The following is a 52340-nucleotide window of genomic DNA, read 5'->3' as shown; positions in this document are numbered from 1 at the left end:
TTTGGGCCAGCAAAAGAAAAGTGACTCGAGCGTCCCACGGGACTAGCTTCGCGTCGTCGGCAGACGATCGAAACGCCTCCGCGGCGTGAGCGGCCAGATCGCGGCAGCGCCCGAAGTTGCGAACAACCAAAACCGCAAAAAGCGTAAGCAAAGTCACTGGACTCCCGCTTTCGCGGGAGTGACGGTGAGGGAACGATGGGGGCTTTCGAAACGCGGAAGCAAGCACGCAAAAACCGGCACCGCCCGAAGAAGCGAGACCCGGCTGCGAGGCACAAACCGGGGGCAAGGTCACCAGATCCCGGCCTCCGCCGCCACGGCGGCAAGGGGCTGAAGGTCAACCTTTCGTCAACCCGTTGCGATTCCCCCCAAATCCGGCAACCCTACGCGCTGTCCCGCTCCGGCGGGCCCGACGTATCCAAGCCGCCCCGGGGCGGTCACCAGGGGACAATCACATGACGGGACGACTCTCGTGAGCGGCAATCTTTCCCAGACCGACAATCGCAAAGAGCTGACCGTCCGCGGTCTCATCCTGGGCGTGATCATCACGGTGGTGTTTACCGCCGCCAACGTGTTCTTTGGCCTGAAGGCCGGCCTGACCTTCGCCACGTCGATTCCGGCGGCGGTGATCTCCATGGCCCTGCTGCGCGGGTTCAAGGATTCCACCATCCAGGAAAACAACGTCGTGCAGACCATCGCGTCGGCGGCGGGCACGTTGTCGTCCATCATCTTCGTGCTGCCCGGCATGATCATGATCGGCTGGTGGGCGGACTTCCCGTTCTGGACCTCCTTCGCGGTTTGCGCGCTGGGCGGCATCCTGGGCGTGATGTATTCCATCCCGCTGCGCCGCGCGCTGGTGACCAATTCCGACCTGCCGTATCCGGAAGGCATCGCCTGCGCGGAAGTGCTGAAGGTCGGCGCCGGTGACGACGCTGATGCCAACAGCGTGGAAGAAGGGCGAGCCGGCCTGCTTGCCGTGCTGTGGGGTTCCATCGTGTCGGCGGTGTTTGCGGTGGTGGTTGCCACGCAGGTTTTCGCCAGCGACTTCGTGCGCTACTTCCGCGTGAACGACAAGGGCGCGGTCAGCGGTTTCGATTTCAGCCTTTCGTTTGCGCTGTTTGCCATCGGTCACCTGGTGGGCCTGTCGGTGGGTATTGCGATGCTCATCGGCGCGATCATCGGCTGGGGCTGGGGCGTGCCGCACTTCTCCGTGCTTGGCGACCTGTCGCAGCCGATTTCCGACCTCGCCAATGCCACATGGAGCCACAAGGTGCGCTTCGTGGGCGCGGGCGCCATCGGCGTGTCGGCCATCTGGACGCTGGCCAAGCTGGTGAAGCCGGTGATCACCGGCCTGACGTCGGCCATGGCCGCTGCACGCGTGCGCAAGGCGGGCAAGGCAGACACGCTGCCGCGCACCGAGCGTGACATTCCGATCGGCATCGTGGGACTGATCACGCTGGCGTGCTTCATTCCCATCGCGTGGCTGCTCGGGTACTTCGGCAACACCGCAGGCCTGGGCGCACACGTGGGCGTCCTGGCCATTGGCGGTGTCGCGTTCGTGGTGCTGATGGGCTTCTTCGTGTCGACCGTGTGCGGGTACATGGCCGGCCTGATCGGCTCGTCCAACAGCCCCTTGTCGGGCGTGGGCATTCTTGTGGTCATCGCCGCTGCATTGTTGCTGGTGGCGTTCGTGAAGCCGTATGTGGGTGCCGACGAAGGCAAGGCGCTGGTGGCGTTCGCACTGTTCATCACCTCGGTGGTGTTTACGGTTGCGGCCATTGCCAACAACAACCTGCAGGATCTGAAGACCGGCCAGCTGGTGGACGCCACGCCGTGGCGCCAGCAGGTGGCGCTGGTGGTGGGTGTGGTGGCTGGCGCGGCGGTGATTCCGCCGGTGCTGGACCTGATCAACAAGGCTTACGGTTTCGTGGGTGTGGCCGGTGCGGGTGCACACGCGCTGCCGGCGCCGCAGGCGGGCCTGATTTCCGCGCTGGCGCAGGGCGTGATCACGGGCAACATCGATTGGAGCCTGATCGAAATCGGTGTGGGCATCGGCGTGGTCATCATCGCCATCGATGAAATCCTGGCACGCACCTCCAAGAGCGCGCGCATTCCTCCGTTGGCCGTGGGCCTGGGCATCTATCTGCCCACGGTCAGCACGCTGATGGTGGTGGTGGGTTCGGTGGTGGGCTGGTATTTCGATCGTCGCGCCGACCGCTCGGCGAAGCCGGAAACCACCAAGCAGCTGGGTGTGCTGCTCGCTTCGGGCCTGATCGTGGGCGAGAGCATCGTGGGCGTGCTGATTGCCGCCATCGTGGCGTTCGCCGACAAGCTGGGCTTCAGCAACCTGCAGGCGCCGTTGGCGCTGGTGGGCGAGAGCTTTGCCGACAAGGCGCAATGGATCGGCGGCATCGCCTTCGCCCTGATCGTGTTCTTCATGTACCGCTGGGTAGCCCGCATGGCTAACGGTATCGGCAACAAATGAGTCCTGGGAGGCTCTGATCCATTCCACGCAGGCGTCACCGATTCTGCCAGGGCGTACAGCTGCGCCCTGGCAGAACCGGCCCTTCGGGTGACTCGCAGAGAGTGTGCAGAGCGCGATGCGCACCTTGCCCAGGCGGCCAGCCTGGGCTGCGTCACGCCTCACACCCTGCACACTCTCTGCGGGTCATGCCGTCTACGTGGAATGGATCAGGGCCTCCCCGGGTCGCGACCTGCCTGAAGCGGGCGCGACCAAATGTCATGCCTGCATGCCACGATCAGACAGGAATGCGCCTTGACCGGCTATCCTAGACGGTCGCAGCGATGGTCCTGCGCGATGGTCATGTGGAGGCGGTAAACGCGTGGTGGAGCAGACAGGGGCGGATGCCCCGATTCCCGGTGAGTTGCTTGCGCGCCCTGGCCTGATGGCCCGGTTGCGCAGGCTCGCCGGTCCGCTGCTTTCGGTGGCCATGCTGTGCCTGGCGCTGTGGGCGCTGCATCGCCTCGCCAGCGAGGTGAGCTACCGCGAGGTGGCCCGCTACGTCCACGGGTTGGAAAATTATCGCCTCGCGCTGGCCGTGCTGCTCACGGCCGGCAGTTACGGCGTGATGATCCTGTACGACTGGTTTGGCCTGAAATACATCGGCAAGCATTTGCCGGGCGCGCAGGTCAGCCTGATCTCCTTCATCAGCTACGCCTTCAGCAATGCGCTGGGCATGGCGCTGCTGATCTCCGGCTCCATCCGCTATCGCTTCTACATCCAGGCCGGGTTGTCCACGGCGGAAGTGGCGAAGGTGGTGGTGTACACCACGCTCAGTTTCTGGCTTGGCTTGTGCGCGCTGACCGGCGTCACGCTGTTGCTGGTGCCGGTGCCGCCCACGCTGCCGCTTGCCAGCTTGCGTATCCCCGTGGCGAGCGTGCTGACGCTGGTGCCGTTGTTGTGGATCGCAGGCAGCCGTCTGCTTGGACGTCCATTGCGCCTGTGGCGCTGGCGTTTGAGCCTGCCGAGCACGCTGGTGGCTTTCCGCCAGGTGCTGGTGGGCGCGGTCGATTGGGGTCTGGCCGCCTACGTGCTGTACCTGCTGATGCCGAACCAGGTGGATACCGGTTTCGGCCACTTCCTCGCCATCTTCGTGCTCGCGCAGATTGCCGGCCTGATCAGCCACGTACCGGGCGGCCTTGGCGTGTTCGAAGCGGTGATGCTGGCCGGCTTCGGCGCCGAAGGTAACCAGGGCCTGGAAGCGCCCATTCTCGGCGCGCTGGCGGCGTATCGCCTTATCTATTACTTCCTGCCGCTCTTTGCGGCGACGGTGGTCGTGCTTTGGCGCGAGGCGCGCGGCCTGCGTCAGAAGGCGCTGCTGGCACCGTGGTTCACGGGACTGCTGCCGCCGTTCTTTGCGGGCTTGACGATGGTGTCGGGCGCCGTGCTGCTGTTCTCCGGCGCCACGTCGGCACTACCCACGCGCATGGCCATCCTGCGCGACGTGTTGCCGCTGGCCGTGCTGGAAGTGTCCCACTTCCTCTCCAGCGTGGTCGGCATGATGTTGCTGATCCTTGCGCGCGGTTTGCAGCGTCGCCTCGATGCCGCCTACGTGCTCACGCTGGTGCTGCTGGTGCTGGGCGCGGTGTTGTCGCTGCTCAAGGGCATCGACTACGAAGAAGCCATTCTGCTGTCGCTGCTTGCGCTTGCCCTGGCGCCTGCGCATCGCCTGTTCTATCGCCGCGCGTCGATGTTCAGCGCGAGCTTCTCGTGGGGATGGATCATCGCCATCGTGGCGGTGTTCGTCTGCGCCGGCTGGCTGGTCGGCTTCAGCTACAAGCACGTGGAATACAGCAACAACCTGTGGTGGGAATTCAGTTTCTATCACGGCGGTGCACCACGCGCATTGCGCGCGCTGGTGGGCGCGGCGGCGGCGGGACTCCTGTTCGCGTTGGCCAGTCTTGTTCGCCCCGCACGTCCGAATTTGCACCTGCCCAGCGAAGCGGACCTGCAGCGCGCGCTGCCGCTGATCAAGCACTTCAACTCCGCGCAGGCGCATCTGGCGCTGATGGGCGACAAGACGCTGCTGTTCGACAACGACAACCGCGCCTTCATCATGTACGACGTGGAAGGGCGCAGTTGGGTGGCGATGGGCGACCCGGTCGGCGAAGACGAAGATGCACGCCGCGAACTGGTGTGGACCTTCCGTGATCAATGCGAGCGCGCTGGCGGCTGGCCGTTGTTCTACCAGGTGCGCCAGGACGATCTGGACCTGTACCTGGAAGTGGGCATGAACTTCCTCAAGATCGGCGAGGAAGCGCGCGTGGAACTGGCCGGCTTCAACCTGGACGGCAAATCCAAGAAGGTGTTGCGCAACACCATCAACAAACTCACCCGCGACGGCATGCGCATGGAGATCGTGCCGGCCGATGCGGTGCCCGCGTTGATGCCCAAGCTCAAGACCATTTCCGATGCGTGGATGCGCGACAAGGGCGTGCGCGAGAAGGGCTTCTCGCTGGGCACGTTCGATCCGCGCTACCTGGAACGCACGCCGATGGCATTGGTGTGGCAGGGCGAGGAGCTGGTGGCGTTCGCCAACCTGTTCCTGACAGACAACAAGGAAGAGGCTTCGCTCGACCTGATGCGGCACCTTCCGGATGGCACCTCCGGCGTGATGGATTTCCTTTTCATCAGCCTGATGCAGTGGTCCAAGCAGGAAGGTTACCGCTGGTTCAACCTTGGCATGGCACCGTTCTCCGGCCTGCAGAACCGCCGCAGCGCGCCGCTGTGGAGCCGCCTGGGTGCCATGCTGTTCGGTCGCGGTGAGCGGTTCTACAACTTCCGCGGGCTACACAAGTACAAGGACAAATTCGATCCCGTGTGGGAGCCTCGTTATCTCGCGGTTCCCAATGGCATCGCTTTGCCGCTGGTGTTCGCCAATGTGGCGAGCCTTATCTCGGGTGGATTGTCTGGCATGGTGCGCCGTTGAAACGACTCTGGAAATGGATGGCCCTCGTTGTGCTGATCGCTGCTGGCGTGAGCCTGTGGGCCTGGCAGCCGTGGCATCACGCCACCATGGACGAATCGCTGGTACAGGTGCCTGCGCAGGCAGGCGTGACGCCGCTGGCCGGGCGCGAAGACGTGGTGGCGATTTTCTATTCCGGTGACGGTGGTTGGCGCGACCTGGACCAGTCGCTGGGCAAGATCATCGCGTCGCACGGCATTCCGGTCGAAGGCGTGAGCCTGCTGCAGTATTACTGGCGCGAGAGGAGCCCGGAAGATTCCGCGGCGGACCTGGACGCGTTGATTTCCCGCGTCGTGGCGCAGCCCGGCAAGAAGCGCGTGTGGCTGATCGGCTTCTCCTTCGGCGCCGATGTGCTTCCCACCATCGTGGGCAAGCTCAGTCCCGAGGGTCGCGCGCGCATCGCGCAGATCGTGCTGCTGTCGCCCAGCCACGACGTGAATTTCGAAATCGAGATGGAAGGCTATATCTCGGCGCGCGAAGGCAAGTGGAAAACCTGGACGCAGGATTTCTTCCAGTGGGTGAACCCGGTCAAGCACTTCGATGCCATGCCGCCGCTTCAAGCGCTGGATAACCATCCGCCGGTGGTGTGCTACTACGGCATCAAGGACAAGGCCGACACCATCTGCGCCGATCCCAAGCTGCCGTCGTGGATCAAGGTCTACGAAAAGACCGGCGACCATCACTTCGACTACAACTACGAAGGTCTCGCGCAGCAGATGATTCACGATCTGCCTGCGGCGCAGTAAGCCTCTCGCGATATATGTGGGAGCGCACCCTGTGCGCGACTCGGTATAACGTTGGCATTCGGTTTCGCCGAGTCGCGCACAGGGTGCGCTCCCACAAGGTCATAGCGATCTTCAGTTCGGCAGCGGCACCGATTGCACATCGAACGGTACCTGCCGCGGAATGCCCGCGTCATCGCCCTTGTGCGCAAACAGCAGGCTGTACTTCGATTCGATGAAATACACGCGGCCATTGGCGATCACGCCTGACGAGGGATCGTTGAGTCCCGCCACCAGCGTCACCAGTTCGCTGGCCTTGTCGCCCTTGATCGTCGCCATCGAGATCTGCCCGCCATAGGGGCCATCGTGTCCGAAGGCGTTGCTTTCGAAGATCACGATACGGCCATGGCCAACCGAACGGATGGCATCGGCGTTCTTCAGCGTGCGGGGCATGTCGATGCGGGTGGCCTTGCCTGCGCTGCCATCCGGCTGCACATCCACGCGCAACAGGTAAGGCTCGGCAGCCACGGTGCTGAGGTAGACGTGGTTGCCGTCGATGGCGATGCCGTTGAGCTTGTATCCGTCGCTGCCGGCGATGAACGCTGCATCTTCCTTCCACACCTCAAGCTGCCTGTCGCCATCGCGCCAGCGGAAGATGCGCGGCTGGAAGGAGTCGGTGACGTAGAGATTGCCGTGTTCGTCTTCCGCCAGGTCGTTGCAGTAACCCTTGTCGGGGAGCTCGTAGCTGGCACGCGGTGCGCCGGTGGCGAGGTCGTAGCTCTTGAGCGCGCTGGGGTTCGTGGGAACGGTGGTGTAGCCCAGCGTGCCCGAGCAGATCCACAGCAGGCCACGGTGCGCATCCACCAACACGCCCTGGCCATTCGAGAGACCGTTGGAGCCTGGCGTTACCAGCACTTGAGGTGCGTCTTCGCCGGGCTGGAGGCGAGCCACCGCACCCTGGCGCCAGCTGCCAACGTAGAACGAGCCGTCCGGCCCCACGGCGATGCTTTCCGGGTACCAGTCGACGGGTAGCGGGCGTGTCGTGGCGGGCGCTTGCCCGGCGTGGCTGGTGGCGGTGAAGGTGAGTGCGAAGGCCAGGGCCAGGTGGCGCAGGCGCGGAAGGGTCTTCATCGTTCGATCTCCCTGTGGGTCGTGGCAGGGATCTTGATTGGCCGCCCATTATTGATAAATGCGGGTAAGCTTCATTCACTCCAAAGCAGGGATTTGGAATGGATCGTCTGACCAGCATGGCGGTGTTCGTTCGCGTGGTGGAGAAGGGCAGCTTTGCCGCCGTGGCCGACGAATTCGACCTGTCCACCACCATGGTGGCCAACCACGTGCGCGCGCTGGAGCAGCAGCTGGGCGCGCAACTGCTGGAACGCACCACGCGGCGCCATCACCTGACGGAGATCGGTGCGGCCTATCTGGAACGCTGCCGCGACGTGCTCAGCAGCGTGCAGGCTGCGGACCAGGTGGCCGAGGCGATGCGCGCAGAACCGCAGGGTACGCTGCGGGTGACGGCACCCGTGACGTGGGGTGCGCATCGGTTGATGCCGGTCATCGGCGCGTACATGGCGGCCTATCCCACCGTGCAGGTGGAGCTGAGCCTCAACGATCGCGTGGTGGACATGCACGAGGAAGGCTTCGATGTGGCCATCCGCTCGGGGCCGATCCACGATGACGCACTCGTCGCGCGCCCGCTGTCGCCGTCGCACATGTTTGCGGTGGCGAGTCCCGCGTATCTGCAATTGCACGGCACGCCGGGCAAGCCGGAAGATCTGTCCGGTCACGCGTGTCTGGGTTTCATGGCATGGGGCGCCCGCCACCATTGGCGCTTCAGCAAGGAAGGTCGCCAGGTGGAAGTACCGGTGAAAGGGCCGTTGATGTGCAACAACGGACAGGCGCTGCTGACGGCCGCGCTGTGCGGTGTTGGCGTGGTGGTGCAGGCCGATGTATTGCTGGCGCCCTCCATTGCATCCGGGCAACTCGTTCGGCTGTTGCCCGATTGGAACTTGCCTACGCGACACATCCAGATCGTCCGGCGGCGTGAGGTTCGACCCACCGCCAAGCTTCGAACGTTTGTCGATTTCGTACTGGAGCGATTGGGATGAAGGAACGGACGTCGGTGAAGGAACACGCTCACACACGCAATGCAGGTATCGACTTGTTGCGTGGCCTGTCGATCCTGCTGGTGGTGCTGCATCACATCGGCTTGCGCATTCCGCTGAAGAAAACCTCGCTCGCCGCGGTGCTGCCGACGAAGGTGATGAGCGCCATCAATTTCAACGGCTACGAAGCGGTCTTCATCTTCTTCGTCATCTCCGGTTTCCTTATCACCAGCAACGCGCTTCACCGCGACGGTGCGCTGTCCCGCATCGATCTGCGTGCCTTCTATGCGCGGCGTTTTTCGCGCATCGCACCCTGCCTGTTGTTGTTGGTTGCCGTGCTGAGCGGGTTACACCTGTTGGGCGTATCTGACTACGTCATCAGTCGGGAAGGGCAATCGCTGCCACGCGCCATCGTGGCAGCGCTGGGTTTTCACCTGAACTGGTACGAAGGCATGACGGGTTACCTGCCCGGCAACTGGGACGTGCTGTGGTCGCTCTCCATCGAGGAAGTGTTCTACCTCGGCTTTCCCCTCGTGTGCCTGCTGACGCGGCGCACATGGGTGCTGGTGCCCATGTTGATCGTATTGGCCCTCTCCCTGCCGTGGACGCGCGCGGCGCTGGCCGACAACGAGATCTGGCAGGAGAAGGCGTACCTGCCAGGCATGGCGGCGATTGCCACGGGCGTGCTGGCGGCGTTGCTGGCATGGCGGTGGAAGAGCGTGCCGCGCGGCGTAACGTGGGCACTAGGTGCGCTCGGCGCGATCAGCCTCTATCTGGTGATGTTCGAAGGCAAGCTGCTGTGGCCGGTGATGCACAACGGCTACATGCTGGTGCTCACGTTCTCGGCCGGCTGCCTTGTGCTGGCCAGCGCGTGGGCGCGTTCGAATGCGGCGGCCGCGCGCGGCCTAGGCTGGCTGCGTTCGTGGGGACGCCTGAGTTACGAGATCTACCTGACCCACATGTTCGTGGTGTTCGGTGTGCTGCGAATCTGGAAGGCGACCGGTGGCGACTTCACTTATGGCTACCTGTGGTACCTGCCTGCGCTGCCGTTGTGCTGGCTGCTGGGCAAGGGCATCGAGCGTTATGTGTCGACGCCGTCGGAGCGGTGGTTGCGGCGGAGGATGTTGATTCAGCCACATGGCGCTGGCGCCATGGTGCAGGTCGCTCCGTTGTAGGAGCGCACCTTGTGCGCGACCGCAGGGTCAGGTCGTTATCGCAGGGTGTGGACGTCGCGCACAGGGTGCGCTCCCACAAGATGCGCGGATACGTGGCTTAGCGAAAGCGGTTGATCTGATCGCGCAGATCGAGTGCTGCTTCACGTGCGGCGTGGGCGAAATCCTCGCCGTTGCCCGCGTAGAGAATGGCGCGCGAGGAGCTGATCATCAGGCCGGTGTTGTCGCTGCTGCGGCCATGCTTCAGCACCGCTTCGACATCGCCGCCCTGCGCACCGATGCCCGGCACCAGCAGCGGCATGTCACCCACCACGGCGCGCACCTTGCCGAGTTCTTCCGGCCAGGTGGCGCCGGTGACCAGTGCGCAGTTGCCGTTCGCGTTCCACTGCCGCGCAATGGTTTCGGCCACGCGCAGGTATAGCGGTTCACCGCCGCAATCGAGTGCCTGGAAATCCGCGCCGCCCGGGTTGGACGTGCGACACAGCAGGATCACGCCCTTGTCGGCACGTTCAAGGAACGGCTGCGCGGAATCGCGGCCCATGTACGGGTTCAGCGTGACGGCGTCGGCCTTGTAGCGATCGAACGCTTCGCTGACGTAATGCTGCGCCGTGCTGCCGATGTCGCCGCGCTTGGCATCGAGGATCACCGGCACGCCGGGATGTTTTTCGTGGATATGCGCGATGAGGCGCTCAAGCGCTTCGTCGGCACGCAGCGCGGCAAAGTGCGCGATCTGCGGCTTGTACGCGCAGACGACGTCGGCGGTTGCGTCGACGATGTCGCGGCAGAACTCGAACACCGCGTCCTTGTGGCTCTTCAGGTGCGCGGGGAATTTGGCGGGCTCGGGATCGAGGCCGACGCAGACGAGGGAGTCATGGTCAGCCCATGCCTGTTGCAGGGATTGCATGAAGTGCATCGTGTTCTCCTCGCTGCTTTTTGTTCCCTCTCCCCTCCGGGGAGAGGGTTAGGGTGAGGGGACAATCTTGCGGTGACGCTGATTTGGAAAGTGGTTCTTTTGAGGAAAGAGGCCAGACCTGGCCCCTCACCCCAGCCCTCTCCCCGGAGGGGAGAGGGAGCAAAGCGGGCGTTACGCCAGCTTCTTGTACTTCACACGATGCGGCTTGGCAGCCTCATCGCCGAGACGACGCTTCTTGTCCGCCTCGTACTCGTTGTAGTTGCCCGGGAAGAACTCCACGTGCGAGTCGCCTTCGAACGCGATGATGTGCGTGGCGATGCGGTCCAGGAACCAGCGGTCATGCGAGATGACCACCGCGCAACCCGGGAATTCCAGCAGCGCGTCTTCGAGTGCGCGCAGCGTTTCCACGTCAAGGTCGTTGGACGGTTCGTCGAGCAGCAGCACGTTGCCGCCCTGTAGCAGGGTCTTGGCCATGTGCAGGCGACCGCGCTCACCACCGGACAGCTGACCGACGATCTTCTGCTGGTCGGTGCCCTTGAAGTTGAAGCGGCCAATGTAGGCGCGCGACTGGATCTCGAAGTTGCCGATGGTAAGGATGTCCGAACCGCCGGACACTTCCTGCCACACGTTGTTCTTCGGATCGAGCGCGTCACGCGACTGGTCGACGTAGGCCAGCTTGACCGTGTGGCCCAGCTTCACTTCGCCCGAGTCGGCCTGTTCCTTGCCCATGATCATTTTCATGAAGGTGGACTTGCCGGCGCCGTTCGGGCCAATCACGCCGACGATGGCACCCGGCGGAATCTTGAACGACAGGTCTTCGATCAGCACGCGATCGCCGAACGACTTGGTGACGTTCTTGAACTCGATCACTTCCTGGCCCAGGCGTTCGCCCGGCGGAATGAAGATTTCATTGGTTTCGTTGCGGCGCTGGTACTCGACCGAGTTCAGCTCTTCGAAACGGTTCAAGCGCGCCTTGCCCTTGGACTGGCGACCCTTGGCCGCCGAGCGCACCCATTCCAGTTCCTTCTCGATGGCCTTCTGGCGCGACTTTTCCTGCGAGGCTTCCTGCTTGAGGCGGGCGTCCTTCTGCTCCAGCCACTCGGTGTAGTTACCCTTCCACGGAATGCCGCGGCCGCGGTCGAGTTCCAGAATCCACTCGGCGGCGTTGTCCAGGAAGTAGCGGTCATGGGTGACGGCCACGACGGTGCCCGGGTAGTTCTGCAGGAACTGCTCCAGCCAGTCCACCGACTCGGCGTCCAGATGGTTGGTCGGTTCGTCCAGCAGCAACATGTCCGGCTTGGAGAGCAGCAGGCGGCACAGCGCCACGCGGCGCTTTTCACCGCCGGACAGCGGTCCGATCTTGGCGTCCCACGGCGGCAGGCGCAGCGCGTCGGCGGCCACTTCCAGCTGGCGTTCCAGCGCGTGGGCGTCGTTCACCGCCAGGATGTTCTCCAGCTCCTGCTGTTCCTTGGCGAGCTTGTCGAAATCGGCGTTTTCTTCACCGTAGGCGGCATAGACCTCTTCGAGGCGCTTCTGCGCGTCCAGGATCACCGAGACGCCTTCTTCAACGGCTTCGCGAACGGTCTTCTCCGGATCGAGCTCCGGCTCCTGCGCCAGGTAGCCGACCTTGATGCCGGGCTGCGGGCGGGCTTCACCCTGAAAATCCTTGTCCACGCCGGCCATGATGCGAAGCACCGTGGACTTGCCCGCGCCGTTCACGCCCAGCAGGCCGATCTTGGCGCCAGGGAAGAAGCTCAGCGAGATGTCCTTGATGATGTTGCGCTTCGGGGGGACGATCTTGCTGACCCCGTTCATGGTGTAGATGTACTGCATGGAACCTCCGGCGGCGTGCACGGCGCCGGCCGCGAGGGCAGGCGGTGCGATCAGAGTGGGTGTAAACCACTCATTATAGCGGGTTATGGGGGCGGCCCGGTGACGGAACCTGGGCGAGACAACCTATGTGGGAGCGCACCCTGTGCGCGACAAGCCCCGCATGTGGCCGGGCGCCGGGTCGCGCACAGGGTGCGCTCCCACATGGGTCAGGGTTTTGGACGCGCCGTATCGAACAGCGCGCTGACCGTTCGCGTGTGCAGCGACGCCGCGTCGTAGCCCGCGGGCAGCATCCCGGCGATTTCCAGCATCACCGCGCCGTGCAGCGCGGCCCAGATCTGGTGACCGAGGATGGCCGCATCGGCCTCGACGGTGCCTTCGGCGATCATCACGTCCACATGGGCGGCGATGGTGCGCCACATGCGTTCGTGAGCTTGCTGGTAGGCGGGGTCGTCCCGACGTGTTTCCGGGTACTCGAACATCAGTCGATACGTGGCGATGTTGGCGCGGGCGAAGGCGATATAGGCATCGCGTACCGCGCGGCTGCGGGTGCGGCCATCACCGGGCGTATCAAGGGCCTGTTCCAGCGCTTCGGAGAAGCGGTTCAGGCCGCGGGCACGCACGGCCGTGATGATCTCTTCCTTGTTGTCGAAGTAGCGGTAGGGCGTCATGGTGCCCACGCCCAGGTCGGCGGCCAGCCGGCGCATGGTCACGGCGGCGGGGCCTTCATCCACGTAGAGGCGTGCCGCCGCTTCGCAGAGTCGTTCGCGGAAGGCCTCGGTTTCCTGTTCGCTCAGCGCTCGTGGCATGTCAGTCGGTCGTCAGATGAAAGGCCTTGCGGAAGAAAGCCAGCGCATCGGCGTCGATCTGCGCGTGCACCTGCACGCGGTCCACGCCCGCCGGGTCACTGCACAGTTCGGTGATCTGCCTGGCCAGGGTGGGTGTGCACGGGGCAAGAAACACCCAGTGGTCGGCGTTCGGCACTTCCTTCACCCCGGCCAGCGTGTGGATAAGCGGCTGGATGTGGCGCGCGTTGGCGTCCGGTTGCAGCACGTGGTCGTTCTGGCCGTAGTACAGGTAGATCGGGGCGCTTACCTTGTCGAAGCTGTGCGCATCGAAGATCAGGCTGAGCGGAGCCATTACGAAGGCGGCCTTGATGCGCGGGTCGGCAGTATCGCCATAGCGTTGCAGCTGGCTCTGCCGCTGCTGCATCAACTGGCGCAGGTTCAGGCCGGATGCCGCTGCCTCCGTCTGGAATTCGGCCAGCTTGCTGCAGACGTTTTCGTCCTTCGGATAGCGTTCGCAGAAATCCACGAAACGAGTGAAATCAGGCTTGGCGCCCACCGCCATCAGGCTGGTGTAGCCGCCGGCGGAGAAGCCAGCAACGCCGATGCGCGCCGGATCGATCAGGGTTTTCCAGCGGGGATCGGCCAGCAGCGTGGAGATGGTGGACTTCACCTGTACCGGGCGGCCGGCAAGCACCTCGATGTGGCCCACGCCGCTGGTGTCCTCGAAATCGTCCTTCGGGTGATTGAGCGTGGCCACGATAAAGCCGTGGCTGGCCAGGAACACGGCCAGGTCGTGGTGACCCAGGCGAGAGCCGCCGTTGCCGTGCGAGATCACGATCAAGGGTTTGGCACCCGGTACGGCGGGCACGTCGAAATGCGCCGCCACGTCATAGGGTCCCAGGCTGGTCGTGCCGGGCGTGGCGGCGCTGGACGGGTAGAACACGAAGCCGTCCGTCGGCTTGCCGCTGACGGGGTCCGGAATATGGATGGGTGCGATACCGACGCCGGAAATGGCCGGCGCGGCCATCGCCATCGGTGCCAGCAGGAACAGGGCAGTGGCCAGCCAGCGCAGCAGGCGGCTCGTGGTACGCGAGGGTGCGGACGGCATCGGTGAGTCCTCGGAATCGTGGCGTGCTATGTACGGTACGTTGTACGAAATGCAATCGCAAGTGCCCTGAGGTGGCCGCCATAACACATCACAGCTACAATTTCGCGTTCTAGCCCCCTTCTTGCCACCCCCAACGAGGTCAGGATGTTCCCGAAGCACGAGACGATCGCCGGTTACGACAACGAACTGGCCCAGGCCATGGCCGATGAAGCCCGCCGTCAGGAGGATCACGTCGAGCTGATCGCTTCGGAGAACTACGCCAGCCCCCGCGTGATGGAAGCCCAGGGCAGCGTCCTCACCAACAAGTACGCCGAAGGCTATCCGGGCAAGCGCTACTACGGCGGTTGCGAATACGTGGACGTGGCCGAGAAGCTGGCCATCGACCGCCTGAAGCAGCTGTTCGGCGCCACCTACGCCAACGTGCAGCCGCATTCGGGTTCGCAGGCCAACCAGGCCGTGTACCTGGCGCTGCTGAACCCCGGCGACACCATCCTCGGCATGTCGCTGGCCCACGGTGGCCATCTCACGCACGGCGCCAAGGTCAATGTCTCGGGCAAGCTGTTCAACGCCGTGCAGTACGGTGTGAACGAGCAGGGCCTCGTTGATTACGACGAAGTCGAGCGTCTCGCCGTCGAGCACAAGCCGAAGATGATCGTCGCCGGCTTCAGCGCGTACTCGCAGCTGATGGACTGGGCGCGTTTCCGCGCCATCGCCGACAAGGTCGGTGCCTACCTGTTCGTGGACATGGCGCACGTCGCCGGCCTGGTCGCCGCGGGCGTGTATCCGAACCCGCTGCCGCACGCGCACGTCGTCACCTCCACCACGCACAAGACCCTGCGCGGTCCGCGCGGCGGCATCATCGTGGCGAAGGATGCTGGCGAGGAGATCGAGAAGAAGCTGCAGTCCATCGTGTTCCCGGGCATCCAGGGCGGTCCGCTGATGCACGTCATCGCCGCCAAGGCCGTGGCCTTCAAGGAAGCGCTGGAGCCGGAGTTCAAGAGCTACCAGGAACAGGTGGTGAAGAACGCCAAGGCCATGGCCAAGACCTTCATCGAACGCGGCTACAAGATCGTCTCCGGCGGCACCGAAAACCACTTGATGCTGGTCGACCTGATCGGTCGCGACGTCACCGGCAAGGACGCGGAAGAAGCGCTGGGCAAGGCGCACATCACCGTCAACAAGAACGCCGTGCCGAACGATCCCCGCAAGCCCTTCGTCACTTCGGGCCTGCGCGTGGGCACGCCCGCCGTCACCACCCGCGGCTACAAGGAAGCGGACGTGGTCGAACTGACCAACTGGATCTGCGACGTGCTCGATGCACCGAACGATGACGCCGTCATCGCCAAGGTGCGCGAAAAGGTCACCGCGCAGTGCCACCAGTTCCCGGTGTACGGCTGAGCCAGCGGATGAAGGGAAACGGGACATCGAGCAGGGGCGCCATGACCCGTTTCCATCTTCCTGCCATCGGTCACTGACCCATGCATTGCCCTTTCTGCCAGCACGAAGACACGCGCGTGATCGACTCGCGCCTCACCGAAGACGGCGCCACCGTGCGTCGTCGTCGTGAATGCCCCAAGTGCAGCGAGCGCTTCAATACCTTCGAAACCGCCGAACTCAAGCTGCCCACCATCGTGAAGAGTGGTGAGCGCCGGGAGTCGTTCGACGAGCACAAGCTGCGCGTGAGCTTCGAGCGCGCGCTGCAAAAGCGTCCCGTGCCGACCGATTCGGTAGACACCGCCGTGCGCGAGATCGTCAACGACCTGCGCCGCTGCGGCGAACGCGAAGTACCTTCGCGCCAGATCGGCGAACTGGTGATGCGCGAGCTGAAGAAGCTCGATCAGGTGGCCTATGTGCGCTTCGCTTCCGTGTACCGGAAGTTCGAGGACGTGCAGGCGTTCCGCGAAGAAATCGAGAAGCTGGAACGCGACCTGCCCGAACTGGAAGCGCTGCAGCTTTCGCTGCTGGGCGAGTCGGTGGCGCGTCGCAAGAAGTCCTGAACCACTGCGGATCGGTGACTTGTCCTGTAGGAGCGCACTTGTGCGCGACCGCGGCGCCCTGGTGTATCCCTGCCTTCGGGCGGTCGCGCACAAGTGCGCTCCTACAGAAATGCGGCGGAAGCCCATAGACTGAGGGCGTCCCCACACACGGCGGCCATCATGAGCCCTGCCTTCACCGCCATCGACCATACCCACATGGCGCACGCCCTGCGCCTGGCCGAGCGTGGCCTCTACACCACGCATCCCAATCCCCGCGTCGGCTGTGTCATTGCGCAAGGCGAAGCGGTCGTCGGGACCGGTTACCACCAGCGCGCCGGTGAGCCGCACGCCGAGGTCTACGCACTGCGCGAAGCAGGCGAGCAGGCGCGAGGTGCTACCGCTTACGTCACCCTTGAACCCTGCGCCCACCACGGCCGCACGCCGCCTTGCACGGATGCACTGATAGCCGCCGGCGTGACGCGCGTGGTCATCGCGGCGGAAGATCCCTTCCCGCAAGTCGCTGGCCGCGGCATCGGCAAGCTTCGCGATGCGGGCATCACGGTGGACACCGGCTTGATGCGCGATGCGGCACGCGAACTCAACATCGGTTTTTTCAGCCGCATCGAACGCGGTCGCCCTTGGGTGCGCGTGAAACTGGCGATGAGCCTCGACGGCCGCACGGGCCTCGCCAACGGCGAATCCAAATGGATCACCGGCGAAGCAGCACGTGCGGATGTGCAGCGCTGGCGGGCACGCAGTTCGGCCATTCTCACTGCATCCGGCACCGTGTTGGCGGACAACCCGCGTCTCACTGTTCGCCTGCCTGAAGGCGAGGCTTTTACGCCGCCGTGGCGTGTGGTGCTCGACAATCGTTTGCGTACGCCATCCAGCAGTCATGTGCTCGACGGAACCATGCCCACGCTGGTGATGCACAACGAACAGTACGCGCCTGTTGATCCGCGTTTCCAGGCGGTTGAGCTGGCCGTGGTCGCGGAGAAGGGCGGTGCGATGGATCTGCACGCCGCGATGGATGAACTCGCGCGCCGCCAGATCAGCGAGGTGCATGTGGAAGCAGGTCCGAACCTCTGCGGTTCGCTGTTTTCGACAGGGCTGGTGGATGAACTGCTGATCTATGTCGCGCCCGTGTTGCTTGGCGACAGCGCGCAGCCATTGCTGGGATTGCCGTCACTGACCGACATGGCTTCGCGCTGGAAACTGCGCACCATCGACCGACGCGTGCTTGGTGATGATCTGCGTCTGCAGTTGCGTCCCGTTGCGTGAGTGCGGTGCCCTTTGAACGTATGACGATGTGGATGCAGCAATGACGCAAGTCAGTCCTCAAAAAGCTTTTCTCAGCGCCGAAGAACTCGTTTTTTTTCGCGAGCACGGCTACCTGGTCCGCAAGATTCTCGACGACGCGAGTGTTGCGCGTTACGTCCATGCCATTGAAGACGCGCGCCGCGAACGTGGCGACACGCAGCGCATGGGCAATATCCAGTTCCTGCAGCCGGGCAAGGCCATTCGCGGCATCCAGGACATCATCTGCAACGGCGACATTCTTGCTGCATGCCGTGATCTGCTGGGCGAGGGCATCATCGTGGATGGTGCATCGCTGTTCTATGGCGAAGCCGGTGTCGATTACCGGCAGGGCTGGCACCGCGACGTGCTGCAGGTACCCGACGAACAGATCGACCTGAACTGGTTCAGCGCGGACTACCACTACAACTACGTGCAGATGAACATGCCGCTCACCACGGACGGCTGCCTGTGGATCGTGCCCGGCAGCCACCGTCGCCAGCTCGATGCCGAGGAACGCACGGTGTTCGGCAACACCGAGAAGATGGCGCCGGTCGATGCGCCTGAGCTATCGACGGGCAAGCAGATCGTGCTGCAACCCGGCGAGGCGGTGTTCTACAACAACTACGCCGTCCATCGCGGCTGGGGTGGCGTGCTGCAGGACAAGCGCATCACCATCCACATGGGGTTTCATTCCACGCAGCACGCGCCCACGCTGCATTTCGGCGTGCTGGATCACACCGAGTACAGCCTGGAATACCTGTCCTCACTGGAGCCGTGCGTGCGCGAAGCGCTCCGGGCGCACCTGGTGGAGCGGGCGCGCCATCCGGAAGTGAACGTGTATCACGCGTACCACCAGCAGTTCCTCAAGAAGGAGTTCAAGACCACATGACCAAGGCAGCGGTGCGTTGGGGCATCATCGGTTGCGGCAACGTGACCGAGGTGAAGAGCGGCCCGGGCTTCAGCAAAACGCCCCACTCCGCGCTGGTGGCGGTGATGCGTCGCGATGGCGAAAAGGCGCGTGATTACGCCGAACGTCACGGCGTGCCGCGCTGGTACGACGATGCGGCGAAGCTGATCGCCGATCCCGACGTCAACGCGGTCTACGTGGCCACGCCGCCATCCACGCACAAGGAGTACGCGTTGATGAGCATTGCCGCGGGCAAGCCGGTGTACGTGGAAAAGCCGATGGCGATGGACCATGCCGAATGCGAGGCGATCATCCACGCCGGCAGGCAGGCCAACGTGCCGGTGTTCGTGGCGTACTACCGCCGCAGCCTGCCGCGCTTCCAGAAAGTGCGCGAGTTGATCTTCGGCCAGTTGGCGATTGGCAAGCCGCGCATCGTCAACACGGTGCTGTACGAGCCGCACCATCCGCGCTATCACGACGCGTCCAATTTGCCGTGGCACGTGGTGCCAGAGATTTCCGGCGGCGGCGTGTTCATGGATATCGGCTGCCATACGCTGGACATCCTCGACTGGCTGTTCGGGCCCATCACTGAGGTAAAAGGGCAGGCGAGCAACCAGCTGGGCGCCTATGGCGTGGAAGATGGCGTAGCGATGTCGTTCTCGTTCGGCAACGGCATGCTTGGCACGGGCCTGTGGAATTTCGACAGCTTCAAGCGGCACGACCAGATCGAGGTGATCGGCGACAAGGGCCGTATCGCCTTTGCCACTTTTGGCGATGGCCCCATCCATGTGGAGAACGTGGATGGCACGCACGAATACCGCGTGGCCAATCCGCTGCACATCCAGCAACCCCTGATCGAGACCATCGTGGCCGAACTCACCGGCCAGAAGGGCGCGGCCCCGTCCACGGCCGAGAGCGGCGCGCGCACCAGTTGGGTGATGGACCAGGTGCTGCGCGACTATCGCCGCGGCACGGGGCAGGGCATCGGTTTGTAACCCTCGGTGCCGTCCAGGGCACTCACAGGCGGCGACACATTGTTCCCCCGGGCGGACGATCCGTGGCGGGCCTGGTGTCTGGAGGGTGCTAGAATTGCCGGGCCGGTTCGCCGGCCAAACCAAAAAACGACGTCTTCAGGGCGGGGTGCGATTCCCCACCGGCGGTAGGTCCTTCGGGATGAGCCCGCGAGCGCTTCCAGGTCATCGGAAGGTCAGCAGATCCGGTCCAATGCCGGAGCCGACGGTTGGCAGCCAGCGATGGCGGCCAGAAAGTCCGGATGAGAGAAGACGGTACGGTGCGCGCCTTCGCGGGTGCGTGCCTGCCTGACGCCTTGGGGCGTTTTTCGCTTGTTTTTCGACGCGGGAAACGTTTCATGTCCAAGCATCGTTGCAATTCTTTCGCCGCCTCCTGCCAGGAGGTGCGCTGATGTTCACCGGCATCATCCAGAGCGTGGGCCGCATTGCGCGGCTCGAACCGCGTGGCGGTGACGTGCGCCTGCACGTCGATACAGCTGACCTCGACCTCTCGGACGTGCAATTGGGCGACAGCATTGCCGTGTCCGGCGTGTGCCTCACCGCCGTCACGCTGGAGCCGCGCGGATTCAGTGCGGACGTTTCCAACGAAACGCTCTCCCTCACTACGCTGGGCAAGCACAAGGCTGGCGACCCGGTGAACCTGGAGAAGGCACTGCGCCTTGCCGACCGTTTAGGCGGCCATCTGGTTTCGGGTCATGTGGACGGCGTGGGCAAGGTGGTCTCCATCACGCCCGATGGCCGCTCGCTGCGCTGGGTGTTCGAAGTGCCGGCCACGCTGTCGCGTTACATCGCAGCCAAGGGTTCCATCTGCATCGATGGCACCAGCCTTACCGTGAACGAGGTGAACGGTCATCGCTTTGGCGTGAACCTGATTCCGCACACGGTGGAACACACGGCTTTCCACGCTCGCCGCGCGGGTGACGCGGTGAATATCGAGGTGGACGTGGTGGCGCGTTATATCGAGCGGCTGATGGCTTCGGGCGATGCGCCGCGGCTGGATGAAGCCTTCCTCAAGCAACACGGTTTTGCCTAAAGCTCGTCATCCCAGCGAAAGCTGGGATCCAGTGCCTTTTGGCGCTCATTAAAGTCGCTGGATTCCAGCTTTTGCTGGAATGACGGCAAAGACAAACGTTATTGGATTGACCTTCATGAGCTTCAACACCATCCCCGAAATCCTCGAAGACATCCGCGCCGGCCGCATGGTCGTGATTCTCGACGACGAAGATCGCGAGAACGAAGGCGACCTCATCATGGCGGCGCAAATGGTGCGCCCGGAAGACATCAACTTCATGGTGCGCGAGGCGCGCGGCCTCGTGTGCCTCACGCTCACTGAGCAGCGCACGCGCCAGTTGGGCCTGCGGCCGATGGTGGTGGACAACACCTCGCCGTATCAGACCAACTTCACCGTCTCCATCGAGGCGGCCGAAGGCGTCACCACCGGCATTTCCGCGCACGATCGCGCGCGCACCATCCAGGTGGCGGTGAAGTCCGATGCCAAGCCGCAGGACCTCTCACAGCCGGGCCACATCTTTCCGCTGACGGCGCAGCCGGGTGGCGTGCTGACGCGTGCGGGGCATACGGAAGCGGGCTGCGATCTGGCTGCGCTGGCAGGCCTTGAGCCGTCGGCGGTGCTGATCGAAATCCTGCACGAAGACGGCTCGATGGCGCGTCGCCCCGAACTGGAAGTGTTCGCGAAGAAGCACGGCCTGAAAATCGGCACCATCGCCGACCTGATCCGTTATCGCCTGGAAACCGAAAAGACCGTGCAGCGCGTGTACGAAGGCGATGTGGATACGGAATTCGGTCCGTTCCGCCTCGTGGCCTACCGCGACGCGATTCGTCACGGTTTGCATTTCGCGCTGACGCGGGGCGACGTGGACAACGGCCAGCCCGTGCTTACGCGCGTGCATGTGCGCAACACGCTGTCGGACGTGCTTCATCTGCATCGCGATGATCTCGGCCTGACGGTGACGTCCGCACTGCGGCGCATTGCCGACGAAGGGCAGGGGGCGCTGCTGGTGCTCTCGGGCGAAGACACGGCCGACGCACTGCTGCGTCGCCTTAACCGCCAGCCTTCGGCGCAGGCACCGGAAGAAGCGCAGCAGCAGGAGTGGCGTCAGCTGGGCCTGGGCGCGCAGATCCTCGCGGATCTCGGCATTCGCCAGCTGCGCGTGCTCGGCACGCCGCGCAAGATGGTGGGCCTGGGTGGCTTTGGCCTGGAAGTGACCGAGTACGTGTAAACAGCGCTTCATGTAGGAGCGCACTTGTGCGCGACCACCGACGGAGAGGTGAAGATGCCAGCCCGCGGTCGCGCGCAAGCGCGCTCCTACAGAAAAGCGACTCACGCATGCCCGCTCCATGCCATCCCATTGACCCCATACTCAAGGCTTCCCACCAGAAACCTTCTTCCATGACCGCACCAGCCCTCCAGCTCATCGCCCCTTCGGGCTACCCGCACGATCGCGACGCCATGACGCGTGGCGTCCTGCGTCTGCGTGCATCGGGTTGCGTGGTCGAAGGGATGAACGTGCTGGAGCGCACTGAACACCGGTTCGCCGGTCCCGACGAAGCACGCGTGGCCGACCTCAATGCGCTGGCCACCATGGATTCGTTGCCGGATATCGCCCTGTCGGTGCGTGGTGGCTATGGCGCCACGCGATTGCTGGAACACATCCGCTACGACGCCTTGCGCGAACGCCTGGCCGGCTCGCACACGCTGCTGGTCGGCCACAGTGATTTCACCGCCATCCAGATGGCCTTGTATGTGAAGAGCGGCCTCGTCACCTTCGGTGGCCCGATGCTGGGGCCGGATTTCGGTGCGCCTGAGCTCAACAGCCTGATGTGGGAACACTTCTGGCGTGCGGTGAGCGAGCCGGCATCCACCGCTGCATGGGAAACCCCTTCCCGCCACGAGCTGGATGTCGAGGGCCTGCTGTGGGGTGGCAACCTGGCTATGCTGTGCAGCCTGCTGGGAACGCCGTATTTCCCTGCCATCGAGGGCGGCATCCTGTTCGTGGAAGACGTGGGCGAGCCGCCGTTCCGTATCGAACGCCTGCTGTACCAGCTGCACCTGTCCGGTGTGCTCGATCGTCAGAAGGCGCTGGTGCTCGGTCATTTCACGCATTGCCGCCCGCACAGCTACGACAACGGCTACGACACCGAGACCGCTTTCGACCAGATCGCCCGGGTAGCCCGCATTCCCATCGTTCGCGGCATGCCCTTCGGCCACGAGCCCGACAAGTTCACCCTGCCATTCGGCGCACCGGCCCGCCTGCGCGTGGCGGAAGGCCGGGCCAGCCGCGCTTTTCACGGTCATCCCACCCTGTCTGGCGCGGTTTCCCCGCCCGATCCGGGCACGCTTCCTCAAATCCCGTAAAATAGACGGCCCTCCGGGCCCAGACCCCAGGAAATTCGAATCCATGAAGACCATCGAAGGCGATTTCGCCACGCCCAAAGGCCGTTTTGCCATCGTCGCCGGCCGTTTCAACGGCTTTGTCGTCGAGCCCCTGGTGGCCGGCGCACGCGACGTGCTGGTACGCCACGGCGTGAAGGACGACGCCATCGAGCTGATCCGCGTGCCGGGTGCGTGGGAAATCGCGCTGGCTGCCCACAAGGTCGCCAACTCCGGCAAGTACGCTGCCGTGATTGCGCTGGGCGCGGTCATTCGCGGTTCCACCCCGCACTTCGACTACGTGGCCGGCGAATGCGCCAAGGGCCTGGCCCAGGCGGCGTATGCCTCCGGTGTGCCGGTGGCGTTCGGCGTGCTGACCACCGACAACATTGAACAGGCCATCGAGCGTTCCGGCACCAAGGCCGGCAACAAGGGCGCCGACGCCGCGCTCGCCGCGCTCGAAATGGTCAACCTGTACGGAAAGCTGTGATGACGAGCCTGTATTCGTATGCCCAGTACCTCGCGTTGCGCCTGCGTGGCGGCCACAGGGCCGCGCGCGACGCAGCGCTTGACTGGGTGTCAAGTCAAGTCGTGGGCGGCCCTGTGGCCGCCACGCAGGCGCAACCCTTCGGGCCGGATCTGTTTGCCCGCTGGACTGCGTCATCACTCAGTTGTGTATCGACATACACTCCTTCGTTCTTCCTTGCCCAGCGGGCAAACAGCTTCCGGCGCGAGGTGCTGGGCATATGAATACAGGCTCCGGTATCGATCTCGCCGCACGTTCACGCGCACGTCGTCGCGCGCTGCAGGCCATCTACGCATGGCAGATCGGCGGCAGCCGCATGAATGCCGTGATCGACCAGTTCCGTCACGAGCAGGACATGGAAGTGGCCGACCTCGAATACTTCGAGGACCTGCTGCACGGCGTGGAACGCCACGTGGAAGCCATCGACGATGCGCTCAAGCCCTACGTGGACCGTGAAGTGGGCCAGATCGACCCGATCGAACGCGCCGTGCTGCGTCTGGCGGCTTATGAGCTGAAGTACCGCCCGGACGTGCCGTACCGCGTGGTGATCAACGAGGCCATCGAAGTCACCAAGCGCTTTGGCGCCGACCACGGCCACAGCTACGTCAACGGCGTGCTGGACAAGCTGGCCACCGCGCTGCGCGGCACCGAGAAGCGCGGCTGATGGATGGCGCCACGGAACATTCGTCCGTGGTTCCCGTGATCGAAACGGCGCGCCTGCGTTTGCGGGCGCACCGTGCGGATGATCATGCCGAATGCCTTGCCATCTGGTCCGATCCAGACGTGGTGCGCTACATCGGCGGGCGCGCCTTCACTTCCGAGGAAGTGTGGAAGCGCCTGCTGCAATACGTGGGCCTGTGGAGCATCCTCGGCTACGGCTACTGGGCCGTGGAAGAAAAAGCCACGGGACGCTACATCGGCGACATCGGCTTCGCCGATTTCCGCCGCGAGATGGAGCCGTCCATGCACGGCATGCTGGAATTCGGCTGGGTGCTCGCGCCGCACGCGCACGGCCATGGCTATGCCACCGAAGCGGTGAACGCGGCGGTTGCCTGGGGCCAACAGTACTTCGGCGATCTGCGCGCCGTATGCATCATCTCGCCCGAGAACCTGCCTTCCATCCGCGTGGCGGAAAAGGCTGGTTTCAAGCGCTGGCAGGACACCACTTACCACGGCAGCCCGACGATCGTCTTCAGTCGATAAGCCTGCTGTTCCGACGAGGTCGCTCGCCATGGAATTTCGACTGATCGACCGCATCCGCGAACGCACTGCGCAGAACCGCGAAGATGTGAAACTGGGCATTGGCGATGACGCCGCCGTAGTCGCGCCACCTGCGGGGCAGGACGTCGCCATCGCCATCGACACGATGGTCGAGGGCGTGCATTTTCCGCATGGCACCGCCGCGTCGGATATTGGCTGGAAGTCACTGGCGGTGAACCTCTCCGATCTCGCCGCGATGGGCGCCAGCCCGGCGTGGGCATTGCTCGCACTCACGCTGCCGCCGCAGCCGGCGGAGCAATTGCGGGAATTCATCGACGGATACGCCGAAGGCTTCGCGCAGCTGGCGCAACCGCATCGGCTCGCGTTGATTGGTGGCGATACCACGCGTGGTGGGCTGAGCATCAGCGTGGCCGTGCATGGTTTCGTTCCGCCCGGAAAAGCCCTGACACGCAACGGCGCGCGTGCGGGTGATGTCGTGCTGGTCACCGGCACGCTTGGCGACGCGGCTGCTGGCTTGCAGATGCTGCAACGTGGTGCGCGCGTGGATGAGGGCGATGGGCGGGCTGCCTATCTGATCGAGCGGCTCCATCGACCCACGCCACGTCTTGCCGCCGGATTGGCGCTGCGTGAACGCGCCAGCGCCTGCATCGACGTATCCGATGGACTACTCGCCGATCTCGGTCATATTTGCGATGAAAGCGGCCTGGGCGCGGAAATCGAAGCCGAGCTGTTGCCACGCTCGCCGATGCTGATGGCGAGCTTCGACGAACAAACCGTGCGCGACTTCGCCCTCGCCGGTGGTGACGATTACGAACTTTGCTTCACCGTGCCGCCGGCGATGGTGGCCGACGTGCAGACCGATCTGGCACGCATGGGCTGTGGCGCCACGCGTATCGGCCGCATGGTGGAGGGCGGCGGTGTACGCGTGCGCGATGCCTCGGGACAATGGCTGGAAGCCGCACATCGCGGCTGGGACCACTTTGCATGAGCGACAAGAAACTGCTTACCCCAGAACAACGCCAACGCCTGCTCGCCACGCCCGCCGGATGGCTTGCCTGCGGCTTCGGTTCGGGATTGGCGCCCGTAGCCCAAGGAACCTTCGGTTCGCTGGCTGCGGTACTTCCATGGTTGCTCCTGCGCACGTTGCCATTGCAGCTCTACGTCTTCGCCATCACCGTCGCGTTCTTCGTGGGCGTGTGGGCGTGCGGCGTAGCAGGGCGCGCGTTGGGCGTGGATGACCACCGAAGCATCGTGTGGGACGAATTCGTCGGCCTGTGGATCGCGTTGATCCCCGCGCTGATGGCGCCGTGGTGGGCCGTGGTGATCGGGTTTGCGCTGTTTCGATTGTTCGACGTGTGGAAGCCCTGGCCGATCCGGTGGATGGATCGAAAGCTGAAGGGCGGCATGGGTGTGATGGTGGATGACGTGGTCGCCGGGATTTTTGCCGCGATCGTGCTGGGCGCAGTACTCGCGCTTCTGCGCTGAGCCGCCGAGCTCTAGCTCCCTCTCCCCTCCGGGGAGAGGGTTGGGGTGAGGGGCGGGTGCTCGCCATGCGCTCTCATTAATGCCAGACAAGGCGCACCCAAGAACAACGCATAGATATGTTCGTCACTGGCTTCTCCTCAACAGCTAGCGCACACAACGCCACATTTTCGCCACGAACTCCCCAAGGTTCCCCGCGAACAGTGCGCTATAGTCCCTGATCAATTTCGCCCGATGCCTCCCATCGGACGCCGCATGGATGCCAAGGGGAAAAGAGCATGAGCCGATTGCCGGGTCTGGACCTGCTGCGCGCGGCCGCCATCGTCTGGGTGATGATTTTCCACTCGTTCCTTATCGGTGGCTGGGGACACTTCGGCGGCATCGAGAAGAACGGCTGGATCGGCGTGGACCTGTTCTTCGTGCTCAGCGGCTTCCTGATCGGCTCACAGGTGCTCAAGCCCTTGGCGGAGGGCAAGCCATTCGGCTTCAAGGATTTCTACCTGCGGCGCGCGTTCCGCATCCTTCCCGCCTACCTGGTTGTCGTGGCCATCTATTTCATTTGGCCATCCATTCGCGAAGTGGACCCGATCCAGCCGCTGTGGCAGTTCCTTACGTTTACGGTGAACCTGTTCATCGAGGCCCAGTATCACCTGGCGTTCTCGCACGTATGGTCGCTATGCGTGGAGGAGCATTTTTACCTGCTGTTCCCGTTGCTGGCATGGTGGCTGGCGCGGCAACCTTCCGTGCTTCGATTTGCGGTGGTCTGCTCCGGCATCGTGCTCGCCGGGATGCTCGTGCGTGGCGCCATTTGGGTGTGGTGGATGGCCCCATTCAAGGGAATTGACCAAAATTCCTATAACAAAATGTTCCTTGAGGGCGTCTACTATCCCACGTGGTCCCGTTTGGACGGCCTTTTGACGGGCGTGATACTGGCTGCGGCCAGGGTTTACCGGCCCGTTTCCTGGTCCCGATGGGGGCGTCACGCCAACGGCTTTCTGCTCGCAGGGGTAGCGGTAGTCGGCGGCTCGATCTGGTTATTCGGCGATCGGGCCGGCTTCATTCCCACGGTGCTGGGATATCCGCTGCTTTCCTTCGGCCTGGGCCTGCTGGTGTTTGCCGGTGCCCAGTCCACGGGCGTGCTCGCGCGGTTGCGGGTGCCTGGGGCAGGGTGGCTGGCGGCGGTGTCGTACAGCTTGTACCTGTCGCACAAGGCCGTGTTCCATGTGACGGAACGTGTGGCGGGGAGCTGGCTGGACGGCCACGGGATACTGACGTTCGTGGGTTACGCGTCGGCGGTTTTGGGTGTTGGGGCGTTGCTTCATGTCGGGGTGGAGCGCCCATGCCTGAAATGGCGGGAGCGGGTTTTGCATCAGGCGCCGGCTTCGGCGCACGCCACCGGCGTCATGGCCGGGGCCGGCACGGACGCGGCCTGATGCGGATTTAGAGGGAAGTGCACTCGAAGGGGGAATGTCATGTGCAAGCTCATGCGCATTGTTGTGCTCATGCTGTTGCTGTCCGTTGTGCCCTGTTCCGTGTTTGCCGCCACCGCGGCACCGCAGGGACCCTGCCGGATCATCGATCCAGCCACCTGTGCTGACGCCAACCAGTTGGCGCGTGCCAGCGGCTTTGTTACCGCGCTCGGGCATTTCGTCGGCGACAGCAAGGTCAATTATTTCCGCGGCAATCGCTCGATAAGCGAGCAGGCCATCTCGGCGCTCGGCGGCTCGGCAGCATCGGTGCAGGTGTTGTCGCTGGCGGACAAGCACTATCTGTTCTCGGCGTGCCCTGCCCGCGACTGCGGCGGCAGCGCTGCCGCGGTCATCGTCAACGAGTACGGGCAGATCGAAGCGGTGGCCTTTTCCAGCTTCCACTGCGATACCGCGTGCGATGACGTCCGCCACCTGGACTTCTACGTTCGCAAAGATGGGGACAACACGCCCCTGATTGCGGCGCTGAAAGCCTGGGGCACCGGCGACCCGCTCAAGAGCACCGTGTGGCGCCCGGAAGCGGACCAGGGTCTGGATGGACGAATGGACGTCCATACGCTTCCGTAAATCATGCCGTGATTGATCCAGGGCTGCCTGCGGTGGCCCTGGGTTCCGGTGATCGGCAAGGCCGGCCGCTGCGCGGGACGCAGCGAGCCTCCTTGTCTGGCCGCCTCAGGCGGCCTGCGCTTCAAGCACGATGCGGTAGCGCGCCTTGCCATCGATCAGATGCTTGAGCGCGGCATTGGCCTCGGACATGGGGAACATCTCCACCTGCGGGCGGATGTCATGTCGCGTGGCGTAGTCCAGCAACGTGGCGATGTCCACCGGCGAACCGGTCGGTGAACCTGACACCTCCCGCTCGGTCATGATCAACGAGAACGCGGCTACTGGAATGGGTTCCAGCACGGCGCCGACCACGTGCATGCGGCCTCGCGGGGCGAGCGTACCGATCAATGCATTCCAGTCCAGCGGCACGTTGACCGTGACCAGCAGCAGGTCGAGCGACCCTGCGATACCGGCAATGGCATTGGCATCGCGGCTGGAGACCACGTTATGCGCACCGAAGCTGCGGGCCTCATCGGCCTTTGACGCGTTCGACGTGAACGCCGTGACCTCGCAGCCCCAGGCGCGCGCGAACTTCACCGCCATGTGCCCGAGACCGCCAATGCCGACCACGCCCACGCGCGCCGTCGGGCTCACGTTGTAGGCCAGGAACGGCTTGAGCACGGTAATGCCGCCACACAGCAGCGGTCCGGCGCTTGGCAGGTGAATGCCGTCGGGCAGTGGAATGGCCCATGCCCAGTGCGCGCGGACCTTGTCCGAGAAACCGCCTTGATGACCGCCACCAATGGTGGCCTGCGATTGCGCGCAAAGGTTCTGGTGGCCTGAGAGGCACTGGTGACAATGCATGCACGTGCTTGCCGTCCAGCCGATACCCACGCGCTGGCCGATCTTCAAACCCTTCGCATTGGCGCCCATGGCCGTGACCCGGCCCACCACTTCATGCCCCGGCACGAAGGGAAACTTCGACATGCCCCACTGATTCTCGATCATCGAAAGATCGGAGTGGCAGATGCCGCAGTAATCCACTGCCACTTCGACTTCTTCCGACCCTAGCGGCCCAAGGTCGAACTCTGAAAGCACCAGCGGCTTACCCGCTTCTTGCACAGCCCAACCTTTCATCGTTGACATGGCAGCGCTCCGACATCCTGAATGCGTGGCCTTTGAGCATAGACGTGGAGATGTGCACAACCGGTGTGGGTACGCCGCCGAGGTTCACAGCATGAGTCGTCCGGTGAAGATGATCCAGCCCAGCAGTGTCGAGACCGCTGCCCAGCAGCAGAGCGTTATCTTCTCTTCGCGGTCGGGAGCGTTGACGCGAAAAGCCATCCAGATCGCGAGTGGAATGATTGCGTAGCGTCCTTCGATAAGCCACGAAGAGCCGAGATAGACGCAAGCGAAGGGGTAGATCAGCCAGCCTTGCGCGTGCAGGAAACGTGTCCGGCTCAGTCCGCAAGCGGCCAATGCGGTAAGCACGGAAAAGAGCCAGCGTGGCCAGCCGCCATGGCGAATGGCTTCGATCATGGCGTTGCGGACATAGTAGTCAGTGAACGCGTAGTTGTCGGGACTGCCTTTGATCTTGCCGCCAAAAGCCAGCAGGAGAGGCAAGAGCACCAGCCACGGCATGCGCTTCACGGAAGCCAGGAAGTCGCGCAGCCCTTTGCATGCCTCCACCGGAAAAAGCAACAGGCAGAGGAAAACGGCGTAGTAGAGGTTGCCTGTGTGGATCGTCAGGTCAGGATGCCCGGCTGCGACATTCCTGGAGAGGGAAATGGAACCATTCCACATCCAGTAGAGGGCAAACAGAAGCACGGGTACGCCGTAGGGCATCGACTTGTGGACAAGTCGCAGTGCCGCAGGCATGCAGCGTGATTCCACCATGGCTTTCAGTTCCGGCCAGAAGGCGATGGCAGGGAGCAAGCCAGCCCAGATGACATTGTTCTGGCGCACGAACACGCTGGCGGTCAACAGGCATGCCGACAGCCAGTGCCTGCTTTTCAGGGTTGACCAAAGCGCCCACAGCACCAGCGCCAGAGACAGGACATCGGTGTAGATCAGGAAGTAGTACGGATATAGAACCGGAAGAAAGAAGAAGAGCGCTGCGCTTCGAATGGCATGTGTGTCTCTCAGGTGCCTTCGAATGCCATAAAAGGCACAGGCCGCAGATAGGCCAAAAAGAACGCCTGTGGCCCTCATTCCTTCGACATCGAGGCCGAGCAAGGCTGCTAACGCCGCTACCAGCAGGTGGTAGCCGGGAAGCATGGCGAGGCCTTGGCGAAGTTCCCAACGTCCTTCCATGAACCACTGGATCTGTGGCAAGTGGGCTACTTCATCGACGACCAGACGATGCGAAGACTGCGCAAAAAACAATGAACACAGGCAAATGCAGCCGGCGATGAACCAGGGCGCCGCGTTTTGCCATTTAAGCCTGGGCAAGTACGTGGTGAAAGTCATATCAACCTCCTTGTTGGCTGCGTGCATGCGACGACGGCATCGTGGAAGCCTTCCAGCTTGTCATCGTTGGCACGACTCCATTTCAAACCCGGGGATATTCGATCCCGAGGCTCCAGTCCGGACATGGACACGTGGTGTGTCGATATTCGGCGCGCCTTTCAAACCATGAACTGGTTGTCGAAGATTCCGTAAACCAGGAACGACGAGATGGCCATCCAGGCAATCAGGCTGATTCTTTCGTCCCGGTCGGGCGAATTGGCGCGAATAGCCATCCATAGCGCCAGGGGAAGGATCGCGTACCGCGTTTCCACAAGCCACGACATGCCGAGATAAAGCGTGGCGAACGGGAAGTACAGCCGGCCGTGCGCCACGGCGAGTTTCGGTCGATACAGGCTGCACGCAGCCATGCTGGTGAGCACCGCGAAGGCTGCGAGTAACCAGCCGCCTTGCTGTACGGCACTCATCACGCCGTTGTGGAGGAAGCGGTCGGGGGAAACGTAGTTGGATGGGCTACCGTGGACTTTGGAGCACGCGATTACAGCGATGGGTATGAGCAGGAGCCAGGGCCTGGTTTTCACCTGCAGGTAGAAGCTGCCCATTCCCCTCCATACGTCCGAAGGAAAAAAGATCAGGTACAGCAGGAGCGCGTAATAAATGTTGCCCGCATGAAGGGTCATGCCCGGGTGCTCCTGGGACGCGGCTGTCGACATGGCCAACGTGCCATTCCATGCCCAGAATGCTGCCAGCACGACCATCGGCAGTGCATAGGCAAATTTCGTCCCGACTACTTTTCCAAATGTCGACCAGGCTCGTTGTTGGAACAGGAGCTTCAAATCGGGCCACGCGGTCAAGGTCGCAAGGAAGAGTGCCCAGACGACATTGTTCTGGCGGACAAGAATCGACATGACCAGAACGATAGCCGACAGGACGTGCTTGTTTTTCAGCGACGCCCACATCGCGAACATGACGAGCGTGACCGACAGCGCGTCTGTATAGATGAGGAAATAGAAGGGAAAAAGGATGGGAAGAAAGAAAAATAGTGCTGCACTGCGAGCGGCGTGGATATCGCCCAGGTGTTTGCGAATGCCGTAGAACGCGTAGGCGCCGCAGAACCCAAAAAACAGGCCGACCGCGCGCAGGCCAGCGACGTTGAGATCGAGGAGTCGGGCGATGCCCGCCATCAACAGGTGATACCCCGGGATTACCGCCAGTCGTTGGTCGACCAGCCAATCGCCGCGATAAAACTTCCCAATCTGGGGCACATAAACGAATTCATCGACAATCAGCTTGTGAGCGGATTGCGCGTACAGCAACGACGCCACGCAAACATAAGCTGCGATACAGATGAACGCGACCTTCGCAATAGCGCGCGAAGCGGTGCTTTGTATGAACGGCATAAACCCCTGTTTCCCCTTGTCGGACGCCGAAGCCCGGGATAACGCCTTGACGTTTCGGAGGATCGGCGCTTCCAGTTTACAGGCACGGGGAACTCGGGGAATGATCGTCGGGTCACGCCAGGGGGACGCACGGCGTGGACTCCACGGCGCCCGCTTGGCATCCTGATTCACCCCCTAATGATCGGAGCGAGTCCCATGCAATATCGACGCCTTGGTACTTCCGGCCTGCAACTTTCCGCCCTTTCGTTTGGCGCATGGGTCACCTTCGGCACGCAGGTGGGGCGCTCGCTGGCGCGCGACCTGCTGGCGATGGCGCATGATCGTGGCGTCAATTTTTTCGACAATGCGGAGACGTACAACAACGGCGTGGCGGAAACCCTGATGGGTGATGTGCTGGCCGATCTTCGCTTTCCGCGAGACAGCTACTGCGTATCGAGCAAGGTCTACTTCGGCGCGGTGGACAACCCGCTGCCCACGCAACGCGGCCTGTCGCGCAAGCACGTCATCGAGGCCTGTCACCAGGCGTTGCAGCGCCTTCGCGTGGAGCATCTGGATCTGTATTTCTGCCATCGCCCCGATCCCGACACGCCGATTGCCGAGACGGTGGCCGCGATGGATACGCTGGTGCGGCAGGGCAAGGTGCTGTACTGGGGCACCAGTGAATGGCCGGCCGAGGCCATCGTGGAAGCGCACCGCGTGGCGAAGGAAAACCATCTTTATGCGCCGGTGATGGAGCAGCCGCAGTACAACCTGTTGCACCGCGAGCGGGTGGAGCAGGAGTACGCGCCGCTCTACAAGGACTACGGCATGGGTACGACCATCTGGTCGCCGCTGGCCTCGGGCTTGTTGAGCGGCAAGTACAACAACGGCGTGCCTTCGGAATCGCGCCTGGCGCAGCCGGGCTATGAGTGGTTGCGTGAAGCCGTGCTTGAGCACGATGCATCGCGTCTGGAAAAGGTGCGTCGCCTTGCGCCCATTGCCGCGGAATTGAACGTTTCCATGGCGCAGCTCGCCATCGCGTGGTGTCTCGCCAATCCGCATGTGTCTACGGTGATGCTGGGCGCGAGCAAGCTGGAGCAGCTGGAGCAGAATCTTTCCGCGCTCGACGTGCTGTCGAAGCTTGACGCCGACGTGCTCAAGCACATCGAGCAAGCCGTGGCCTGAACACGAGGATGCGGAAGCGCCCAGTGTGCTTCCGCGAAGCGATTGCCTTTGTTTTGCCCGGGTTTGCCTCTGGCTGGCCCGATCAGCGTCATCAGCGGCCAAGCGCCGCTGGCATGCTCCATGGACACCATCAAGGGAGTGTCCCCGCATGAAGCTTTTCCATCGCGTTGCATTAGGTGTGTCGATGGCGCTGTGTTTCGGTACGGCAGCCCATGCGGGGCCGCCCGAATGGACGCAACCCGAGAAACCGTTCCGCATTTTCGGCAACACGTATTACGTCGGGACGCACGGGCTGAGCGCCATCCTCATCACTTCACCGGAAGGCATGGTGCTGATCGACGGCACGCTCCAGCAAAATGCCGCGCAGATAGAAGCCAACATCGCGTCGCTCGGGTTCCCGTTGCGCGACGTGAAATTGATCCTCAACACCCATGCGCACTCCGACCATGCCGGGGCCATCGCCACCTTGGCGAAAGACAGCGGGGCACGAGTGGCAGCGAGCGAACCGGGCGCGGCGGAACTGCGCCTCGGCGGCAAATATCCCGACGATCCGCAGTTCGGCGACGCGCCTGAATATCCGCCCGAGGCGAACGTGCAAGTCATCGCCGATGGTGGGGTGGTGCATGTGGGCGATGTCGTGGTCACGGCGCACTACACGCCGGGCCATACGCCGGGAAGTACCAGCTGGACGTGGCAGTCCTGCGAGGGCGGGCGCTGCCTGCACATGGTTTACGCGGACAGCCTGAGCGCGCTGGCTGCGGGCAGTTACCGCTACAGCGATCCTGCGCATCCCGAACGCGTGGCCAACTATCGGCGCAGCCTTGCGACCGTGGCGGCGTTGCCGTGCGACATCCTCATGACGCCGCACCCGGATCAAAGTGACTTCCTGGAGCGTGTCGCGCGCCGCGACAAGGGAGCGAAACCGGACCCCGTGGTCGATACCCAGGCTTGCCGTGCCTACGCCGCCCAGGCCGGCAAGAGGCTCGATGCCCAACTGGCCAAGGAGCGGGCAGGGCGAAGCACCACACCGTAAATCAGAGGGTTGACACTGAAATGAGAATTATTATCATCTGAGTCGTCACCACTCTCCTGCGGAGCTTCACCATGACGACGACGGTTTTGTCCCTCACCCAGGGTGCCGACGCACTGGCGCGCCCGTTCCGTCTGCTCAGCCTCAAGCCTTCGGTGTCTGATTCCTCGGATGCGGCGACCCGACGCGTGTCCAGCCAGGCACTGCTGAAAGGCGAGCGCGAACTGGTCATCCAGCATCAGGGAAGCGAGTACCACCTGCGCCTCACGCGCAACGACAAGCTGATCCTGACCAAGTAAACGCGTTTTGCGGCCCGTGCCCCTCGACACGGGCCCCTGGCGGCTACGCCGTCCCCCCGAGGGAAGCTTCATGGGCAAGGACGCCTTCTTCCCGCCGGCCGCAGGGCCGGGCATTCCCAGGCCTATCGCCACGCGCTTCTCCCCGAACGCCAGCCAGGTCGTTTTTCCTTACCCAGGAGCACGATGATGTTTGGTTGGCTCGCGCATGCCTTCGCCCCGGCACGAACCGCTGACGAAACGGCGGCCTGGACCATCAGCCGCACGTCGGTCTTCATGTCCGGCCCCGAGCTCGTTGCACGCCTTCCGTTGCTTGGCGGCGTGCTGTACCTGCCCGCCTGCGCCTCGTCCCGGCCTGTTCGGCAACTCGCCCCCGGCTGGTTGGTGACCCGCGAAGATCTCGCGCCCCTGCTGCACACCGAAGAACTGCGTACATCGAGCATGATCGGCGCGGACGGTCCGCGCGAATGGATCGATTGCCTCGATGCTTCCGGCGCCTTCTGCGCGCGCCTGCACCTGCTGCCCGATACCGATTACCTGGCCTGGGATGCGCTGCTCTCGCAAGGCACATCGTTGCCGGCGGCGCCCATCTGTCCGGGTGAAGTGGCCTGCAAGGCCGCCATCGCCGAGTTGCTGTGCTTTCGCACCTCGCGCCTGGCGTCGCTGGATGTGCTCGATACGCTGCCGCTCGGCCACCTGTCGTCGCTGGGCCGCGGCATCGCGCGCGACGTGGCCAGGGCGGCAGCGGTGGAGCTGGCACCCGCCCGCGATTGACCGTCCGGATGCTTGTCCGCCTGTCCGTGCCGGTGTCCGCGGACAACTGTCCGCCGAAACGTGGCTATCCCAACTCACTGAAATATAGCGAATAAATCGACGAATCAGGCTTGGCACGCAGATTGCTGACAAGGGTCAGGGGCCGCATTGTCCGCGGCCAGGGACCCATCGATGATTCGCGATACCTCTGCTCAAGACCGTCTGGTCGAGGTCAAACCCAACCGCAAGCGCCGCTTCATGGCGATCGGCATCGGCGTTGCCGTGCTGGCGCTGCTCGCGCTGTTTGGTCCGCGCATTGGCCGCCTGTTCTCGGCCGAGGCCTCGGTCAGCAGCTCGCGTCTTGCCTTTGCCACCGTGGAGCGCGGCCCGTTCGTTCGCGACATCGCCGCCGAAGGCAAGGTGGTCGCCGCGGTGAGCCCCACCTTGTACGCCGTCTATGGCGGCGCGGTGACGCTGAAGGTGCACGCGGGCGATCCGGTGAAGAAGCAGCAGGTGCTAGCCGTCATCGACAGCCCCGAACTCACCAACAAGCTTGCGCAGGAAGAAAGCGCCGCCGACGCCATGCAGGTGGATTACCTGAAGGCGCAGATCGAGGCGCGCAAGACCAAGGGCGAGCTGGAGAAGGCGTACGACAACGCCAACATCGACGAGCAGGGCGCACAGCGCGACCTGGCCCGCTACCAGAAGGCCTTCTCGCAGGGCGCCGTGCCCAGCATGGACGTGGACAAGGCCAAGGACACGCTCGAGAAGATGCGCATCACGCTTGAGCACGCCAAGACGGACCTGGCCACCAACACCGACAGCCTGAATTTCGACATCCAGTCCAAGAAGCTCGCACACGATCGTCAGCTGCTGCTGGTGAAAGACCTGCAGCGCCAGGTGGACGACCTCAACGTGAAGTCGCCGGTGGACGGCCAGGTCGGCCAGCTCTTCATCGCCGAACGCGCCACGGTCGCCAAGGACGCACAGCTGCTCAGCGTCATCGACCTCTCCGCACTCGAAGTGGAAATGAAGGTGCCGGAAAGTTTCGCGCGCGACCTGGGCATCGGCATGACCGGCGAGATCAGCGGCAACGGCAACACGTGGAAGGGCCTGGTCAGCGCCATTTCGCCCGAAGTGGTGAATGGCGAAGTTGCCGCCCGCCTGCGCTTCGACGGCCAGACGCCCAAACAGCTGCGCCAGAACCAACGCCTTTCCGTGCGCATCCTGCTCGACAAGCGCGACAACGTGCTCACCGTGCAGCGCGGCTCGTTCGTCGACGAATCCGGTGGCAGCTATGCCTACCTGGTACGCGACGGCGTGGCGGAAAAGCATCCCATCCGCGTCGGCGCCAGCAGCATCGACAAGGTGGAAATCCTCGATGGCCTGAAGGAAGGCGACAACATCGTGATCTCCGGTACCGACAGCTTCAAGGGCGCACAGCGCGTCGCCATCAGCAACTAAACACCACTAACGAGTGAAGGACACAACCATGCTCAAGATGACCCATCTGTCCAAGGTCTACCGCACCGAAGTGGTGGAGACCTACGCGCTGCGCGACTTCAACATCAACGTGAACGAAGGCGAGTTCGTCGCGGTCACCGGTCCGTCCGGTTCGGGCAAGACCACCTTCCTCACCATCGCCGGCCTGCTGGAAACCTTCACAGGTGGCCAGTACCACCTCGATGGCGTGGAAGTGAGCAACCTCAACGACAACGAGCGCTCGAAGATCCGCAACGAGAAGATCGGCTTCATCTTCCAGGCGTTCAACCTCATTCCCGACCTCAACGTGTTCGACAACGTGGAAGTGCCGCTGCGCTATCGCGGCATGAAGGCGCCGGAGCGCAAGGAGCGCATCATGAATGCGCTGGAGCGCGTGGGCCTGGCCTCGCGCGCCAAGCACTATCCGGCCGAGCTTTCCGGTGGTCAGCAGCAGCGCGTGGCCATTGCCCGCGCACTCGCCGGTTCGCCGCGCCTGCTGCTGGCGGACGAACCCACCGGCAACCTCGATACGCAAATGGCGCGTGGTGTGATGGAGCTGCTGGAAGAGATCCATCGCGAAGGCGCCACCATCGTCATGGTGACGCACGATCCGGAACTCGCCGCCCGCGCCCAGCGCAACGTGCACATCATCGACGGTCAGGTGGTGGATCTGGCGGAAGACCCGCGCTTCCACCAGGCCGTGCACGCTGCCCGCGCCAATTCGCCCGCCTGATATCGACCACCTGGCCTCCCGCCCGTGCGGGAGGCGGTTATCTTCTGCTGAAGGACGACCATGTTCGCCTACTACCTGCAGCTTGGCTTGCGCAGCCTCCGAAAAAATCCGCTGTTGACCCTGCTGATGGTGTTGGCGATCGGCTGTGGCGTGGCCGCCTCCATGACCACCTACTCGGTGTTCCGCGCCACGTCGAACAACCCCATTCCGCAGAAGTCCTCGCAGCTGTACGTGCCGCAGATCGATAACTGGGGCCCGGAATCGAACGAGGACAACAAGGGCGAGCCGCCCAATGCCATGACGTACACCGACGCCATCAACCTGATGCGCGACAAGCGTGCGTCGCACCAGACGGCATTGTTTCCCGCGGCCATGTCCATCGTGCCGACGGACCCGTCCATGCTGCCGTTCCGCGAGACCAGCTACGCCTGGTACGCGGATGCGTTCGGCATGTTCGACATTCCTTTCCTCTACGGCCATGCGTGGACGTCCGGCGAAGACGATTCGCATGCCGCGGTTGCGGTGATCGGCAAGACGCTCAACGACAAGCTGTTCAACGGCACCAACAGCGTGGGCAAGAACATCAACCTCAACGGTCGCGATTACCGCATCGTCGGCGTGACGGAAAAATGGAACCCGGAACCCGTGTTCTACGACGTGATCAATACCAACGGTTTTGACGATCCGATCCAGGTGTTCATTCCGTTCACGCGCGCGGTGGAGCTGCAGACGACGACCAACGGCAACAACAACTGCAATCACGATCCGGGCAAGGGCTGGGATGCGTGGATTCGTTCCGAATGCGTATGGGTGGGTTTCTGGGCCGAATTGCCGACGAAGTCGGAAGCGGGTGCCTATCGCCAGTATCTCAACGGCTATTCCGCCGAACAGCAGCGCTCGGGCCGCTTCCGCTGGGCACCCAATACGCGGCTGCGCAACGTGACCGAGTGGCTGGACTACCAGAAGGTGGTGCCGCAGGAAGCCAAGGTTTCGCTGATGGTGTCGCTGGGTTTCCTGCTGCTCTGCCTGGTGAACACGGTTGGCCTGTTGCTGGCGAAGTTCATGCGCCGCTCGTCGGAAATCGGCGTGCGCCGTGCGCTGGGTGCGACCCGCAAGGAAATCTACATCCAGTTCCTGATCGAAGCCGCTGCGATTGGCCTGGCGGGCGGCGTCGTGGGCCTGGTACTGACCGGCTTCGGCGTGATGGGCGTGTCGCTGGTGTTCGAACCGGACATCGCCAAGCTCGCCACGCTCGATGTGTCGCTGGTGCTGCTGACGATGCTGGTCGCCGTGCTGGCGACGGTGCTGGCAGCCTTCTATCCCACATGGCGTGCTGCGCAGGTGCAGCCGGCATGGCAGCTGAAATCCAACTGAGGCGACGACGATGCTGCAGATCAAACCCATTCTCGCCGCGCTCAAGCGCCACAAGGCAGGCACCATCCTCATCGCGATGCAGATCGCCTTGACGCTGGCCATCGTCTGCAACGCCATTTTCATCATCCATCAGCGACTGGAGCGCGTGCAGCGCCCCACCGGCATGGTGGAAAGTGACCTGCTCGCCATACAGAGCCGCTTCGTGGGCACGCAGGAAACCCAGGCCGGCCCGCTGGTGAAGGCGGACCTGGTGGCCCTGCGCCAGTTGCCGGGCGTGCAGGACGCGGTAGCCATGAACTCCTATCCGTTGCGCGGCGGTGGCTGGTCCACTGGCGTGCGTACGGACGTGGACGCCAAGAATTCCAAGGCACACACCACGCAATACTTCGGCGATGAACACGCACTGGGCACCATGGCGCTCAAGCTGATTGCCGGCCGCAATTTCCGTTCGGACGAGATCGTGGAAGCCGATCCGCAGGCGCTGCCGGACCCGGCGGTGATCATCGTGAGCAAGGCGCTGGCCGACAAGATGTATCCGGACGGTTCGGCGCTGGGCAAGACGATGTACATCGGCGACTCCAAGACGCCGTCGACCATCATCGGCATCGTCGAGCGTCTTCAGGTGCCGTGGAATGGCACGTGGTCCGATTCGTTCTATGAGAACTCGTTGATCCAGCCCGTGCAGCTCACCAGCGCGTTCACCAACTATCTCATCCGCGCGAAGCCGGGGCAGTTGGCTGACCTGGTCAAGGCGGCACCTGCGGCGTTGGTAAAGACGAACCGCATGCGCGTGATCCCGAGCGAGCGTGGCGTGCGTACGTTTGCCGAGGTGCGCGAGTACGCATACAAGGGCGACCGCGGCATGGCCATCCTGATGGGCGTGGTGTGCCTGGTGCTGTTGGGCATTACGGCCGCAGGCATCGTCGGCCTGACCAGCTTCTGGGTGGGCCAGCGTCGCAAGCAGATCGGCGTACGTCGTGCGCTGGGTGCGACCAAGCGCGACATTCTCAGCTATTTCCTCACCGAAAACCTGCTGATTGGCGTGGCGGGCGTGGTCATCGGCGCGCTGCTGGCGGTGGGCATGAACCTGTGGCTGGTGACGCAGTTCGAGATGGCGCGGTTGTCGGTGACGTACGTGTTGATCGGCGTGGTTGCGCTATTGGGCCTGGGCCAGGGCGCCACGCTGGCGCCGGCCATGCGTGCTTCGCGCGTGTCGCCGGTGGAAGCCACGCGTTCGGTGTAAAGGGTTGGTGCGTGCGTCGCGTCGAAGCGGAATGAGGTATCCATGAGCGGCATGTTTGTCCACAACTTGCGACTGGGCGCGGCAAGCCTGAGGCGCAACGTCCTGCTGACGGCATTGATGATCATGTCGATCGGCTTCGGCGTTGCGGCCTCCATGGTGACGTTTGCCGTGTTCCGTGCGGTATCGGGCGATCCCATACCGCAGAAGTCGGCGCAGCTCTTCGTGCCGCAGATCGACAACCGCGGGCCGCAGTACAACCGCAACGGCGAGCCGCCTGAAGCGCTCAACTACACCGATGCCGTGGCACTGATGCGTGCGCACAAAGCCCCGCATCAGACCGTGCTCTACGCCATCGGCCTGTCGGTGATGCCGGCGGACGAACACCGCATGCCGTTCAAGGCACAGGGTTATGCGACGTACAACGATTTCTTCAGCATGTTCGAGGTGCCGTTCCAGTACGGCGGCAGCTGGGGCGGCGCCGAGGATGAGTCGCGCTCGTCCGTCGTGGTGATCAGCCGTTCGCTCAACCAGAAGCTGTTCGCCGGCGCCAACAGCGTCGGACGCGAAATCACCATGGACGACCATGCCTACCGCATTGTCGGCGTCACCGAAGATTGGGATCCCAAGCCGCGCTTCTACGACATGTTCAGCGGCAACGCCTACGCCAATGCCGTGGAGATCTATATCCCGTTCACGCTGGCCATCGACCAGAAAGTCGATACGTACGGCAACAACAACTGCGGCAGCGACGGCAAGCGCGGCGACGCTCACGACGGCTGGGTGCGCGGGGAGTGTGTGTGGATCAGCCCGTGGGTGGAACTGGATAGCGCCGCGCAGGTGCAGGCGTATCGGCAATTCCTGGATGGCTATGCAAAGGAACAGCAGAGCGCCGGGCGCTTCAACTGGGCGCCCAACAACCGCCTGCGCAACGTGCACGAATGGCTCGACTATGAAGGTGCCGTGCCGCCCGAGAGCCGCATCTCGCTGACACTGGCGCTGGGTTTCCTGGTCATCTGCCTGGTCAACACGATTGGCCTGTTGCTGGCCAAGTTCATGCGCCGTGCGCCGGAGATTGGCGTGCGGCGAGCGCTGGGCGCATCGAGGGCGGACATTTACCGGCAGTTCCTTGCCGAGGCGAGCATGGTGGGAGTGGCGGGCGGCTTGCTGGGCGTCGTGCTGACGGCCATCGGCATGCTCGGCGTCGGCCTGGTGTTCGAGCCGCACATTGCGCGCCTGGCGCACCTGGACGTGCCGCTGGTGTTGCTTGCGCTGCTGCTGGCGATTGTTGCGACGGTGCTGGCAGCGTTCTACCCCACCTGGCGGGCGGCGCAAGTGCAGCCCGCCTGGCAGCTGAAATCCAACTGAGGCGGAGGAGGCCATGGATATCAAGCCCATCCTTTCCGCATTGCGACGCCACAAGGCCGGCACGGTGCTCATCGCGCTGCAGATCGCGCTGACGCTGGCCATCGTGTGCAACGCGCTTTTCATCATCCAGCAGCGCCTGGCGCATCTTTCCGAACCCACGGGCGTGGATGAGGCCAATACGTTCGTGATCACCAATGAGTGGGTGGGTTCACCGTCATCGCAACGTGCGGACGCGATGATGCGGGAGGACCTGCGTGTTCTTCGCGAATTGCCGGGCGTCGCCGATGCCACGTCGAGCAATTCCTTCCCCCTGCGTGGTGGCGGCTGGGACGATGGCATCAAGCTCACGCCCGACCAGGTCAAGGACACGAGCGGTGCGGCTGTCTATTTCGGCGACGATCATTTCCTCAACACGCTGGACATCCCTTTGATCGCGGGCCGCAACTTCCGGCCTGAAGAAATCACCGCGATGGATGTCCGCGATCGCCTGGCACCGCCGGTGGCGATCGTCACCAAGCCGCTTGCCGACAAGCTGTTCCCCAACGGTGACGCTGTCGGCAAGACGGTGTACTTCGTCGGCAACCCCACCACGATCATCGGTGAGGTCGAGCTGCTGCAGTCGCAAAGCGTGGAGCGCTGGGCGTCAGCATTCGCGTGGCGTTCCATCATCGTGCCTAAGCGATTGGCGGTCTCGCTGGGCGTGTTCTACATCGTGCGCGCCCAGCCGGGCCAGCTCGATGCCGTGATGCGCGCAGCGCCGGAGGCGCTCTTCAAGTCCAATCCGCGCCGCATCATCAACGACGACGATGGCGTTCAGAGCTACGCGACGATTCGTGCCAAAGCCTATGAAGGGGATCGTGGCATGGCGTTGCTGATGGGTGTGATCTGCCTGGTGCTGCTGGCGATTACGGCGGCGGGCATCGTCGGCTTGACCAGCTTCTGGGTGGGGCAGCGGCGCAAGCAGATCGGTGTGCGGCGTGCACTGGGTGCAACGCAGAAGGACATCCTGCGGTACTTCATGACGGAAAACTTCTTGATCAGCTGTGGCGGCGTGTTGTTCGGCGCATTGCTCGCGATCGCGATCAATCTGTGGATGGTCACTCGCTTCGAGATGCACCGGCTGTCGCTGGCGTATCTGCTTGCAGGCGTGTTGATCCTGTTGTTGCTGGGACAGGGGGCGGTGCTGGCTCCGGCGCTTCGCGCTTCGCGCGTGCCGCCGGTCGAGGCGACACGGTCGGTGTGACCGTCAGCCATCAAGGGAAGGGGAGACGACATGTTTGGCTATTACCTGGATTTGGCGCTACGCAGCCTCAGGCGCAACAAGATCCTGACCGCGCTGATGGTGCTGGCCATTGCGCTGGGCATCGGCGCCAGCATGACCACGCTGACCGTGTTGCACGTGTTGTCGGGCGACCCGCTCCCGGGCACCAGCGACTCGCTGTTCTATCCGCAGGTCGATCCGCGTGACATGGATGGCTACGAAGAGGGCAAACGCCCTGCCGACCAGGTGACCTGGACGGATGGCCTGAACCTGCTGCATGCCAAGCGCGCCGATCGCCAGGCATTGATGACCGGTGGTGCGGTGCCGGTGCAGCCAGCACAGTCCAACATTGATCCGTTCTTCAGCGACGCGCGCTACACCAGCAGCGATTTCTTTCCCATGTTCAAGGTGCCGTTCATGTATGGCCGCCCGTGGACGGAGGGCGAGGACAATTCGCGGGCGCGGGTGGTCGTCATCAGTCGCAAGCTCAACGAAAAGCTGTTCGGCGGCAAGGACAGCACCGGTCAGACGCTGCGCATGAAAGACACGGCGTTCCAGGTGATTGGCGTGCTGGACGAATGGAAGCCGACGCCGCGTTTCTACGACATCTACATGCAGAGCTACGGTTCGGTGGAAGACGTGTTCGTGCCGCTCAGCACATCGCGCGACGTGCACTTCGAACATTCAGGTTCCACCGATTGCTGGGGCACGGGCGGTGGCGATGACGAGCATGCGGAAACCTCGCCGTGCACTTGGTTGCAGTTCTGGGTGCAGATCGATGGCGCGGACAAGGTGAAGGCATATCACGATTACCTTGTGCATTATTCGCAGGAGCAGAAGACGCTGGGCCGATTCCAGCGTCCGCCGAATGTCGCGCTGCCCGGCCTGATGGAATGGATGGACATCAACAAGGTCGTGCCGGGCGACGTGCGCCTGCAGGCATGGCTGGCGTTGGGCTTCCTGCTGGTGTGCCTGGTCAATACGGTCGGGCTGATGCTGGCGAAATTCCTGCGCCGATCGGGCGAGCTGGGCGTGCGCCGCGCGCTGGGTGCATCCAAGCGCGAGGTCTTCATGCAGCTGCTGGTGGAGTCGGGCGTGATCGGCCTGGCCGGCGGTTTCTGCGGATTGCTGCTGGCGTTCGTGGGGCTGTGGCTGGTGCGCAAGCAGCCGTCCGACTACGCCGCGCTCGCGCACATGAGCGTGGGCATGTTGACGTTCACTTTCCTGCTGGCGGTGGGTTCCACCTTGCTGGCTGGTCTTCTGCCGGCCTGGCGCGCCTGCCAGATCACTCCCGCGTTGCAACTGAAGAGCCAATGATCATGGACATTCTTCCCATTCTCTCGACGTTGCGCCGGCACAAGACCACCGCTTTCCTGGTGATCGCGGAAATCGCCCTGACCTGCGCCATCGTGTGCAACGCGGTATTCATCATCAACCAGCGCATCGACCGCATCAACATGGAAAGCGGCGTGGATGAGCAGCACCTGCTGCACATCGCGCTGACCAACATCGGCGTGACCAAGGACGACAAGGCCCGCCGTGCCGAAGACCTGGCCGCGCTTCAGCAGGTGCCGGGCGTGGTGTCGGTGGCGTCGGTGAACCAGGTGCCGTTCGGCAACTCTTCGTCCAACGGCAGCATCAAGCTCGATCCCAAGCAGCGACTCGCCACGGCCAATGCCACGGACTATTTCGGCGAGAACGTAACGCAGACCCTGGGCACGCAACTCATCGCCGGGCGCGAACTGAAGCCGGACGACTACATGGACATGGACCAGGTGGTCACCGCCGCGGCCGCCAAGGATGCCAAGGGCATTCCACATGTCACGGTGATCACGCAGAACCTCGCCCAGCGCCTGTGGCCGGGGCAGTCGGCGCTGGGCAAGCAGATCTACATGTCCGACTACGCGTTCACCGTGGTGGGTGTGGTGAAGGAGCTGATCCGGCCGTCCATCTGGGACGACTCGGCCAAGAGCTACACCATGGTGTTGCCGGTGCGCGTGGCCAACAACGAATACATCGTGCGCGTGGATGACCCGAAGAATCGGGAGCGCGTGCTGAAGGCCGCCGTTGCCAAGCTCAAGGAGATCAACCCTCACCGCATCGTGCTCAAGCAGCATCTGTTGAGCAACATGCGCGAGGACTTCTTCCAGAACGACCGCGCCATGGCAGGCCTGCTGCTGGGCGTGTGCGTGGCGCTGCTGGTCGTGACGGCGCTGGGCATCGTGGGCCTGGGCAGCTTCTGGGTGGCGCAGCGTCGCCGCCAGATTGGTGTGCGTCGCGCATTGGGTGCCACGCGCAGCAACATCCTGCGTTACTTCCAGACGGAAAACTTCCTGCTCGCCACTATCGGCATCGCGGTGGGCATGGTGCTCGCCTACGGCATCAACCTGCTGTTGATGGTGCACTACGAGCTGCCGCGCCTGCCGGCGATCTATTTCCCGGTGGGTGCGCTGTTGCTGTGGACCATTGGGCAATTGGCGGTGCTGGGGCCGGCAATGCGCGCGGCGGCTGTTCCGCCAGTGGTGGCCACGCGGTCGGTGTAACGGGAGGAACAGGGAATGTTCGGTTATTACGTCGACCTGGCTTTCCATAGCCTCCGCCGCAACAAGGTGCTCACGGCGCTGATGGTGCTCGCCATTGCCGTTGGCATCGGTGCCAGCATGACGACGCTGACCGTGGTGCATCTTCTGTCGGGTGATCCGCTGCCTGGGCGAAGCCAGTCCATCTTCTATCCGCAGGTGGATGCGAACCCGAAGAACAAGGACAGCAGCGAGCCGCTGGACATGCTCGATTACCGTTCGGCGGTTGATCTGTGGACGGCCCGCCGCGCCGATCGGCAGGCGCTGGTAGTGCAGAGCACGGTGCGCCTCAATTCAGCCGACGCCGGCAAGCCTGCCGTGATGATGCCGATGCTGTCGGCGACGACGGATTTCTTCAGCATGTTCAACGTGCCGTTCCGTTACGGCGGACCCTGGAGCGAACAGGACGATGCGGCGCGCGCACGCGTGGCCGTGATCACCGATGATCTCAACCAGAAATTGTTCGCTGGTGAGAACAGCGTGGGTCGCGCGCTGCGGCTGCGCAACAGTGATGTGCGCATCGTGGGTGTGCTCAAGCCCTGGCGACCGTCGCCGCAGTTCTACGCTGTGCGCGGCGGCCGTTTCGCCGCGGGCGACACCAGCGATTTCTACGCCAAGCCGGAAGATGTCATCACGCCGTTCTTTACCGGCCTGGATGTGAATGACGGCAATTTCCAGCAGTTCACCTGCTGGTCCATGCCTCCGCGTCCGGGACATCTGCAGGATTCACCCTGTGTGTGGGTGGCGCTGTGGGTACAGCTCAACGATGCCTCACGCGTTGCTTCCTATCGACGATTCGTGGCCGATTACGCTGCGCAGCAGCAGGCGATGGGGCGTTTCACGCACGCCGGCAATACACGCATGCGCAGCCTGATGGAATGGCTTGATTTCAATGGTGTGCTTCCCAGCAACGTGCGATTGCAGGCGTGGCTGGCCGTGGCGTTCCTGGCCATTTGCCTGGTCAACATGGTGGGCCTGCTGCTGGCGAAATTCCTGCGCCGTAGCGGGGAGATCGGCTTGCGCCGAGCGCTCGGTGCAAGTCGTGCCGCGGTGTTCGCGCAATACATGGTGGAGTCGGCCCTGATCGGTTTCATCGGCGGCGTGTGCGGCTGGTTGCTTACGCTTGCAGGGCTTTGGTTTATCCGGCAGCAACCGGTGGCTTATGCGGATATGGCCAGGCTGGACGTATCCATGTTCCTGCTCACGTTCCTTGCGGCGGTCGGCGCCAGCCTGCTTGCCGGCGCGCTTCCGGCGGTGCGGGCATGTCGCGTGATGCCGGCCTGGCAACTGAAGTCGCTATGAGGCCGCATGTGATGCAATTCGCTCCCATTCTTTCCGCCCTGCGCCGCCATCGGCTTGCCACGGCGCTGATTGCGTTTGAAATTGCACTGGCTTGTGCGGTGTTGTGCAACGCGTGTTTTCTTATCGTGCAACAGCTGCGTGCGCTGCATGTCGAGAGCGGCGTGGCCGAGTCCTCGCTGGCCGTGATCAACCTTGGTTGTGACGACTGCAAGGGTGCCGACCTCAATGCGCGGGTTACCACGGCCTTGCGTGCCGTGCCGGGCGTGCAGTCGGTTGCGGTGGTCAATGCGGCGCCGTTCGCCCAGCCCACTGGCTATGCCGGCATCAGTCTTGATCGGGAACACTTCATTGCCGTGCCGCATTTCTACGCGGGTGGACCCGGGGCAGCCGAAACTCTCGGTTTGCAACTCATGGCCGGGCGCGCTTTCCAGGCGGACGATTTTCAGACAGCTGAATCGTGGCTTCCCCAAAACACTTCGGTGTGGGTAACGCGCGCTTTCGCCCAGCGCCTGTGGCCTGGGCAAGATCCGTTGGGCAAGGAGTTCTGGTCCGACAAATACCACTTCCGCGTGATCGGTGTGTTGGCGCACCTGACGCCTCCCGACCCTGGTGGTGGTCACGGCGACAGCGCCGGCGAATGGTCCGTGTTCGCGCCGATGCTTCCTGGGGATTCTTTGCACGGCGTCTATGTCCTGCGTGCCAGCGCCATCGATCTTCCGCGTGTGCTGCGTGAAGCGCGCGTCGCCGCTCAGCGGGCTGCGCCGGAAGCGGTGCTCGATCTGCAGCAGAGTCGCACGTTGCCCGAGCTGCGGGCGGACTTTTTCCGGCAGACGCGCGTGATGGTCGGCACACTTGCCGGTGTCATCGTCGCCTTGTTGCTTGTCACCGCCCTGGGCATCGTGGGTCTTGCCAGTTTCTGGGTGCAGCAGCGTCGCAAGCAGATTGGTATTCGCCGGGCGATGGGTGCGACGCGCGGTGACATCCTGCATTACTTTCAGACGGAAAATTTCCTGATCGTGAGTGCGGGTATCGCCATCGGTATCGTGATGACGTTTGCACTCAACCTTCTGCTGATGAAGTTCTACGAAGTTCCTCGCCTTCCGGTTTATTACCTGCTGGCCGGGGCAGTGGTGTTGTGGGCATTGGGTCAATTGTCGGTATTGGCGCCAGCCATGCGTGCGGCCAACGTGCCGCCGGTGGTGGCGACGCGGTCGGTGTGATCAGGGGCGCAACGCGCAAGGCGCGCGTTGCGATGGGGAAGGGCGAATGGGACAACAGGGTAGGAACGGATGCGTTACAACCTGATGTTGGCGTGGCACGGCTTGAAGCGGTTTCCACGAAGCACGGTATTGGCTGTGGTCACCGTCGCGATGGGGTTGGCGGCGACCATGACGACGCTGGCGTTGTTGCATCAGCTCACCGCCGATCCCCTGCCGGGGCGCAGCAGCCATCTTTATCTGGCGTGGGTGGATACGGTACGCGCCAAGCCAACGCAGAACCAGTCGCTCAACGGCATCACGGTGGATCAGCGCCACCGCATCAAGTTGCGTGATGCGGAGGAGCTTCTGCATGACCACCGCGCCACGTGGCAGGCGCCCATGGCCAGTGTCTTTACGCAATTCAAGAGTGATGGGGACAAGCCTCGCAAGGGAAGCGACTACCTGCTGGCCACCACCAGCGAGTTCCTGCCGATGTTAGGCGTATCGCTTAGAAGTGGCCGCAGCTGGACGCCCGCCGAAGATCAGGCGCATGCTCCGGTGGTCGTGATCGACAGCGAGATGGCGGTTTCCTTGTACGGCACCACCGATGTACTGGGACGCGAATTTCACCTTGGCCATGGTGTGTTCCGCATCATCGGCGTAAGCGCGCCGTTTGCACCACAGCCACATTTCTACGACCTGGCCTCGTTTACCTTCGGCAACTTGCGCCGCGATCAAGCCTTTGTGCCGCTTCGTTCGCTGCTGGATGCCGGCGTGGACCTGGCCGGCGACGATGGCTGCGATGTCGATTCACCGAAGCCGAAAACGCTGTTCACCAGCGACCCCATGTACTGTGCTTCGGTGAGCTATTGGGTGGACTTGCCCGATCGCGCGAAGGCATCCGATTTTCTCGCGTATCTGCAGCGCTATCTCGACAACCAGCAGGCACTGGTCGGCGCTGGACATGCCAGGCCCGCGCAATTGACCCGTGTGGATGCATGGCTGAGCCAGCAGAATGTCGTGCCCGACAACGTACGCCTCAACGCCTGGTTGGCCGGTTCGTTCTTGCTGCTTTGCATGGCCAACGTCGCGGGCCTGCTTGCCGCACGCTTTCTGCGTCGAAGTGCGGAGATCGGCATACGCCGCGCCCTGGGTGCGCCTCAGCGAGCGATCTTTCAGCAACATGTGTTCGAGGCGGCGATGATTTGCCTGCTCGGAGGCTTTCTTGCGCTGCCGTTGACGTTGTTCGGGTTGTGGACGCTGCGGCTTCAGGACAGTGGCTTCACTGATCTGGCCACGCTCGATCCTGCGATGTTTGGTGCGTTGTTCGCGCTTGCCTTTGCGGTAGGCATCATCACGGGGTGGCTGCCGGCGTGGCGCGCGTCGCGCATCGAACCGGGTCTGCAGGTCAAGAGCGCCTGAGGAGAAGAACAATGTCACTTGGCATCATGTTCAAGATACTTCGCCGCCATGCGCTGATGCCCGCGCTGGTGTTGTTTCAGACGGCGCTGGCGTGCGCCATCCTGTGTAACGTGCTTTTTCTGGTTTGGCAGCGCGTGCAGCCGATGGTGGCACCCAGTGGCGTTGCGGAAGACGAGCTGGTGCTGATCGACCAGATGGCGTCGCACGTGCGCCCTTGGACCGCGGCCGAAGTGCGTGCGGGGGAGCTTGCGTTGAGTCACGTGCCTGGCGTGCGTTCCGCCTCTGCGGCACTGGGCTTGCCGATGATCGGCACCACGATCGTCGATTACACGCTGCAATCGCCGCATGGCGCCAAGGTGGGGGTGAACGGTTACTTCGGTGTCGGTCTCGTCCACACGCTGGGTGTGGATCTTGTGGCGGGGCGCGATTTTCTGCCTGAGGAATATCGCGACTTCGGCGTAAGTGAGCACTCCAGCAGCCTGCCCGCGACGTCGACGGCCGAGCCTCTCATCATCACGCAATCCCTGGCCAGGCAGTTGTTTGGTAACCAGCCGGCCGTGGGCAAGATAGTGGACGTTCCTGATGAGCCGGATGGTCATGGCTACATGGTGGTGGGAGTGGTGCGCCACCTGATGCGCAATCAGCTGACGCTCGCCACGGATGGCCGGGCGGATGACACCGTGCTCACTGCCAAGCGCATCGGTGATACGTCGATGCTCAGCTTCGCTGTGCGCATTGATCCGGCCATGCGCGAGGTGGCGCTGCGTGGCATCCGCGCCACCATCAAGAGTCAGTTTGGCGATCAGCTGGTGCAGGACTTCCCGGTGAAGATCTCCACTTATGCCGAACGACGCCACGACGCCCTGGCCAGCGCACGCGCCGCCCTGTGGCTGTTTGCCGGCGTGACGCTCGCGGTGATCGTGGTTACGGCCATCGGCATCATGGGGCTCACCGGTTTCTGGGTGCAGCGGCGCACACGGCACATCGGCATCCAGCGCGCGCTGGGTGCGCGGCGCTCGCAGGTGCTGCGTTATTTCATGCTGGAAAACCTGCTGGTGGCCGGCGGTGGCGTGGTGATCGGCATGGCGCTGGCCTATGTGGCCAATGGCATGCTGATGCACTACTACGAGCTGCCGCACCTGCCCTGGAACTACCTGCCCATTGGCGGCGCGCTAGTGCTGCTGCTGGGCCAGCTGGCCGTGCTGGGGCCGGCCATGCGGGCTGCCGAGGTGCCCCCCGTGGTGGCCACGCGGGCGGTGTAGCTGAACGCGCCCGTGCGGTTCGGCACGGGCACGAAGGCAGTGGGTGTGCAGAATAGGCGTTATCTCAAACCGAGGGTGAACCCATGAAGATTGGACCGCGCATGCTTCTGGCCGGCCTGGCGCTTACCGCCGCCTGTGCCGCCGCGCAGGCCGCCACGGCCGATGTGGCCACGCGCACCAAGGCGCTGAACGACCTGCTGGCCGAGCAGTGGCAGCACAACCTGGAGAATGCGCCGGAGTTCGCCACCATCCTGGGCGATCTGCGCTACAACGATCGCTGGAGCGACCTGTCGTTGGCGCACCAGCAGGCCGAAGTGGCCAAGACGCAGGAATACCTCAAGCGCTTCGAGGCCATCGACACCACGGGCTTCGCCGACGAGGACAAGCTCAACCAGCAGTTGATGGTTCGCCAGTTGCAGGACGCGCTGAAGGCCCACGACCTGAAGCTGGACGAGATGCCGCTGGACCAGATGAACGGCGTGCACCTGCAGCTCGCCGGTTTCATCAGTTCCATCCCGTTCGACAACACCAAGGAATATGACGACTACCTGACGCGCCTGAAGGCGGTGCCTGCCGCGTTCGACCAGGTCATTGGCGTGTCGCAGCAGGGCCTGAAGGACGGCATGATGCCGCCCAAGTACCTGCTGGAAAAAGTTGTCACGCAGATCGACAGCATCGCCAAGCCTGCCGGCATGGACAGCGTGTTTGCCGAACCGCTGAAGCACTTCCCCAAGACGGTCTCCGCCGCCGACCAGAAGCGCCTGCATGACGCGATTCTCGCTGCCATCGACCAGCAGGTGCGCCCGGCGTACCAGAAGCTCGGTACCTTCGTGAAGAACGACTACGCACCGCACGGCCGCGTCGAGCCGGGCGTGTGGTCGCTGCCCAATGGCGACGCGATCTACGCGTTCGACGTGGAGCAGATGACCACCACCAAGGAAAAGCCGGAGCAGATCCACGAGATCGGCCTGTCCGAGGTGAAGCGCATCGAAGGCGAAATGACCGAAGTCGCCAAGCAGCAGGGTTTCAACGACCTGGCCAGCTTCCGTGCCTCGCTGAAGACCAACCCCAAGGTGCATGCCACCTCGCGTGACGACATCCTCAACCGTTATCGCGGCTACCTCGCCGGCATGCAGCCGGAGCTGCCCAAGCTGTTCGGCCTGCTGCCCAAGACCAAGGTGGAAGTGGTGCCGGTGGAAGCCTTCCGCGAGAAGGAGGCGCCCGCCGCCGAATACCACCAGGGCACGCCGGATGGTTCGCGCCCGGGCCAGATCTTCGTCAACACGGGTGACTACCAGAACCGCAGCGTGCTGAGCATCGAGTCGACCGCTTATCACGAAGGCATTCCGGGTCATCACATGCAGATCTCCATCGCGCAGACGCTGCCCGCGCTGCCGCCGTTCCGCCAGCAGGCCGGTTACACCGCCTATATCGAAGGCTGGGCGCTGTACGCCGAACAGCTCGGCAAGGAGCTGGGTTTCTACAAGGACCCGCTCTCGTACTACGGCCGCCTTTCCGACGAACTGCTGCGCGCCGACCGCCTGGTGCTCGACACGGGCGTGCACTACAAGCACTGGACGCGCCAGCAGATGGTGGACTTCTTCCACGCCCACTCCAGCGAGGATGAGCCGGACGTGCAGGCCGAAACCGACCGCTACATCACCTGGCCGGGCCAGGCGCTGGCGTACAAGACCGGCCAGCTGAAGATCGTGGAACTGCGTGCCCACGCGAAGAAGGAACTGGGTGACAAGTTCGACATCCGCGCCTTCCACGACGAAGTGCTGGGTGGCGGTGCGCTGCCGCTGGACGTGCTTGAAGCCCGTATCAACGCCTGGATTGCCGCGGTGAAGTCGGGCAAGGCCCCGGCACACCCGAAGGCGTGATCGAGTGCGGGGCGGCGGGGGGGGGGGGGGGGGGGGGGGGGGGGGGGGGGGGGGGGGGGGGGGGGGGGACACATTGGCCGGAGGCTGTCGGGGCGCGGACCGGGGTGGGGCGTGGGGCGCGGCGCGGGGTGCGGCG

General features: G+C 63.5%; 45 protein-coding genes and 1 riboswitch. Of the genes, 37 read left to right on the top strand and 8 right to left on the bottom strand.

What is annotated here, in order from left to right; genetic code table 11:
* Positions 1-469 precede the first annotated feature (469 nt).
* The 3 genes from DK366_RS19960 to DK366_RS19950 all read left to right on the top strand — a co-directional run bounded on the left by DK366_RS19960 (position 470) and on the right by DK366_RS19950 (position 6229).
* A complete protein-coding gene (locus tag DK366_RS19960) occupies positions 470-2482 on the top strand; it encodes an oligopeptide transporter, OPT family (RefSeq protein WP_109127312.1) in 2013 nt (670 codons plus the stop codon).
* 358 nt (positions 2483-2840) lie between these two features.
* A complete protein-coding gene (gene mprF, locus DK366_RS19955; protein ID WP_232821131.1) occupies positions 2841-5447 on the top strand; it encodes a bifunctional lysylphosphatidylglycerol flippase/synthetase MprF in 2607 nt (868 codons plus the stop codon).
* Between the two features lie 17 nt (positions 5448-5464).
* Positions 5465-6229, top strand: coding sequence for an AcvB/VirJ family lysyl-phosphatidylglycerol hydrolase (locus DK366_RS19950; RefSeq protein WP_232821130.1), 765 nt, complete (start codon positions 5465-5467; stop codon positions 6227-6229).
* A 111-nt stretch (positions 6230-6340) separates the two neighbouring features.
* On the opposite strand, the gene DK366_RS19945 is transcribed toward DK366_RS19950, so the two are convergent.
* Complete coding sequence (locus DK366_RS19945; RefSeq protein ID WP_109127309.1) at positions 6341-7336, bottom strand: hypothetical protein; 996 nt, start codon at positions 7334-7336, stop codon at positions 6341-6343.
* A 98-nt stretch (positions 7337-7434) separates the two neighbouring features.
* Between DK366_RS19945 and DK366_RS19940 the strand changes: the two genes are divergently transcribed.
* A complete protein-coding gene (locus tag DK366_RS19940; protein ID WP_109127308.1) occupies positions 7435-8316 on the top strand; it encodes a LysR family transcriptional regulator in 882 nt (293 codons plus the stop codon).
* The gene (locus DK366_RS19935) at positions 8313-9488 is read left to right on the top strand and encodes an acyltransferase (protein WP_109127307.1); all 1176 of its coding nucleotides are present in this window, start codon (positions 8313-8315) and stop codon (positions 9486-9488) included. Before DK366_RS19940 ends, DK366_RS19935 begins: the two co-directional genes overlap by 4 nt.
* A gap of 97 nt (positions 9489-9585) precedes the next feature.
* Here the strand turns inward: DK366_RS19935 and pyrF are convergent, their stop codons facing one another.
* The 4 genes from pyrF to DK366_RS19915 form a co-directional block, all read right to left on the bottom strand.
* On the bottom strand, positions 9586-10398 hold the full coding sequence (pyrF, locus tag DK366_RS19930) for an orotidine-5'-phosphate decarboxylase (protein ID WP_109127306.1): 813 nt from the start codon (positions 10396-10398) through the stop codon (positions 9586-9588).
* A 171-nt stretch (positions 10399-10569) separates the two neighbouring features.
* The gene (gene ettA, locus DK366_RS19925; protein WP_109127305.1) at positions 10570-12231 is read right to left on the bottom strand and encodes an energy-dependent translational throttle protein EttA; all 1662 of its coding nucleotides are present in this window, start codon (positions 12229-12231) and stop codon (positions 10570-10572) included.
* A 206-nt stretch (positions 12232-12437) separates the two neighbouring features.
* Positions 12438-13037, bottom strand: a complete 600-nt coding sequence (locus DK366_RS19920; RefSeq protein ID WP_109127304.1) for a TetR/AcrR family transcriptional regulator — start codon at positions 13035-13037, stop codon at positions 12438-12440.
* A gap of 1 nt (position 13038) precedes the next feature.
* Entirely contained in the window at positions 13039-14124 is a 1086-nt protein-coding gene (locus DK366_RS19915; RefSeq protein ID WP_109127303.1) for a hypothetical protein, read from the bottom strand.
* 144 nt (positions 14125-14268) lie between these two features.
* Between DK366_RS19915 and glyA the strand changes: the two genes are divergently transcribed.
* The 15 genes from glyA (at position 14269) to DK366_RS19835 (ending at position 28011) form a co-directional block, all read left to right on the top strand.
* Complete coding sequence (gene glyA, locus DK366_RS19910) at positions 14269-15522, top strand: serine hydroxymethyltransferase (protein ID WP_109127302.1); 1254 nt, start codon at positions 14269-14271, stop codon at positions 15520-15522.
* Between the two features lie 80 nt (positions 15523-15602).
* Positions 15603-16121: a transcriptional regulator NrdR gene (gene nrdR / locus DK366_RS19905; protein WP_109127301.1), complete on the top strand. Its 519-nt coding sequence runs from the start codon at positions 15603-15605 to the stop codon at positions 16119-16121.
* A 159-nt stretch (positions 16122-16280) separates the two neighbouring features.
* Positions 16281-17381 carry a bifunctional diaminohydroxyphosphoribosylaminopyrimidine deaminase/5-amino-6-(5-phosphoribosylamino)uracil reductase RibD gene (ribD, locus tag DK366_RS19900; protein WP_232821129.1) on the top strand — a complete coding sequence of 367 codons (1101 nt, stop codon included), beginning with the start codon at positions 16281-16283 and terminating at the stop codon, positions 17379-17381.
* A 40-nt stretch (positions 17382-17421) separates the two neighbouring features.
* A complete protein-coding gene (locus tag DK366_RS19895; RefSeq protein ID WP_109127300.1) occupies positions 17422-18288 on the top strand; it encodes a phytanoyl-CoA dioxygenase family protein in 867 nt (288 codons plus the stop codon).
* Positions 18285-19301, top strand: a complete 1017-nt coding sequence (locus DK366_RS19890; RefSeq protein ID WP_109127299.1) for a Gfo/Idh/MocA family oxidoreductase — start codon at positions 18285-18287, stop codon at positions 19299-19301. The genes DK366_RS19895 and DK366_RS19890 overlap by 4 nt, the downstream gene beginning before the upstream one ends.
* Positions 19302-19428: 127 nt before the next feature.
* Positions 19429-19595: riboswitch (FMN riboswitch) on the top strand.
* 133 nt (positions 19596-19728) lie between these two features.
* On the top strand, positions 19729-20370 hold the full coding sequence (locus tag DK366_RS19885; protein WP_109127298.1) for a riboflavin synthase: 642 nt from the start codon (positions 19729-19731) through the stop codon (positions 20368-20370).
* A 115-nt stretch (positions 20371-20485) separates the two neighbouring features.
* Positions 20486-21577: a bifunctional 3,4-dihydroxy-2-butanone-4-phosphate synthase/GTP cyclohydrolase II gene (gene ribBA / locus DK366_RS19880; protein ID WP_109127297.1), complete on the top strand. Its 1092-nt coding sequence runs from the start codon at positions 20486-20488 to the stop codon at positions 21575-21577.
* 170 nt (positions 21578-21747) lie between these two features.
* On the top strand, positions 21748-22713 hold the full coding sequence (ldcA, locus tag DK366_RS19875) for a muramoyltetrapeptide carboxypeptidase (RefSeq protein WP_109127296.1): 966 nt from the start codon (positions 21748-21750) through the stop codon (positions 22711-22713).
* Between the two features lie 43 nt (positions 22714-22756).
* The gene (gene ribE / locus DK366_RS19870) at positions 22757-23218 is read left to right on the top strand and encodes a 6,7-dimethyl-8-ribityllumazine synthase (RefSeq protein ID WP_109127295.1); all 462 of its coding nucleotides are present in this window, start codon (positions 22757-22759) and stop codon (positions 23216-23218) included.
* A 256-nt stretch (positions 23219-23474) separates the two neighbouring features.
* Positions 23475-23918, top strand: coding sequence for a transcription antitermination factor NusB (gene nusB, locus DK366_RS19860; protein ID WP_109127293.1), 444 nt, complete (start codon positions 23475-23477; stop codon positions 23916-23918).
* Positions 23918-24457: a GNAT family N-acetyltransferase gene (locus DK366_RS19855; protein ID WP_109127292.1), complete on the top strand. Its 540-nt coding sequence runs from the start codon at positions 23918-23920 to the stop codon at positions 24455-24457. Before nusB ends, DK366_RS19855 begins: the two co-directional genes overlap by 1 nt.
* 28 nt (positions 24458-24485) lie before the next feature.
* Positions 24486-25463, top strand: a complete 978-nt coding sequence (gene thiL / locus DK366_RS19850; RefSeq protein ID WP_109127291.1) for a thiamine-phosphate kinase — start codon at positions 24486-24488, stop codon at positions 25461-25463.
* Positions 25460-25960: a phosphatidylglycerophosphatase A gene (locus tag DK366_RS19845; RefSeq protein ID WP_109127290.1), complete on the top strand. Its 501-nt coding sequence runs from the start codon at positions 25460-25462 to the stop codon at positions 25958-25960. The genes thiL and DK366_RS19845 overlap by 4 nt, the downstream gene beginning before the upstream one ends.
* 275 nt (positions 25961-26235) lie before the next feature.
* Positions 26236-27390 (top strand): acyltransferase, encoded by a 1155-nt coding sequence (locus tag DK366_RS19840; protein ID WP_109127289.1) that lies wholly within the window; start codon positions 26236-26238, stop codon positions 27388-27390.
* Between the two features lie 39 nt (positions 27391-27429).
* Complete coding sequence (locus DK366_RS19835; RefSeq protein ID WP_109127288.1) at positions 27430-28011, top strand: hypothetical protein; 582 nt, start codon at positions 27430-27432, stop codon at positions 28009-28011.
* 105 nt (positions 28012-28116) lie between these two features.
* Here the strand turns inward: DK366_RS19835 and DK366_RS19830 are convergent, their stop codons facing one another.
* The 3 genes from DK366_RS19830 to DK366_RS19820 all read right to left on the bottom strand — a co-directional run bounded on the left by DK366_RS19830 (position 28117) and on the right by DK366_RS19820 (position 32027).
* Entirely contained in the window at positions 28117-29136 is a 1020-nt protein-coding gene (locus DK366_RS19830; RefSeq protein WP_109127287.1) for an NAD(P)-dependent alcohol dehydrogenase, read from the bottom strand.
* 84 nt (positions 29137-29220) lie between these two features.
* Positions 29221-30459, bottom strand: a complete 1239-nt coding sequence (locus tag DK366_RS19825; protein ID WP_198651638.1) for a hypothetical protein — start codon at positions 30457-30459, stop codon at positions 29221-29223.
* A 158-nt stretch (positions 30460-30617) separates the two neighbouring features.
* Complete coding sequence (locus DK366_RS19820) at positions 30618-32027, bottom strand: hypothetical protein (RefSeq protein ID WP_157956631.1); 1410 nt, start codon at positions 32025-32027, stop codon at positions 30618-30620.
* A gap of 24 nt (positions 32028-32051) precedes the next feature.
* Between DK366_RS19820 and DK366_RS19815 the strand changes: the two genes are divergently transcribed.
* The 17 genes from DK366_RS19815 to DK366_RS19735 all read left to right on the top strand — a co-directional run bounded on the left by DK366_RS19815 (position 32052) and on the right by DK366_RS19735 (position 52204).
* Entirely contained in the window at positions 32052-33020 is a 969-nt protein-coding gene (locus DK366_RS19815; RefSeq protein WP_109127284.1) for an aldo/keto reductase, read from the top strand.
* Positions 33021-33168: 148 nt separating this feature from the next.
* Positions 33169-34053, top strand: coding sequence for a subclass B3 metallo-beta-lactamase (bla, locus tag DK366_RS19810; RefSeq protein WP_232821128.1), 885 nt, complete (start codon positions 33169-33171; stop codon positions 34051-34053).
* A gap of 71 nt (positions 34054-34124) precedes the next feature.
* Positions 34125-34349: a hemin uptake protein HemP gene (locus tag DK366_RS19805; protein ID WP_109127282.1), complete on the top strand. Its 225-nt coding sequence runs from the start codon at positions 34125-34127 to the stop codon at positions 34347-34349.
* A 186-nt stretch (positions 34350-34535) separates the two neighbouring features.
* Positions 34536-35120 (top strand): hypothetical protein, encoded by a 585-nt coding sequence (locus tag DK366_RS19800; protein WP_109127281.1) that lies wholly within the window; start codon positions 34536-34538, stop codon positions 35118-35120.
* Between the two features lie 171 nt (positions 35121-35291).
* On the top strand, positions 35292-36563 hold the full coding sequence (locus tag DK366_RS19795) for an efflux RND transporter periplasmic adaptor subunit (protein WP_109127280.1): 1272 nt from the start codon (positions 35292-35294) through the stop codon (positions 36561-36563).
* A 28-nt stretch (positions 36564-36591) separates the two neighbouring features.
* Positions 36592-37314 carry an ABC transporter ATP-binding protein gene (locus DK366_RS19790; RefSeq protein WP_109127279.1) on the top strand — a complete coding sequence of 241 codons (723 nt, stop codon included), beginning with the start codon at positions 36592-36594 and terminating at the stop codon, positions 37312-37314.
* A gap of 60 nt (positions 37315-37374) precedes the next feature.
* Positions 37375-38688, top strand: coding sequence for an ABC transporter permease (locus tag DK366_RS19785; protein ID WP_109127278.1), 1314 nt, complete (start codon positions 37375-37377; stop codon positions 38686-38688).
* Positions 38689-38698: 10 nt separating this feature from the next.
* A complete protein-coding gene (locus DK366_RS19780) occupies positions 38699-39931 on the top strand; it encodes an FtsX-like permease family protein (RefSeq protein ID WP_109127277.1) in 1233 nt (410 codons plus the stop codon).
* A gap of 51 nt (positions 39932-39982) precedes the next feature.
* Complete coding sequence (locus DK366_RS19775) at positions 39983-41296, top strand: ABC transporter permease (RefSeq protein ID WP_109127315.1); 1314 nt, start codon at positions 39983-39985, stop codon at positions 41294-41296.
* A 13-nt stretch (positions 41297-41309) separates the two neighbouring features.
* Positions 41310-42539, top strand: coding sequence for an FtsX-like permease family protein (locus DK366_RS19770; RefSeq protein ID WP_109127276.1), 1230 nt, complete (start codon positions 41310-41312; stop codon positions 42537-42539).
* A gap of 30 nt (positions 42540-42569) precedes the next feature.
* Positions 42570-43874 (top strand): ABC transporter permease, encoded by a 1305-nt coding sequence (locus DK366_RS19765; RefSeq protein ID WP_109127275.1) that lies wholly within the window; start codon positions 42570-42572, stop codon positions 43872-43874.
* Between the two features lie 2 nt (positions 43875-43876).
* Positions 43877-45100 carry an FtsX-like permease family protein gene (locus DK366_RS19760; protein ID WP_109127314.1) on the top strand — a complete coding sequence of 408 codons (1224 nt, stop codon included), beginning with the start codon at positions 43877-43879 and terminating at the stop codon, positions 45098-45100.
* 15 nt (positions 45101-45115) lie between these two features.
* Complete coding sequence (locus tag DK366_RS19755; protein ID WP_109127274.1) at positions 45116-46438, top strand: ABC transporter permease; 1323 nt, start codon at positions 45116-45118, stop codon at positions 46436-46438.
* Between the two features lie 11 nt (positions 46439-46449).
* Positions 46450-47658 (top strand): FtsX-like permease family protein, encoded by a 1209-nt coding sequence (locus DK366_RS19750; RefSeq protein WP_109127313.1) that lies wholly within the window; start codon positions 46450-46452, stop codon positions 47656-47658.
* A gap of 69 nt (positions 47659-47727) precedes the next feature.
* Complete coding sequence (locus DK366_RS19745; protein WP_109127273.1) at positions 47728-49059, top strand: ABC transporter permease; 1332 nt, start codon at positions 47728-47730, stop codon at positions 49057-49059.
* A gap of 11 nt (positions 49060-49070) precedes the next feature.
* On the top strand, positions 49071-50321 hold the full coding sequence (locus DK366_RS19740) for an FtsX-like permease family protein (protein ID WP_109127272.1): 1251 nt from the start codon (positions 49071-49073) through the stop codon (positions 50319-50321).
* A gap of 83 nt (positions 50322-50404) precedes the next feature.
* Positions 50405-52204 carry a DUF885 family protein gene (locus DK366_RS19735; protein ID WP_109127271.1) on the top strand — a complete coding sequence of 600 codons (1800 nt, stop codon included), beginning with the start codon at positions 50405-50407 and terminating at the stop codon, positions 52202-52204.
* The last annotated feature ends 136 nt before the right edge of the window (positions 52205-52340 follow it).

It is taken from the genome of Dyella sp. C11 (genome assembly GCF_003121485.1).
GTDB lineage: Bacteria > Pseudomonadota > Gammaproteobacteria > Xanthomonadales > Rhodanobacteraceae > Dyella.
The sequence above is the reverse complement of the archived record's forward strand: the minus strand, read 5'-3'. Positions and strand labels throughout refer to the sequence as shown.

What these genes read in the sequence shown, in the direction of transcription:
- DK366_RS19950 (WP_232821130.1), top strand. Translation starts at nt 5,465, where the DNA reads ATGGCCCTCGTTGTGCTGATCGCTGCTGGCGTGAGCCTGTGGGCCTGG.
- DK366_RS19945 (WP_109127309.1), bottom strand. Translation starts at nt 7,336, where the DNA reads ATGAAGACCCTTCCGCGCCTGCGCCACCTGGCCCTGGCCTTCGCACTC.
- DK366_RS19940 (WP_109127308.1), top strand. Translation starts at nt 7,435, where the DNA reads ATGGATCGTCTGACCAGCATGGCGGTGTTCGTTCGCGTGGTGGAGAAG.
- DK366_RS19935 (WP_109127307.1), top strand. Translation starts at nt 8,313, where the DNA reads ATGAAGGAACGGACGTCGGTGAAGGAACACGCTCACACACGCAATGCA.
- pyrF (WP_109127306.1), bottom strand. Translation starts at nt 10,398, where the DNA reads ATGCACTTCATGCAATCCCTGCAACAGGCATGGGCTGACCATGACTCC.
- ettA (WP_109127305.1), bottom strand. Translation starts at nt 12,231, where the DNA reads ATGCAGTACATCTACACCATGAACGGGGTCAGCAAGATCGTCCCCCCG.
- DK366_RS19920 (WP_109127304.1), bottom strand. Translation starts at nt 13,037, where the DNA reads ATGCCACGAGCGCTGAGCGAACAGGAAACCGAGGCCTTCCGCGAACGA.
- DK366_RS19915 (WP_109127303.1), bottom strand. Translation starts at nt 14,124, where the DNA reads ATGCCGTCCGCACCCTCGCGTACCACGAGCCGCCTGCTGCGCTGGCTG.
- glyA (WP_109127302.1), top strand. Translation starts at nt 14,269, where the DNA reads ATGTTCCCGAAGCACGAGACGATCGCCGGTTACGACAACGAACTGGCC.
- nrdR (WP_109127301.1), top strand. Translation starts at nt 15,603, where the DNA reads ATGCATTGCCCTTTCTGCCAGCACGAAGACACGCGCGTGATCGACTCG.
- ribD (WP_232821129.1), top strand. Translation starts at nt 16,281, where the DNA reads ATGAGCCCTGCCTTCACCGCCATCGACCATACCCACATGGCGCACGCC.
- DK366_RS19895 (WP_109127300.1), top strand. Translation starts at nt 17,422, where the DNA reads ATGACGCAAGTCAGTCCTCAAAAAGCTTTTCTCAGCGCCGAAGAACTC.
- DK366_RS19890 (WP_109127299.1), top strand. Translation starts at nt 18,285, where the DNA reads ATGACCAAGGCAGCGGTGCGTTGGGGCATCATCGGTTGCGGCAACGTG.
- DK366_RS19885 (WP_109127298.1), top strand. Translation starts at nt 19,729, where the DNA reads ATGTTCACCGGCATCATCCAGAGCGTGGGCCGCATTGCGCGGCTCGAA.
- ribBA (WP_109127297.1), top strand. Translation starts at nt 20,486, where the DNA reads ATGAGCTTCAACACCATCCCCGAAATCCTCGAAGACATCCGCGCCGGC.
- ldcA (WP_109127296.1), top strand. Translation starts at nt 21,748, where the DNA reads ATGACCGCACCAGCCCTCCAGCTCATCGCCCCTTCGGGCTACCCGCAC.
- ribE (WP_109127295.1), top strand. Translation starts at nt 22,757, where the DNA reads ATGAAGACCATCGAAGGCGATTTCGCCACGCCCAAAGGCCGTTTTGCC.
- nusB (WP_109127293.1), top strand. Translation starts at nt 23,475, where the DNA reads ATGAATACAGGCTCCGGTATCGATCTCGCCGCACGTTCACGCGCACGT.
- DK366_RS19855 (WP_109127292.1), top strand. Translation starts at nt 23,918, where the DNA reads ATGGATGGCGCCACGGAACATTCGTCCGTGGTTCCCGTGATCGAAACG.
- thiL (WP_109127291.1), top strand. Translation starts at nt 24,486, where the DNA reads ATGGAATTTCGACTGATCGACCGCATCCGCGAACGCACTGCGCAGAAC.
- DK366_RS19845 (WP_109127290.1), top strand. Translation starts at nt 25,460, where the DNA reads ATGAGCGACAAGAAACTGCTTACCCCAGAACAACGCCAACGCCTGCTC.
- DK366_RS19840 (WP_109127289.1), top strand. Translation starts at nt 26,236, where the DNA reads ATGAGCCGATTGCCGGGTCTGGACCTGCTGCGCGCGGCCGCCATCGTC.
- DK366_RS19835 (WP_109127288.1), top strand. Translation starts at nt 27,430, where the DNA reads ATGTGCAAGCTCATGCGCATTGTTGTGCTCATGCTGTTGCTGTCCGTT.
- DK366_RS19830 (WP_109127287.1), bottom strand. Translation starts at nt 29,136, where the DNA reads ATGTCAACGATGAAAGGTTGGGCTGTGCAAGAAGCGGGTAAGCCGCTG.
- DK366_RS19825 (WP_198651638.1), bottom strand. Translation starts at nt 30,459, where the DNA reads ATGACTTTCACCACGTACTTGCCCAGGCTTAAATGGCAAAACGCGGCG.
- DK366_RS19815 (WP_109127284.1), top strand. Translation starts at nt 32,052, where the DNA reads ATGCAATATCGACGCCTTGGTACTTCCGGCCTGCAACTTTCCGCCCTT.
- bla (WP_232821128.1), top strand. Translation starts at nt 33,169, where the DNA reads ATGAAGCTTTTCCATCGCGTTGCATTAGGTGTGTCGATGGCGCTGTGT.
- DK366_RS19805 (WP_109127282.1), top strand. Translation starts at nt 34,125, where the DNA reads ATGACGACGACGGTTTTGTCCCTCACCCAGGGTGCCGACGCACTGGCG.
- DK366_RS19800 (WP_109127281.1), top strand. Translation starts at nt 34,536, where the DNA reads ATGTTTGGTTGGCTCGCGCATGCCTTCGCCCCGGCACGAACCGCTGAC.
- DK366_RS19795 (WP_109127280.1), top strand. Translation starts at nt 35,292, where the DNA reads ATGATTCGCGATACCTCTGCTCAAGACCGTCTGGTCGAGGTCAAACCC.
- DK366_RS19790 (WP_109127279.1), top strand. Translation starts at nt 36,592, where the DNA reads ATGCTCAAGATGACCCATCTGTCCAAGGTCTACCGCACCGAAGTGGTG.
- DK366_RS19785 (WP_109127278.1), top strand. Translation starts at nt 37,375, where the DNA reads ATGTTCGCCTACTACCTGCAGCTTGGCTTGCGCAGCCTCCGAAAAAAT.
- DK366_RS19780 (WP_109127277.1), top strand. Translation starts at nt 38,699, where the DNA reads ATGCTGCAGATCAAACCCATTCTCGCCGCGCTCAAGCGCCACAAGGCA.
- DK366_RS19775 (WP_109127315.1), top strand. Translation starts at nt 39,983, where the DNA reads ATGTTTGTCCACAACTTGCGACTGGGCGCGGCAAGCCTGAGGCGCAAC.
- DK366_RS19770 (WP_109127276.1), top strand. Translation starts at nt 41,310, where the DNA reads ATGGATATCAAGCCCATCCTTTCCGCATTGCGACGCCACAAGGCCGGC.
- DK366_RS19765 (WP_109127275.1), top strand. Translation starts at nt 42,570, where the DNA reads ATGTTTGGCTATTACCTGGATTTGGCGCTACGCAGCCTCAGGCGCAAC.
- DK366_RS19760 (WP_109127314.1), top strand. Translation starts at nt 43,877, where the DNA reads ATGGACATTCTTCCCATTCTCTCGACGTTGCGCCGGCACAAGACCACC.
- DK366_RS19755 (WP_109127274.1), top strand. Translation starts at nt 45,116, where the DNA reads ATGTTCGGTTATTACGTCGACCTGGCTTTCCATAGCCTCCGCCGCAAC.
- DK366_RS19750 (WP_109127313.1), top strand. Translation starts at nt 46,450, where the DNA reads ATGCAATTCGCTCCCATTCTTTCCGCCCTGCGCCGCCATCGGCTTGCC.
- DK366_RS19745 (WP_109127273.1), top strand. Translation starts at nt 47,728, where the DNA reads ATGCGTTACAACCTGATGTTGGCGTGGCACGGCTTGAAGCGGTTTCCA.
- DK366_RS19740 (WP_109127272.1), top strand. Translation starts at nt 49,071, where the DNA reads ATGTCACTTGGCATCATGTTCAAGATACTTCGCCGCCATGCGCTGATG.
- DK366_RS19735 (WP_109127271.1), top strand. Translation starts at nt 50,405, where the DNA reads ATGAAGATTGGACCGCGCATGCTTCTGGCCGGCCTGGCGCTTACCGCC.